The sequence below is a fragment of the Pseudomonas sp. R38(2017) genome, from assembly GCF_002112395.1.
Lineage (GTDB): Bacteria > Pseudomonadota > Gammaproteobacteria > Pseudomonadales > Pseudomonadaceae > Aquipseudomonas.
In genome coordinates this window covers 346030-403493 of sequence record NZ_NEHN01000003.1, presented here as the reverse complement: position 1 = coordinate 403493, position 57464 = coordinate 346030, and the positions used below count along the sequence as shown (strand labels likewise).

Genomic DNA, 57464 nt, shown 5'->3' with positions numbered 1-57464 from the left:
GCAGAAATCCTGCCGCGCGGGGTGATCAACATTGTCTGCGGTGGCGGAGAAGGCGTCGGCAGTCATCTGGTCGGCCACCCGAAAGTACGAATGGTTTCGCTGACCGGCGATATCGTGACCGGCCAGAAAATCCTCCAGGCCGCTGCCAAAACCCTCAAACGCACGCACCTCGAACTCGGCGGCAAGGCTCCGGTAATCGTCTGCAACGATGCCGACATTAAAGCGGTGGTCGAAGGCGTGCGCACTTATGGTTATTACAACGCCGGGCAGGATTGCACAGCGGCTTGCCGGATCTACGCCCAGACCGGGATTCACGACAAATTGGTGGCTGAACTTGGCGCAGCGGTCAGCAGCCTGCGTTTCGCCGGCAAGCGTGACGCCGACAACGAAATCGGCCCGCTTATCAGTACGCGCCAGCGCGACCGCGTGGCCAGCTTCGTCGAACGCGCCCTAGGTCAGCCGCACATCGAGCGGGTCACAGGCGCAGCAGTGCATTCGGGTGCCGGTTTTTTCTATCAACCGACGCTGCTGGCCGGTTGCAAACAGAGCGATGAAATCGTCCAGCGCGAAGTGTTCGGCCCGGTGGTGACCGTGACCCGCTTCGACGAACTGGCGCAAGCGGTGGACTGGGCCAACGACTCGGAATACGGCCTCGCCTCGTCGGTCTGGACCCAGAATCTGGACAAGGCGATGCAGGTCGCCGCGCGTCTGCAATACGGCTGCACCTGGATCAACAGCCATTTCATGCTGGTCAGCGAAATGCCCCACGGCGGGCTGAAACGCTCCGGTTACGGCAAAGACTTATCCAGCGATTCGCTACAGGACTACAGCGTGGTGCGGCACATCATGGCCCGCCACGGCCAGCATCTCTGACTACGCTAATAACAAGCCGCTGACGGCATGCTCCACCGCGTTCACAACTGCCCCGACCATAATTTAAAGAAGAGGGTTCACCATGTTCGTGCACAAGACCGCACTGTTCAGTGCAATCACCACGGCCCTGCTGGCCAGCGCCAGCCTGCAGGCCGCCGAACCGCTGAAAGCCGTCGGCGCCGGCGAAGGTCAGCTGGATATCGTCGCCTGGCCTGGTTACATCGAACGCGGTGAAAGCGACAAGGCCTACGACTGGGTGACCGGTTTCGAGAAGGAAACCGGCTGCAAGGTCAATGTGAAAACCGCCGCCACCTCCGATGAAATGGTCAGCCTGATGGCAAAGGGCGGTTACGACCTGGTGACTGCGTCGGGCGATGCCTCGCTGCGGCTGATCGTCGGCAAGCGTGTGCAACCGATCAACACCGCGTTGATCCCGAACTGGAAATCCCTCGATCCACGCCTGAAAGACGCGCCGTGGTACGTGGTCAACAAACAGACCTACGGCACCCCGTACCAGTGGGGCCCGAACGTGTTGATGTACAACACCAATGTGTTCAAGACCGCGCCGACCAGCTGGAATGTGGTGTTCGAGGAACAGAACCTGCCCGACGGCAAGCCGAACAAGGGCCGCGTGCAGGCCTACGACGGCCCGATCTACATCGCCGACGCAGCGCTCTATCTGAAATCCACCAAGCCTGAGCTGGGGATCAAGGATCCGTACCAACTGACTGAAGATCAGTACAAGGCTGTGCTGGAACTGTTGCGCGCCCAGCAGAAGCTGATCCACCGCTACTGGCACGACACCACCGTGCAAATGAGCGACTTCAAGAACGAAGGCGTGGTCGCGTCCAGCGCCTGGCCTTATCAGGTCAACGGCCTGATCAACGATAAACAGCCGATCGCCTCCACCGTGCCGAAAGAAGGTGCCACCGGTTGGGCCGACACCACCATGCTGCACGCCGAGGCCAAGCACCCGAACTGCGCCTACAAGTGGATGGACTGGTCGCTGCAGCCAAAAGTCCAGGGTGACGTGGCGGCGTGGTTTGGTTCGTTGCCGGCGGTTCCGGCGGCTTGCCAGGGCAGTGAGTTGCTCGGGGCTGAAGGCTGCAAGACCAACGGATTCGATCAGTTCGACAAGATCGCTTTCTGGAAAACCCCGCAGGCCGAGGGTGGGAAGTTTGTGCCGTACAGCCGGTGGACGCAGGACTACATTGCGATTATGGGCGGCCGCTGACACGCCGCTCCAGCCCGATCGTTCCCACGTCGAGGCGTCGAACCGTCTGCGTGGGAACGCTCCGCGTCCATTCGCATGAGCTGACGCAGAGCGTCACGGGCAGCGTTCCCACGCAGAGCGTGGGAACGATCAATTCGAACACTGTTTTTCAGAAGTCCAGGAAGGGCCGCTGCGACGGCCCTCGCCTTTTTGGAGCACCGCACCATGACGCTTGCAGTCCAGTTCACCAACGTTTCCCGGCAGTTCGGCGAGGTGAAGGCCGTTGACCGGGTTTCCATCGACATCCAGGACGGCGAGTTCTTTTCCATGCTCGGCCCTTCCGGCTCGGGCAAGACCACGTGCCTGCGCCTGATCGCCGGGTTCGAACAACCGAGCGCAGGCTCGATCCGCATTCACGGCGCCGAAGCCGCCGGTCTGCCGCCGTATCAACGCGACGTAAATACCGTGTTTCAGGATTACGCGCTGTTCCCGCACATGAACGTGCTGGACAACGTCGCCTACGGTTTGAAAGTCAAAGGCGTGAACAAGAACGAGCGCCACAAGCGTGCCGAAGAGGCGTTGGACATGGTCGCCCTCGGCGGCTACGGCGCACGCAAACCGGTGCAGTTGTCCGGCGGTCAGCGCCAGCGTGTCGCCCTCGCCCGCGCGTTGGTCAATCGCCCGCGAGTGCTGTTGCTCGACGAGCCGTTGGGCGCTCTCGACTTGAAGCTGCGCGAACAGATGCAGAGCGAACTGAAGAAGCTGCAACGCCAGCTCGGCATCACCTTCATCTTCGTCACCCACGATCAGACTGAAGCGCTGTCGATGTCCGACCGCGTGGCCGTGTTCAACAAGGGTCGCATCGAACAGGTCGACACGCCGCGCACTCTGTACATGAAACCCACCACGACCTTCGTCGCCGAATTCGTCGGCACCTCGAACGTGATTCGCGGTGATCTGGCGCGCCAGCTCAGCGGCCATCCGCAGCCGTTTTCGATCCGCCCGGAACACGTGCGTTTCGCCGAAGGCCCGCTGACCAGCCATGAAATCGAAGTCAGCGGTCTGCTGCACGACATCCAGTATCAGGGCAGCGCCACGCGCTACGAACTGAAGCTGGAAAACGGCCAGACCCTGAGCATCAGCCAGGCCAACAATCAATGGATCGACAGCAGTGCGCAGCACCAGACCGGCCAGCGCATCAGCGCTCGCTGGGCGCGGGAAGCGATGATTGCGCTTCACGACACCGTTGCGAGCGGGGTGTGACATGACCGCCCTCGCCCTCCCTCAATCGGCGCCGTTGCGCAGGTTTTCCAACCTGCTCTATCGCAAGCCGAACCTGTACCTGTCGATGCTGCTGGTGCCGCCGCTGCTGTGGTTCGGCGCGATCTATCTGGGCTCGTTGCTGGTGCTGTTGTGGCAAGGTTTCTACACCTTCGACGACTTCACCATGGCAGTCACGCCTGACCTGACTCTGGCCAATTTCGCCGCGCTGTTTCAGCCGTCGAACTTCGACATCATTCTGCGCACCCTGAGCATGGCCGTCGTGGTGTCGATCGCCAGCGCCATCGTCGCGTTCCCGATTGCCTACTACATGGCGCGCTACACCACCGGCAAGACCAAGGCGTTTTTCTACATAGCGGTGATGATGCCGATGTGGGCCAGCTACATCGTCAAGGCCTACGCCTGGACGCTGCTGCTGGCCAAGGGCGGCGTGGCGCAATGGTTCGTTCAGCACCTGGGGCTGGAGCCGGTTCTGCAGTTCATTCTGGGGATTCCCGGGGTTGGCGGCAGCACCTTGTCGACCTCACACTTGGGCCGGTTCATGGTGTTCGTCTACATCTGGCTGCCGTTCATGATCCTGCCGATCCAGGCCTCGCTGGAGCGCCTGCCGCCGTCGTTGCTGCAAGCCTCCGCCGACCTCGGGGCCAAGCCGCGCCAGACCTTCATGCAGGTGATACTGCCGCTGTCGGTGCCGGGGATTGCCGCCGGTTCGATCTTCACGTTCTCGCTGACGTTGGGCGACTTCATCGTGCCGCAACTGGTGGGCCCGCCGGGCTACTTCGTCGGCAGCATGGTCTACGCCCAGCAAGGCGCGATTGGCAACATGCCAATGGCTGCGGCGTTCACGCTGGTGCCGATCGTGCTGATCGCCATCTACCTGTCCATCGTTAAACGACTGGGGGCTTTCGATGCACTCTGAAAAAGCATCTCTCGGTTTGCGCATCGCAGCCTGGGGCGGGTTGGTGTTTCTGCACTTCCCGATCCTGATCATCTTCCTCTACGCCTTCAACACCGAAGACGCGGCGTTCAGCTTTCCACCGAAAGGCTTCACGCTGCACTGGTTCAGCGTCGCGTTTTCGCGGCCGGACGTGCTGGAAGCGATCAAGTTGTCGCTGCAGATCGCGGCCATCGCCACGCTGATTGCCATGGTGCTCGGCACCCTTGCTTCAGCGGCGTTGTACCGCCGGGACTTCTTCGGCAAACAAGGCATTTCGCTGATGCTGATCCTGCCGATTGCGTTGCCGGGGATCATCACCGGGATTGCGCTGCTGGCGACCTTCAAGACACTGGGGATCGAGCCGGGGATGTTCACCATCATCGTTGGTCACGCGACCTTCTGCGTGGTGATCGTCTACAACAACGTCATCGCCCGCTTGCGCCGCACCTCACACAGCCTGATCGAAGCGTCGATGGATCTCGGCGCCGACGGTTGGCAGACCTTCCGCTACATCATCCTGCCGAACCTCGGCTCGGCACTGCTCGCCGGCGGCATGCTCGCGTTCGCGCTGTCGTTCGACGAAATCATCGTCACCACCTTCACCGCTGGCCATGAACGCACCTTGCCGCTGTGGTTGCTCAATCAGCTGAGCCGCCCACGGGACGTGCCGGTGACCAACGTCGTGGCGATGCTCGTGATGCTGGTGACCATGCTGCCGATCCTCGGCGCCTACTACCTGACCCGCGGTGGCGAGAGCGTCGCGGGCAGCGGCGGCAAATGAATTCCCTGACCTTTCCCACCCTGAATTTGCAGTAGAAAGAGGACAACAACATGCAAACCAAACTCTTGATCAACGGCCAACTGGTCAACGGCGAAGGCCCGGCGCAACCGGTGCTCAACCCGGCGCGCGGCGAAGTGCTGGTGGAAATCAACGAAGCCACCGAGGCCCAGGTCGATGCCGCCGTGCGCGCCGCCGACAGTGCCTTCGCCGAATGGTCGCAGACCACGCCGAAGGATCGTTCGCTGTTGCTGCTCAAACTTGCCGACGCCATTGAAACCCACGGCGAAGAACTGGCGAAACTGGAATCGGACAACTGCGGCAAGCCCTACAGCGCCGCGCTGAATGACGAGATTCCGGCGATTGCCGATGTGTTCCGTTTCTTCGCCGGCGCCAGCCGTTGCATGAGCGGCTCGGCCGGTGGCGAATACCTGCCCGGCCACACTTCGATGATCCGCCGCGATCCGGTAGGCGTGATCGCTTCCATCGCACCGTGGAACTACCCGCTGATGATGGTCGCCTGGAAAATCGCCCCAGCCCTCGCCGCCGGTAATACCGTGGTGCTCAAGCCGTCGGAACAAACCCCATTAACCGCGTTGCGTCTGGCCGAACTGGCGTCGGATATTTTTCCGGCCGGTGTACTCAATCTGGTGTTCGGTCGTGGGCCGAGCGTGGGCAGCCCGTTGGTGAACCATCCGAAAGTTCGCATGGTCTCGCTGACCGGCTCCATCGCGACCGGCTCGAACATCATTTCCAGCACCGCCGACAGCGTCAAACGCATGCACATGGAACTGGGCGGCAAGGCTCCAGTGATCATCTTCGACGACGCCGATATCGACGCCGCCGTCGAAGGCATTCGTACTTTCGGCTTCTACAACGCCGGCCAGGATTGCACCGCTGCGTGCCGGATCTACGCGCAGCAAGGCATTTACGACAAGTTCGTCGAGAAGCTCGGCGCGGCGGTCAGCAGCATCAAGTACGGCTTGCAGGATGATCCGTCGACCGAGCTGGGGCCGCTGATCACCGCCCAGCATCGCGACCGCGTGGCCGGGTTTGTCGAGCGCGCCGTGGCGCAACCGCACATTCGTTTGATCACTGGCGGCAAGGCTGTGGACGGCAATGGTTTCTTCTTCGAACCGACCGTTCTGGCCGACGCCCAGCAGGACGACGAAATCGTCCGCCGCGAAGTGTTCGGGCCGGTGGTGTCGGTGACCAAGTTCACCGATGAAGCCCAGGCGCTGGAATGGGCCAACGATTCGGACTACGGCCTGGCGTCCTCGGTGTGGACGGCGGATGTAGGACGTGCGCATCGACTGTCCGCTCGGTTGCAGTACGGCTGCACCTGGGTGAATACGCACTTCATGCTTGTCAGCGAAATGCCTCACGGCGGTCAGAAGCTGTCCGGTTACGGCAAGGACATGTCCATGTACGGGCTGGAGGACTACACCACGGTTCGGCATGTGATGTTCAAGCACTAAAAGCATCCCCCCGGCTTCAAGGCAGAAACCGGTCATCCGCACCACCAGGTATTCAAAACAATAACTACCGATCCGGGCGGCGCTCACCAAGCCCCGCCACGGTTTCGGCCATCCGAAATCTGCCGATTTCACGGAGCAAACACACATGAGTGCATCACCCGATCTCTCAGCCGCCGTTGCCGACAGCGATGCCGAACAACTGCGCCAACTGGGTTACACCTCCAACTTCAACCGCAGCATGAGCCTGTGGGAAAACTTCGCGTTGGGCTTCACGTATCTGTCACCGGTCGTAGGGGTTTATACCCTGTTCGGCCTGTGCCTGGCCGCCGGCGGGCCGCCAATGTTCTGGGCTTACTTACTGGTCGGTTGCGGCCAATTGCTGGTGTGCCTGATCTTCGGCGAAGTGGTGTCGCAGTTCCCGATTTCCGGCGGTGTCTACCCTTGGGCGCGGCGTCTGGTTGGCAAGAAATGGGCATGGATGGTCGGCTGGATCTACTCCATCGCCCTGTGCGTAACCATCGCCGCCGTTGCGGTCGGCGCCGGCCCGTATCTCGCGGCCATGCTGGGGTTTGAACCGAGCAACAACACCAACATCGTCATCGCCCTGGTGCTGACGCTGTTCGCCACACTGGTGAACCTCAGCGGCACCCAAGTGCTGGCGCGGATCGCCATGTTCGGATTCCTCTGCGAATTGGTGGGTGCGGTGATCGTCGGCGTGTACCTGCTGATTTTCGAGCGTCACCAGCCGATCAGCGTGCTGTTCAACACTTTCGACATCAGCGTCGACGGCTCCTATCTGCCGGCCTTCCTCACCGCGTCGCTGGCGGGGATGTTCCTCTACTACGGCTTCGAGGCCTGCGGCGACGTGGCCGAAGAAACCCCGAACCCGAGCGCAAAAATCCCGGTGGCCATGCGCATGACCATCTACATCGGCGGCATCGCGGCGATGTTCGCCTGCCTCGCGCTGATCCTCGCCGTGCCGGACATGCAAGCGGTGATCAACGGCACCGACAAGGACCCGGTCACCACCATCCTCAACAACGCCTTCGGCCCGGTCGGTTCGAAAGTGGTGATGGGCGTGGTGATGATTTCCTTCATATCCTGCGTCATCAGCCTGCAAGCGGCGGCGAGTCGTCTGCTGTATTCCTACGCTCGCGATGAAATGGTCATCGGTAGCCGACTGCTGAAAAAGATTTCTCCTACGACCCAGGTGCCGGTTGCTGCGCTGTTCGTGTCCGGCGTCCTGCCTGGCCTGATCATCGCCCTCGGCTTCTTCTTGCAAGACGCCGTGGCCACCATCGTAAGCTTCGCCGCCATCGGCATCTACCTCGCGTTCCAGATGATCGTGCTCGCCGCCCTGTACGCCCGCAGCAAAGGCTGGAAACCCAGCGGCAAATTCACCCTCGGCGCCTGGGGCTGGCCGGTGAACATCGGCGCGCTGGTGTACGGCGTCGGCGCAATCATCAACATGGCCTGGCCACGCACACCGGATGCGGCGTGGTACATCAACTACGCGATGGTGCTGAGCACGGCGATCGTGATTGGGCTGGGGCTGGTTTATATGTGGATTGGCAAGCCGTATGACCATGGGAAGGCGCCGGCTGGGGATGCCTGGAAGGTTAGTCGCTGATACGAATAGCCCCGGCATCGTTGTTTGATTCCGGGGCTTGATCGGCATCGTCTCCACGAAGCAAAACCATCAAATCGTCGGTACCCCATTTGATATCCGCTTTTCCGCGCACCTTGTCGAAACAATCTTCAGGATCTTTCGGACGGCTGTCCTTGCTGTGTTTGTTCAATGGTCTGCTCCAGGTCACCGCAGTAATCGCTTTCAGTTGGATAGATATAGGAAATTCACGGGGAGAAGTGGAGCTTTCGTAAGCTCACGGCAAATACAGGAAACTCCTACAGATCCGCCCTTCTTGGAATAGCTGCAATTCCTACAACATCCGTCGGCAGAGTAGACTTGGCGCCGCTGGCGCCTGACCGATAGGCTTTACCCCGTCGCTGCCCAATCAGCGGCCCGGGGTCGAAGCCGGAAATCTGTCAAAACGGTGCTTGCGTGCCCCCCATTGAACTGCGGCTGCTTTGCAACTTCAGTTCTGCGTTATGGCGGGCCGTGTGGCGCGGGCCTTCCGCCTTTTCCGTTTCGACAGGGAAGTAACCCGACTTCGAACGCCACTCGGTTCGCCACCCAACTTTTCGAAGAGTTGGTGGCGACTTTCCTACTCGAAACGGAAGTCATCTCATGCCAGCACCTACTCACATTCCAAATACTGAATATTTCACTCCCACCGTATTCACCCGCCACAACCGCTTCCTCCACGCCCTCCTCCTCGATCACCAAGCCTGGTTCTGCGCTCAGGATCTCGGCCGCATGATGGGCCATCCCTTGAACCAACGCGTCACGCTCAAACTCGACCCCGACCAACGCCGCACCGTTCGGCTGCGCAAGTACGGCAAAGTTGTCGAGACACCGATGGTCAGCGAATCCGGCATGTACGCGCTGCTCGTCCACCATTTCATCCCGGAAAACCGCAACCTGCGGCAATGGCTGAGCAATGAGGTGATTCCCATCCTGCGGGAAACCAGCTCAGCAACAGCGGAAAACTGCCCGAGCCTGAGCTCCGTGCATTGGGCTGGCGTCACCGTGCCACTCTTGCACTGGCAACAACAGGCTTGGGTGAAATGGCGTGATATACCGGCATTGGTGCTCGATCAGCAGCCACATCAGATATCGGGGACATGTAGCTGACGGCCTCACTTGGCCCAATGAAAAGGGGCGGACTCCAGAGCCCGCCCCTTCAATGTTCACCATCTACCTCGCCCCATTTCTGACCGAGTCCCTAACAGATGCACAACGCCATCCCTGCACTACCGCCCATTCTCGAAATCATCCCGAGCGACGAGAGTTTTGCTGAAGACTACCTGCACAAAATCGTCAAACAATGCGCGGTCGCCGAGCATCTGCACGCAATCCATGTCGGCATCGCCGATGCTGACTCGGGTAAGTTGATTGATCTGGCCACCGTGAAGGCCAAATGGCTTTCACGGTGAACCTCTTTCAAAACCGCGAAACACTCCTCATCGCATCCACCAGATACCGCATCGCAATCCGGTCGCTTTCCGACAACTCCCGGTAACGCTCCACCAGTTTCAGCTCATCAGGACTGAGCCGGCGTCTTCGCCGGACGTTGGTGAGGCAGGGAAAGATGCCCAACATTTCGGTGATGCCTTGTCCTTTTGTCATGGACGATGTCCTTTTCCAGTACGTCAGAAATTTTCGAAAACCGCATCGCCCTGCTCCTTAAGCAGCGATTTGAGCCCTGCCGGTCGGATGGGTCGTGACCGGCGATGCCCATAGAATAGAAATTAAATCGGCGCTGAAAAGCTGTTTTTAGAGTAATTAGTCGAAAAAAGCAGATATGCCCTATAAATCAGAAAAGGCTGTGGGATAAGTAACCGTAACGTCTTGTTTCATTGAGAGGCTAGCGCCGTGCTATCAGGGAATTTTGCAAAATCAGCGAACGGATTAAGCTAGCGCGCATCTGTTACTAGTCCGTAGCGTTTGGCCGAAGGCTTGTCCGAACCGTAATTTCTGATCCAGTACGTGCCAGGAACGGCGCGGGATTGTCCACGACAGGTTGTATCTATGCACCGCAGGAATTTGCTCAAAGCGTCCATGGCCATTGCGGCTTATACCGGCCTATCGGCCACAGGCCTGCTGGCCTCTCGCGCCTGGGCCGCCTCTGGCGGTGCCGCCGACGGTGAAGCCCAGGCCTTCGACTTTGAAACGCTGAAGCGCCAGGCCAAACAACTGGCCGGCAACGCGTATCAGGACACCAAACAGGTGCTGCCGCCGACCCTGGCGACCATGACCCCGCAGAACTTCAACGCGATCCGCTACGACGGCGAGCATTCGCTGTGGAAGGAGAACAAGGGTCAGCTCGATGTGCAGTTCTTCCACGTTGGCATGGGTTTCCGTCAGCCGGTGCGCATGTACAGCGTCGATCCGAAGACCCGCACGGCCCGCGAGGTGCATTTCCGCCCTCAGCTGTTCAACTATGAAAACACCTCGGTCGACACTCAGCAGCTCAAGGGCGACCTGGGTTTTGCCGGCTTCAAGCTGTTCAAGGCGCCGGAACTGGATCGGCATGACGTGGTGTCGTTCCTCGGCGCCAGCTACTTCCGCGCGGTGGATGCCACTGGCCAATATGGCCTCTCCGCCCGTGGCCTGGCCGTCGACACCTACGCCAAGAAACGCGAAGAATTCCCTGACTTCACCAAGTTCTGGTTCGAGACCCCGGATCAGAACGCGACCCGTTTCGTGGTCTACGCCCTGCTCGACTCGCCGAGCGCGACCGGCGCCTATCGCTTCGACATCGATTGCCAGGCCGAGCGCGTGGTGATGGAGATCGACGCCCACATCAATGCCCGCACCGCCATCGAGCAATTGGGCATCGCGCCGATGACCAGCATGTTCAGTTGCGGCACCCACGAGCGCCGGATGTGCGACACCATCCACCCGCAGATCCATGACTCGGATCGTCTGGCCATGTGGCGCGGCAACGGCGAGTGGATCTGCCGCCCGCTGAACAACCCGGCCACCCTTCAGTTCAACGCCTTCGCCGACACCGACCCGAAAGGTTTCGGTCTGGTGCAGACCGACCACGAATTCGCCAACTATCAGGACACTGTGGACTGGTACAGCAAGCGTCCGAGCCTGTGGGTAGAACCTACAACCGCGTGGGGCGAAGGCTCTATCGACCTGCTGGAAATTCCTACGACCGGCGAAACCCTCGACAACATCGTTGCGTTCTGGACGCCGAAGAAACCGGTAGCGGCCGGGGACTCGCTGAACTACGGCTACAAGCTCTACTGGAGCGCCCTGCCGCCGGTCGGCACGCCGCTGGCGCGAGTGCATGCAACCCGTTCCGGCATGGGTGGATTCGTCGAAGGCTGGGCACCGGGTGAGCATTATCCGCCAGTCTGGGCCCGTCGTTTTGCCGTGGACTTCACCGGTGGCGGCCTGGATCGCCTGCCGCAGGGCACCGGGATCGAACCGGTGGTCACTTGCTCCAACGGCAAGGTGCAGGACTTCAGCGTGCTCGTGCTGGAGGACATCAAGGGTTACCGGATCCTGTTCGACTGGTACCCGACCAACGACAGCGTGGAGCCGGTGGAACTGCGGTTGTTCATCCGCACCAACGACCGCACATTGAGTGAGACCTGGTTGTACCAGTACTTCCCGCCGGCACCGGACAAGCGCAAGTACCCTTGATGCTTTGAACCGTCAGGCCAACGGGCAGTACAGGTGGATATCGTGGGGTTCCAGATCAAACAGTTCGGGATCCGGTTGTTTCAGCAACCGGCAACCCTGGCGCTGATAGAACTCCACGGTATTGCGCGACTCGGTCGCCGAGACATACAACGCCTCGGCGCCGATCTCCCGGCCATGGGCGCACGCCAAGGCAAACAACCGCCCGCCCAATCCCTGCCCGCGCCAGGAACGGCTGATGTGCAGAAACTTCAACTGCCGCATGTTCAGGCCCTGATTGTGAATAACCCGGTTATCCACAACCACCGCAGCCACCAGTGTTTCGCCATCGAAAAGTCCGTGTAGCCACCCGCCGCTGCGCCAGCATTTTTCCAATACCCGCGCATTCTCCTCCGCCTCCCCTTCGGGCCAGCCGCGCATGTCAAAACGCGCCGGATACAGAATCAGCTCACCGTTCTCTAAGCGATAGCACTCCTCGACCAACTCACTGCGGTCGATCAGCGCCAGCAGTGGCAAGTCCGATTCAGTCAGCGCTCGTTCGATCAACATTGCGGTCCATTCCTTTGCAATTCCAAACGACAGGCAAGAAAAAACCCGCCAGTTCAATGGCGGGTTTTATAGGCTTTGCGGCAGGTCGGAATCAATCCCGCAAATCAGACTCGTGAATCGGCTGATCCCGATGGGTCGCCCGTTGATACTGCGCCGGCCACACCGCTTTGCGTCCGCCCAGATCGTCGTCGGCATGCAACGGCCAATAAGGGTCACGTAGCAGCTCACGCGCGAGGAAGATAATGTCGGCCTGACAAGTACGCAGGATGTGCTCGGCCTGGGCCGGCTCGGTAATCATTCCCACGGTGCCGGTGGCGATGCCCGACTCCTTGCGCACCCGCTCGGCGAAGCGCGTCTGATAACCCGGTCCAACGGGGATTTCAGCGTTGGCCGCCGTGCCCCCCGAGGACACGTCGATCAGGTCGGCGCCCAAGGTTTTCAGACGCCGGGCCAGTTCCACGGTTTCATCCGGGTTCCAGCCGTCTTCGACCCAATCAGTGGCCGACAGACGCACAAACACCGGTAGCTCTTCCGGCCAGACTGCACGCACCGCCTCGGTCACCTGTAGCACCAGACGAATACGGTTTTCAAACGAACCACCGTATTGATCACGGCGCTGATTACTCAGCGGTGAGAGAAACTGGTGCAGCAGATAACCGTGCGCCGCATGCACCTCAACCACGCTGAAACCGGCTGCCAACGCACGTTCGGCGGCGGCCACGAAGTCCTGAATGACCTGGGCGATCTGGCTCTCATCGAGTTGTTTGGGTTGGGTGTGTTGCGGATCAAAGGCAATCGGCGACGGCCCGACCGGCGTCCAGCCACCATCCTCCGGTTTGACGCTACCATGCTTGCCGATCCACGGCCGATGGGTGCTGGCCTTGCGCCCGGCGTGGGCCAGTTGAATGCCGGCCACGGCGCCCTGCGCATTGATGAATCGGGTGATGCGTTGCAGCGGTGCAATCTGTTCATCGTTCCACAGGCCCAGGTCTTCGGCGGTGATCCGCCCGTCGGCCGTGATCGCCGTGGCTTCGGTAAATACCAGGCCCGCGCCCCCCACTGCCCGGCTGCCGAGATGCACCAGGTGCCAGTCGTTGGCCAGGCCATCGACGCTGGAATACTGGCACATGGGCGATACGGCGATGCGGTTAGGCAGGGTCAGTTGGCGAAGGGTAAAGGGTTCAAGCAGCAGACTCATGGGGCACCTCTCAAATCAGTGGGCAGGCTCCAGGGTTCTGTTTGAAAAGTCGACGAGTGACAGGAAAAAGGTGCAGCACCCGCCCCCGCGGGCAAAAAATTCGACAAGACGTCACAAGGCCAATCAAGCAGTGCTTAGAGCCTAGTCGACATCCGGGGATGAGGGAGGGTTCAGAGTGATTCTGTGAGTGTGTAAGTCCGCTTTCGTCGGAACGCCGCCCGGAGCAAGCTCGCGAAAGTGTCAACGCGGTTCGATGTGAGCAATCATCAATTGCACGGTTTCATTGCCGCGAAACTCGTTGAGATCGAGCTTGTAGGCCAGTTCAACCCATTTGATCGTCGGGTTCGGCCAGATATCGCGATCGATGCCGAAGGCAATGCCATCGAGCTTCACCGATCCACATTCGGTTTTCAGCACCACTTTCAGGTGCCGCTCACCGACCACTCGCTGCTCGACCAACTGAAACACGCCGTGAAACAACGGCTCCGGAAAATGCTGCCCCCAGGGTCCGGCGTGGCGCAGGGCGCGGGCCAGTTCCAGATGAAACTCCTCGACTGCCAGCGTGCCATCCGACAGCAGGCGCCCGGTGAGGTCTTCTTCGCGAAGCTGCCTACGCACTTCGGCGTCAAATGCCTCGGCGAACAACGGAAAATTCTCCTGCGGCAAGGTCAGACCGGCCGCCATGGCGTGGCCGCCATACTTGCTGATCAGGTCCGGGTGCTGCGCTGCCACGACACTCAGCGCATCGCGAATATGGAAGCCCTGCACCGAGCGTCCAGAGCCCTTGAGCAATCCGTCACCAGCATCGGCGAAGGCGATGGTCGGGCGGAAATAACGCTCCTTCATCCGCGAAGCCAGAATACCGATCACACCCTGGTGCCATTCCGGATCGAACAGACACAACCCGAACGGCATCGACTCGACCGGCAAGTCCTTGAGCTGGGCAAGTGCCTCACGCTGCATGCCCTGCTCGATGGATTTGCGATCCTGGTTCATGCCGTCCAGTTGCGCGGCCATTTCCCGGGCCAGTTCGGTATTTTGAGTCAGCAGGCACTCAATCCCGAGGCTCATGTCATCCAGACGCCCCGCCGCATTCAGACGCGGGCCGACGATGAAACCGAGATCGGTGGAAGTAATACGCGAAGCTTCACGCTTGGCTACTTCCAGGATCGCCTTGATCCCCGGCCGCGCACGTCCGGCACGAATTCGTTCCAGGCCCTGATGCACCAGAATCCGGTTGTTGGCATCCAGCGGCACCACGTCGGCAACGCTGCCCAGCGCCACCAGATCCAACAGTTCGCCGATGTTCGGTTGTGGCTTGCTCTCGTACCAGCCGAGGCTGCGCAGACGCGCGCGCAAGGCCATCAATACGTAGAAAATCACCCCGACCCCAGCCAGAGCCTTGCTCGGGAACTCGCAACCCGGCTGGTTCGGGTTGACCAGTGCATCGGCTTGCGGCAGTTCATCGCCGGGCAAGTGGTGGTCGGTGATCAAAACCTTCAGGCCGTGACGCTTCGCGGCCGCCACACCTTCAACGCTGGAAATACCGTTGTCGACGGTGATCAACAGTTGCGGCTCGCGGGTCATCGCGACTTCGACGATTTCCGGAGTCAGGCCGTAGCCGTATTCAAAGCGGTTCGGCACCAGATAGTCGACGTGCGCCGCACCCAGCAGGCGCAAGCCAAGCACGCCTACGGTGCTGGCGGTCGCGCCGTCGGCGTCGAAGTCACCGACGATCAGGATCCGCTGACGCTGCTCCAGCGCCGTCACCAGCAGATCCACCGCCGCATCGATTCCTTTGAGCTGCTGGAACGGAATCAGCCGCACCAGGCTCTTGTCCAGCTCCGCCTCGGACTGCACGCCCCGTGCCGCGTACAGGCGGGTCAGTAGCGGTGGCAGATCACCGAGAAACGGCAGATTGGCGGGCAACGGACGAGGATCGATACGCATGGGGTGACAGGAGCTTCTCTTGGGTACGTAGGATTTTTCAGGAGTAGCGCGGACTTAACCGCGCTCGCCTTGCAGCCAGGTCAGCTGGACTTCGTGCTGACCACGGTCGTCGGTGACGAAGATCGTGCCCTCACTGATCATCACGTCCCACTTGATGACGCGGGGCATGTCCTTGGCAAGGGTTTCCAGCACTTCCTGCGGAACGGCAGCAATGTTGACGTTCTTCAGGTTTTTGATCGCCGGGATCACCTTGCCTTCCCAGACGCGCAGGCTGCCATAGGCCAGCAGGCTGGTGCGTTCGGTGCGACGGGAACACCAGGTCAGACGATCGGCGTCGGGTTGGCCGACTTCGATCCAGTGCAGGACACGGTCATCCAGGCTCTTTTCCCACAACGCAGGTTCGTCCACGTCCGACAGACCACGACCAAACGACAGTTGCTCGTTGTACCAGAGCGCGTAGGCCAGCAGACGCACGGTCATGCGTTCTTCGGTTTCCGAAGGGTGGCGGGCGATGGTCTGCTTCACATTCTCGTAGACGCTGCGGTCGAGATCGGTGAGGTTCAGTTCGAATTTGTAGGTGGTGGACGGCTGGGCCATGAACGGGCTTCTTGATACGAGGAAAGTCGGCAAGTCTAACCGATGCTGTAGGCAATCCACGAATTGATGGCGATCAACCTTGCGCGACTGACAGCCGGCTATGTTAAAACGCTGTATCTGCTCAGCCTTGTCCTACAGGATCTCGCATGCCGTTCGCCAACAAACCGCTCAGCGGTCTGAAAGTCATTGAATTGGGTACTTTGATTGCCGGGCCGTTTGCCTCGCGCATTTGCGGCGAGTTCGGTGCCGAAGTGATCAAGATCGAATCGCCAGACGGCGGTGATCCGTTGCGCAAATGGCGCAAGTTATATGAAGGCACCTCGTTGTGGTGGTTCGTCCAGGCACGCAACAAAAAGTCCCTGACGCTGAACCTGAAACACCCCGACGGCCTGGCGATCCTGAAAAAGCTGCTGGGTGAAGCCGACATCCTGATCGAGAACTTCCGCCCCGGCGTCCTGGAAAAACTCGGCCTGAGCTGGGAAACCTTGCACGCCCTCAACCCCAAACTGGTGATGGTGCGCCTGTCCGGCTTCGGCCAGACCGGGCCGATGAAGGATCAGCCTGGGTTCGGCGCAGTCGGCGAATCCATGGGCGGCCTGCGCTACATCACCGGTTTCGAAGACCGCCCGCCGGTGCGTACCGGGATTTCCATCGGTGATTCGATTGCCGCGTTGTGGGGTGTGATCGGCGCGTTGATGGCCCTGCGTCATCGCGAGGTCAACGGCGGCCTCGGCCAAGTGGTCGATGTCGCGCTGTACGAAGCGATCTTCGCGATGATGGAAAGCATGGTGCCGGAGTTCGATGTGTTCGGCTTCATTCGTGAACGCACCGGCAACATCATGCCGGGTATCACGCCCTCCTCGATCCACACCAGCGCCGACGGAAAACACGTGCAGATCGGCGCCAATGGCGATGCAATCTTCAAGCGTTTCATGCTGATCATCGGCCGTGAAGATCTGGCCAATGACCCGGCGCTGGCAAGCAATGACGGGCGCGACAGCCGACGTGACGAGTTGTACGGCGTGATCGATCGGTGGGTCAACTCGCTGCCGCTGCAAACCGTGCTTGATCTGCTGAATCAGGCCGAAGTCCCGGCCAGCCGGATCTTCAGCGCCGAAGACATGTTCAACGATCCGCAGTACCTGGCCCGGGAAATGTTCCTGCAGGCCAAACTGCCGGACGGCAAACCCTTCAAGATGCCGGGCATCGTGCCGAAACTCTCTGAAACACCCGGCACGTCCGAATGGGTCGGACCGCAGCTCGGTGAACACAATGCGCAGGTACTCCACGATCTTGGCTACGACGAGAAGCAGATCGCCCGGTTGCGCGAAGACGGAGTCATCTGAGCTGAAGCGCCGACCGGCCTCTGCTTCCAACCGCGCCCACCACTGGTGGACGTGGCGGTTGTTCGGCCTGCTTTTTCTGCTGGTGCTGCCAGCCTGGGCGCAAGCGAAGCCGACGCTGATCTGGCTGCTGCGCGACCTGCCGCCGCTGACCATTTTCGAAGGTCCGAAAAAGGGCCAGGGCGTCATCGATCAACTTATGCCGATGCTGATTGCCGGCATGCCGCAATACGAACACACCTTGATGCGGGTCAACCGCGCCCGCGGCATCCAGATGCTCCATGAACACCCGTTCGCCTGTGATCCTTCGCTGATCTGGAACAAGGAGCGCGCGCAGTGGATCGCGTTCTCCATCCCCGCATTTCGGGCGGTCAGCAATGGCCTGGTGGTTCGTCAGAAAGATCGCGAAGTGCTGGCGCCGTTCATTTCCGACGGTGAAGTCGATATGTCCGCATTCCTGGCCAACAGCGACAAGAAAGTCGGCGTGGTGGCCGAGCGCAGTTATGGCGAATACATCGACGGCCTGCTCCGACAGGCTCCGGGCGGCGCGCTGACACCGCATTACGGGAATGACGCGTTAAGCAGTCTGCTGTCGATGCAGCGGCTCGGGCGATTGCAGGTGGTGCTGGGTTACTGGCCGGAAATCCGTTATCAGGCCCGTCAGGCACAGATCGCTGAAGACGATCTGGAGTTTTTCCCGATTCGCGGGTCAGGCAAGTACATTTCGGGCCACATCGGCTGCACCGACACCACTCAGGGCCGACAGGCGATCCGTGAAATCGATCAACTGTTGCGTACCCTGCCCCACGAACATCTTGACCAGCTCTACGCCGACTGGCTGGACCCTGAAAGGCGTCAGGACTATCTGGAGCAGACGCGGATCTTCTTCCAGCAGCAGGCCACGCAGTAAATCCCGGACAAAAGAAACCCCGAGAAGTGGGGAGACGACTCGGGGTTAAACGTGGTCTGTATCAAAGACCCGTAGCAGCAAGCGACAAGCACCGGAGCACAATGCTTGATCCTGCTGTTATGGGGTCTGACTGACCCGGGTGCAGGAAGGTTCCCACAAAAGACAAATCAGTTTCAGAGACCCGGGTGCTTGTCGCGGGCAGCGTTGCGCAACGCAGCAATCACACAAGGCTCCAGCCGGCCTTCGGCGATCAGGATGTCGCGATGCAAACCGTCGACCACATCTGTCAGTTGGCGCTTGTCACTCAATTGCGCCCGATTGAATTCGCGCTCCACCATGATGGCGCCACTGCCGTTCTTCAGTGTCACCAGGCATTCACCCTGCAGACCGCGAGGGGTCAGCGTTACCTGATACGGGCTCAGAGCCTCACCGAGCAATAGACTGATACTTTCCATCTCGATCTCCACTCAATAGTCCGAAAACACAGTGTCTGGGGCGTGTCCACAGTAAATGACCACCGACCCGAGAAGAAAGTTCTGCCTGTCGGCGGCCCCTCCCGGAACGTCACCGACCTGTTCTGAGCATGCATGGCGAAGATGACAGAAAAATAACCAATGGCCTCAGGCAATGACCGGACGTCGGGGGGGCGACAGGTAGCTGTCGAGCAGATTGCGCATCAGTACCGCCGAGACCGGCGTGTGCAGTCGCCCCAGTAGCTTCATTCCGTCATCGCGCAGCAAAGATTCCAGATCAGCCAATACGCCGGGCACCACTACCCCCAAGAGAATCAGCGCACGCGCTTCCTGCCGGGCCACCAGATGCCTGATCAGTGCCAACCCGTCGCCGCCCTTGAGCTGCGGATTGCATATGGCGATATCGACAGTCCCACGGCGTACCAGCGAACGCTTTGCCGCGCTCAGCGAAGGCGCGGTCAACACGTCATATATACCGATGGCGTTGAGCATCTGGTGCAACGCCATCAATTGGAACGGGTTGGGTTCGAGAAGCAGGATTTTGAGCGAGCGCATTGGACGACCTCTGGAACGACAATCGCGGTTTCTCGCCGCAGTGGTTTGTCACTCTAGGGCAGTCGTCCTAAGCCTCCCATCAGAAAAGTAGTCACGTTTTATAGGATATTTCCGATCTTCACTGCGGACATCGGCACCCGCTCTCAGTCCGCCGCTGGGTGATATCAGTCCAGCCACCCAACAAGCCGCGCAACTTCCCATCTACACCGTAAAAAGGCACCGTCCACTGATAGATGTGCCGTGAACCGCTCTTGAACAACAATTGTCGTTTGCTAAAGCGTGTCCTGCGTGTACGCAACTGCATCATGAATTCGTCATGCAACATGAGTGCGGTGGTCTGTGGAAGTGCGTCGACCTCATACAGAGTCCGCCCCTGCACCTGCTCGAGACGCACGCCGAGCGCCTCTTCATAGCTGCGATTGCACATGATCAACCTTCCCAGCAGATCACGTACAAATACCGGGTCAGGCATTGCATCGATCAGTGCATGCTGAAAGGCCAATTGATCGCCCTGGATCTTTTCGGCTTCCCGTCGCTGTTTTATCTCGGCGGCCAGCCGGCGATTCCATAGCAGCGAAAGCAGTCCGAATACCCCGAGTGCGCCCATTCCCCAACATCCCCATTTGATCACTCGCGCCCCGAACGACGGGGCCGGTGCCGGTGAAACACCCTCCAGCCACTTCAAGCGCATGGCGCGCAATTCGGCAGCCGAGAAGGCTCCAAGGGCCTTGTTGAGAATACTGCGCAACTCAGGCAGGCCCTTGCGCACCGCCAGATGATCCGCCTCCCACTTACCCTCGACGAGACCACCGACCCTGAGCAAGCCTGATGGAAACAGCTGCGCACCGATCTCGTTTTCGATCGTGGCATAGGCTTCACCGCTCTCGACCAGCGCCCGAGCTTCGGCGTGCGTTTTGACCGAGAGAATTGTGATCGACGGATACTCGCGCCGAATACTGCCCTCCAGCGCATGCCTGGCCGGCAGTACCAACACCCGATTTTCCAGTTCGGCGAGCGACTGAAAGGCTGGCTCTCCCGCACGCCAGACAAACACCCAGCCAGCGCCTCCAAATGCATGACTGAAATCCAGAAACGCCTTACGCTCCTCGTTTACCGCAAGCGTCGTGCTGATGTCAGCCACTCCGCTCTGCAACTGCTCAAGCATGTGATGAGTGGAAAACGACTCCTGATGCACGAACTGCAGCCCGGTCATTACGCTGATACGCTTGAGCAAGTCGTCGTTCAAACCGCTCCATTGGCCGCGCTCATCCTGGAACAGATACAACGGATATTGCAGCGAAGCGACAATGACGCGGGGATTGTCGCGAATCCATTGCTGCTCCTCGGCATTAAGTTCAACGGCCGGGATTTCCAGTTTCGACGCGTCAGTCCGCATGGCCAGTTGCGCAGCACAAACCCCTTGCATGAATCCCCACAGGCCCCAAAAAAACAACCAGACCAGCGCTGGCTTCAGTCCTCGATAAAACAACATTGCCACTTTCCTTCGTGATCGGATCACCCGTCCTTCGTGGGCGAAAACCCGAGCAGTGTGGCATGCAAAAACAAGAAAGCCCGTCAGGAGACGGGCTTCAAAATGTGACAGCTTTCAGGGCTTAAAGTGGCTTGCCACGATTGCCATGCTGGCTGACAAAGGCCTGCACGGCTTTCAGCTCGTTTGCCAGAACTGTGCAGCGTTCTTCTCTCTCAAACAAATCAGAAAGATGTGCAGGTAGTTCGAGAGCTTTTCCTACACCGGCTTTTTCCACTGCATCCGGGAATTTGACCGGATGCGCCGTGCCCAGGATCACCATCGGGATATCCAGACTGCGACGGCATTCGCGTGCGGCTTTCACACCGATGGCCGTGTGCGGATCGAGTACCTCACCGGTCTGTTCGAAGACTTCGGCAATGGTTTCGCAGGTTTGCGCATCGTCCACGGCCAGCGAGTCGAACAGTTTGCGCGCCTCGGTCCAGCGTTCCTGTTCGACACTGAAACCGCCGCCCTGCTTGAACGAATCCATCAGACCGGCAATCGCTGCGCCGTTGCGACCGTGCAGGTCGAACAGCAGGCGTTCGAAGTTCGACGAGACCATGATGTCCATCGACGGCGACAAGGTGGCGTGCAGGGTTTCCTTGACGTACTGGTTGCCGCTCATGAAGCGGTGCAGGATGTCGTTGCGGTTGGTGGCGACGATCAACTGGTTGATCGGCAGGCCCATGTTGCGTGCCAGGTAACCGGCGAAGATGTCGCCGAAGTTGCCCGTCGGCACCGAGAACGACACCGAACGCGCCGGGCCGCCCAATTGCAGCGCTGCGTGGAAGTAGTAAACGATCTGGGCCATGATCCGCGCCCAGTTGATCGAGTTCACCGCCACCAGGCGCGTGCCCTTGAGGAAGCTCTGGTCGGCGAAGCTGGCCTTGACCATTTCCTGGCAGTCGTCGAAGTTGCCTTCGATGGCGATGTTGTGGATGTTTTCACCGAGGATGGTGGTCATCTGCCGACGCTGCACTTCAGACACACGGTTGTGCGGGTGCAGGATGAAAATGTCGACGTTTTCGCAGTGCTTGCAGCCTTCGATGGCGGCCGAACCGGTGTCACCGGAGGTGGCACCGACGATGACCACGCGCTCGCCGCGCTTTTCCAGCACGTAGTCGAGCAAGCGACCGAGCAGTTGCAGGGCGAAGTCCTTGAACGCCAGGGTCGGGCCGTGGAACAGCTCCAGCACCCATTCGTTGCCGTTCAGCTGACGCAGCGGCGCAACGGCGTTGTGGGCGAACACACCGTAGGTTTCTTCAAGAATCTTTTTAAAATCGGCGTCCGGAATGCTGCCGGTGACGAATGGGCGCATGACCCGGAAAGCCAGCTCGTGATACGGCAGGCCGGCCCAGGAAGCGATTTCTTCCTGGGTGAAACGTGGCAGGTTTTCCGGGACGTACAGACCGCCGTCGGTGGCGAGACCGGCCAGCAGGACGTCTTCGAAATTCAGGGCCGGTGCCTGGCCGCGGGTACTGATGTAACGCATGACTGACTCCAATGGACAGTGTTCGCAACGCAGGGCCCGCAGGCGGGCCCTGTGAAGGAGATCAACTTAGTTCAAGTGCTCGACGCGGATCCGCACAACCGGACCGACCACGCCCGCCAAGGCTTCGAGGGCGGCGATCGCATCGTTGATGTGCTGCTCCAGCACGCGATGGGTCAGCAGGATCATCGGCACCAGGCCGTCGTGTTCCTCGACTTCCTTCTGCATGATCGACTCGATGTTGATGCCGCGCTCCGAGAGGATGCTCGCCACCTGAGCGAGTACGCCCGGGTGGTCCTTGGCCTGAATGCGCAGGTAGTAGGCGCTTTCGCAGGCTTCGATCGGCAGGATCGGATGGGCCGACAGCGAGTCCGGCTGGAAGGCCAGGTGCGGCACGCGGTTTTCCGGGTCGGAGGTCATGGCGCGAACCACGTCCACCAGATCGGCGATTACCGACGACGCGGTCGGCTCCATGCCGGCGCCAGCGCCGTAGAACAGGGTCGAACCGGCAGCGTCACCGTTGACCATCACCGCGTTCATCACACCGTTGACGTTGGCGATCAGGCGATCGGCCGGGATCAGCGTCGGGTGTACACGCAGCTCGATACCGGCGGCGGTGCTGCGTGCCACACCCAGGTGCTTGATGCGGTAGCCCAGCGCTTCGGCGTAGTTCACGTCGGCGGTGGTCAGCTTGGTGATGCCTTCGGTGTAGGCCTTGTCGAACTGCAGCGGAACACCGAACGCGATGGACGCCAGGATCGTCAGCTTGTGCGCCGCGTCGATGCCTTCGACGTCGAAGGTCGGATCGGCTTCGGCGTAGCCCAGTGCTTGTGCTTCAGCCAGCACGTCTTCGAAGGTGCGTCCCTTCTCGCGCATCTCGGTGAGGATGAAGTTGCCGGTGCCGTTGATGATCCCGGCGACCCAGTTGATACGGTTGGCGGACAGGCCTTCACGTATCGCCTTGATCACTGGAATGCCGCCGGCGACCGCCGCTTCGAATGCCACGATCACGCCCTTCTCGCGTGCCTTGGCGAAAATTTCATTACCGTGAACGGCAATCAGAGCCTTGTTCGCGGTGACCACATGCTTGCCATTCTCGATGGCCTTGAGTACCAGCTCGCGGGCAACGGTGTAGCCGCCCATCAGCTCTATGACGATGTCGATCTCAGGGTTCGTGGCCACTTCGAAGACATCGTTGGTAATCGCAATACCGGTCGTCTGGAACTGAGGCTTTGGCGTGCGCATGGCAATTTGTGCCACTTCGATTCCACGCCCGGCACGACGAGCAATTTCCTCGGCGTTGCGCTGAAGTACGTTGAAGGTACCGCCACCGACGGTCCCTAACCCACAGATGCCTACTTTGACCGGTTTCACTGTGAACTCCCCATAAAACGGCCGACGCGAGGCCGGCCGTGAAAACAACCGCGCAATCGCGGCTCTCTATTGATGGCCCGGCCATGTTGCCGCCGGGCCACGTTCGTCACGCCTTCGCGCGACGATGCGAATTACTTCGCGCCCAGCGCCAGTTTGGCGACTTGTGGCGCAGGCTGGTAGCCCGGAATGACTTGTCCGTCAGCCAAAACGATGGCCGGCGTGCCGTTCACACCGATCGACTGACCGAGAGCGAACTGTTTGGAAACCGGGTTTTCGCACTTGGCGGCCTTGATTTCCTTGCCATCAACCATTTTGTCCATGGCCGCTTTCTTGTCTTTCGAGCACCACACGGCTTGCAGTTGCTCGTCACCCGGCGAGCCCAGGCCCTGACGCGGGAACGCCACGTAGCGCACTTCGATGCCACGCTTGTTCAGCTCCGGCACTTCGGCGTGCAGCTTGTGGCAGTACGGGCACGTGGTGTCGGTGAACACGGTGATGTGCGACTTGGTCTCGCCCACGGCCGGGTAAACCACGGTCTCGGCGACCGGAATCCCGTTGATCAGTTTGGAAATGCCCAGGCGTTCGGTCTTCTCGGTCAGGTTGACCGGTTTGCCGTCCTTGAGTTGGAACATGTAGCCCTGAACGATGTACTGGCCGTCGGCGCTGGCGTAGAGCACGCGACTGCCCTTGAGCTTGACTTCGTACAGGCCTGGCAGCGGGCTGGCAGTGATGGTGTCCACCGGCACATCGAGCTGGAGGTTTTCCAGGCTCTGGCGGATGGCTTTGTCGGCCGCATCATCGGCGACGGCAAAGGTGCTGACCAACGCAATGGCTGCGGCGGCGAAAATCTGGGTCAGACGCATGAGAACTCCTGAAGGCGGACAAATGGAACGATCAGAACGCCCGTGCCGGAACACCGGGTCATAACCGTCCATCGTGCAAACCGGCAAAGCCTACCACATAAGGTTCGCGTGACCGAATGCGCCTGTCGCAAGACAGGCTGCGCTCAGCCTCGAGGGTGATGTTTGGCATGCAGATCCTGCAACCGCGCCCGGGCGACGTGAGTGTAGATCTGCGTGGTCGACAGGTCGCTGTGGCCCAACAACATCTGCACCACCCGCAAATCGGCGCCATGGTTGAGCAGGTGCGTGGCGAAGGCGTGACGCAGCGTATGGGGTGAGAGCGATTTGCCGATGCCGGCGACCTTGGCCTGATGCTTGATGCGGTGCCAGAAAGTCTGGCGAGTCATCTGCTCGCCGCGCTGGCTGGGAAACAGCACATCGCTGGGGCGCCCGCCCAGCAGCTCGCCGCGACCATCGCGCAGGTAGCGCTCGACCCAGACAATCGCTTCCTCGCCCATCGGCACCAACCGCTCCTTGCTGCCCTTGCCCATCACCCGCAACACGCCCTGACGCAGGTTGACCTGTTCCAGGGTCAGGCTGATCAACTCGGTCACCCGCAAGCCGCAGGCATAAAGGACTTCAAGCATGGCACGGTCACGCTGGCCGATGGCTTCGCTCAGATCTGGCGCCTTCAGCAAGGCTTCAACGTCAGCTTCCGACAGGGATTTGGGCAATGGCCTACCGAGTTGCGGCATATCAACGCGCAAGGTCGGATCAACCGAAATCAGTTTTTCCCGCAGCAGGTAGCGATAAAAGCCACGTACGCCCGAGAGGAATCTCGCAGTGGATCGCGGTTTGTAGTTCTGTTCCAGACGCCAGGCCAAGTGATCGAGGATCAGCTCGCGACCGGCATTGATCAGCTCGAGATTTTTCTCCTGCAACCAACCGTTGAACAGTGCGAGATCACTGCGATAGGCGTCGCGGGTATTGTCGGAAAGACCTTTTTCCAACCAGAGGGCGTCGAGAAACTGGTCAATCAGCGGGTGGTCGATGGCGGGCATAAAAGCTCAGGCAAGGCAGAGATGGCGGACAGTCTTTCATAGCCCGCCCGCTCACGGAACCATCAGGCGGCAAAACCAGGCAGAACCGGCACCGGGCGCTTGTCGTCGTCAATCGCGACAAAGCTGAACTGCCCGTGAATCGCCTTTTCGCGCCCGTCGCAGCTCATGCTTTCAACGAACACTTCCACCTCGACCTTGAGGCTGGTGTTGCCGACCTTGATCACCCGCCCGACCAGTTCGACGATGGAACCTGCCGGGATCGCGTGCTTGAAATCGATACGATCGGTCGACACAGTCACCAGCGGCAAACGGCAGAACCGGGTGGCGGTGATGAAGGATACTTCGTCCATCCAGGCGAGCGCAGTGCCGCCGAACAGCGTGTTGTGATGGTTGGTGGTCGGCGGGAAAACCGCTTTGGTCACGCGGGTCACCGAGAGTTCGGTGCGACGTTCGATTTCTTGTTCACGAGATGTCATGGATACGACCTGAAGCAATAGTGCGGTGGATAAATTGCGGGCAACAAAAAAGCAGCCCGTAGGCTGCTTTCTTCTGCATCGGAAGCTGGACTTAAGCCAGTTTTTCCTTGATGCGAGCTGCTTTACCCGACAGGTCGCGCAGGTAGTACAGCTTGGCTTTACGTACGTCACCGCGACGCTTGACAGCCATGCTGTCGATCTGCGGGGAGTAGGTCTGGAAAGTACGTTCTACGCCAACACCGTTGGAGATTTTACGAACGGTGAACGCACTGTTCACGCCGCGGTTACGCTTGGCGATTACAACGCCTTCGAACGCTTGCAGACGGGAACGATCGCCTTCCTTCACTTTCACCTGAACGACAATGGTGTCGCCTGGGGCAAAGGTAGGGATTTCTTTGGTCATCTGCTCTGCTTCGAGTGCAAGGATGATTTTGTTGGTCATGCTGTGCTCCTAAGGTAAATCGTCTGATCTACCATCGATACGTTGTTAACTATCGTCCCGCTCGCGGATGTATTCCTCGAGCAGCTTCTTCTCTTCTCCAGAAAGCGAGCGGCTTTCCAGAAGATCGGCGCGTCGTTCATAGGTCCTTCCGAGGGACTGCTGTAAACGCCAACGCCGGATATGCGCGTGATTGCCACTCAGCAACACGTCGGGAACACGCTGATCCGCATACACCTCAGGTCGGGTGTAGTGCGGGCAATCCAGCAGACCATCCGTAAAGGAATCTTCCTCAGCGGAATCCGCATGCCCTAAAGCTCCGGGCAGCAGTCGTGTAACCGCATCGATCATGACCATGGCCGGCAGCTCGCCGCCAGACAACACATAGTCACCAATCGACCACTCTTCATCGACATGAGCATCAATAAAACGCTCGTCAATGCCTTCATAGCGACCGGCAATCAGGATCAATGCATCCGATTTAGCCAGTTCGCGTACCGCCGACTGAGTCAGTTGACGGCCTTGGGGGGACAGGTAAATAACCTTCGCCGCCTCCCCGGCTGCTGCCTTGGCCTGAACCAGAGCATCTTCCAGGGGCTTGATCTTCATCACCATGCCCGGACCACCGCCAAACGGGCGATCGTCCACAGTGTGATGCCGATCCGTCGTGTAATCCCGCGGATTCCAACAGGTCAGCTGCAAGAGCCCCTGTTTGACCGCTCGACTGGTGATGCCGTAGTCGCCGATGGCGGAAAACATCTCGGGAAACAAACTGATCACTTCTACGCGCAAGTTAGCCACGCTTAGAAGTCCGCGTCCCAATCCACCTTCATCTCGCCCGCTGCGAGGTCGACTGCCAACACGCATTGCTCCGTATAGGGCAACAGGCGTTCGCGATCATCCAGGCTGCCAGCGCAAGGCTTGACTACCATTACATCATTGGCGCCGGTTTCCAGAAGATGATCGATTTTCCCGAGCAATTGCCCAAGCGTATCGATGACCTTCAGACCCTCCAGCTGGTACCAGTAGTACTCGCCTTCGGTCAATTCAGCGAACAGATTGCGTGGCACGCAGATCTCGTAACCGGCCAGAAGACGAGCTTCTTCACGATCATCAAGACCTTTGAGCTTTGCGACCAGGAACTTGTCGCTCCCGCGTCCACTGACCAGCTCGACCTGTTTGACATTGCCTTCGCGCTTGAGCGTCCAGGTTTTGTACTGCAACAGGTTTTCAGTCGGATCAGTAAAGGAATAAACCTTCACTTCGCCGCGAACGCCGTGAACAGAATAAATTTTGCCAATAACGATCAAATCATCGGCAACAGCAGGCGTCGCGTTCATATTGCTCAGGCCGCAGCCTTAGCCGATTCCTTCAGCAACTGAGCAACACGCTCAGAAGGCTGTGCACCAACGCTCAGCCAGTAGGCTACGCGCTCTTGGTTCACGGACAGACGGATTTCCTGACCACGGGCAACAGGGTTGAAGAAACCAACCTGTTCTTTGTGGGAGCCGTCACGCGGGTTACGCGAGTCGGTTACGGTCAGGTGGTAAAACGGGCGCTTTTTGGAGCCGCCAAGGGCAAGACGGATTGTTAGCATGTGAACATCGTTCCTGTAGTCGGTGCTGCAAATCTAAATGCACAGCGGGCATGGGTGCCCGAAAGGCCGCATATTCTAAGGAATATCCGGACTTTTGCAAATGACTTTTTCCGGCGCCTATGGCAGGCCGTGCAGATTTGCATATAGAGCCGTCGCTTAAAACGGCCGGTCAGCTCCCGCCGAATGCGGGTTTGCTGTTGATCCTGCGTCCTTGCAGGGTCTGCGCCGGTGCGACGACCGGCGAAGGCTTTACATCTTTGGCATGCCGCCGCCGGGCAACATACCGCCCATGCCGCGCATCATTTTCGCCATTCCGCCCTTGGCGGAGAATTTCTTCATCATCTTCTGCATCTGCTTGTGCTGCTTGATCAAGCGACCGATGTCCTGCACCTGGGTGCCGGAACCCATGGCGATCCGGCGCTTGCGCGAACCGCTGATCAGCTCAGGGTCGCGGCGCTCGGCCGGGGTCATGGAGTTGATGATGGCTTCCATCTGTTTGAATTGCTTCTCTGCGGCGTTCTGGGCATTGCCCATCTGCGACAGGTTCACACCACCGATGCTCGGCAGCTTGTCCATGAGGCCGCCGAGGCCGCCCATGTTCTTCATCTGTTGCAGCTGATCGCGGAAGTCTTCGAGGTCGAAGCCCTTGCCCTTCTTCAGCTTCTTGGCCAGCTTGTCGGCCTTGTCCTTGTCGAGGGTCGCTTCAGCCTGTTCGATCAGGCTGAGCACGTCGCCCATGCCGAGGATTCGCGAAGCGATACGCTCAGGGTGGAACGGATCGAGGGCCTCGGTCTTCTCGCCCATACCGATGAACTTGATCGGTTTGCCGGTGATGGCACGAACGGACAGCGCGGCACCCCCACGGGCGTCACCGTCGACCTTGGTCAGGATCACACCGGTCAGCGGCAGTGCATCGCCAAAGGCCTTGGCCGTGTTGGCGGCGTCCTGACCGGTCATGGCGTCGACCACGAACAGGGTTTCGACCGGGTTGATCGCGGCGTGCAGCGCCTTGATCTCGCCCATCATCTCTTCATCGATGTGCAGACGACCGGCGGTATCGACGATGACCACGTCGATGAATTTCAGTTTTGCTTCTTTAATAGCCGCGTTGGCGATGTCGACCGGTTTCTGGCTCAGGTCGGACGGGAAGAACGTCACGCCGATGTCGTTGGCCAGGGTTTCCAGCTGTTTGATAGCGGCAGGACGATAGACGTCCGCCGACACGACCATGACCGACTTCTTCTTGCGCTCTTTAAGGAAGCGCGCCAGCTTGCCGGCGGTAGTGGTTTTACCGGCCCCCTGCAGACCGGCCATCAATACGACGGCTGGCGGCACGGCACTCAGGTTCAAATCTTCGTTGGCCGCGCCCATCAGGGTTTCGAGTTCAGCCTGGACGATCTTCACGAACGCCTGACCCGGCGTCAGGCTGCGCGACACCTCGGTGCCGACAGCGCGCTCCTTGACCGAGTTGACGAAGTCCTTGACCACCGGCAGGGCGACGTCGGCTTCGAGCAACGCCATGCGCACTTCGCGCAGGGTGTCTTTGATGTTGTCTTCGGTCAGCTTCGCCTTGCCGGTGACATGGCGCAGCGTCTGCGAGAGACGTTCGGTTAAGTTTTCAAACATTGCGCGATCCTTTCAGGCCCTGTGTAGACCGGGATAATGGCGGCCCAGACCGGAATCAACATGTGCTCGGCGAGCCTGCGGCGTGGGCAGGTCGCGGATTATAGCGAAGACTGCGGCTGGCGGACACCTCGCTGTCAGCTTGCCGGTCTTTCGTGCCATGGCGGTTCTATGCCAAACTCAGCGCCTTTCGGGCTTGCCTAACAGGATTTATGCTCCCCTTGTCACCGAGTTTGCTGACCACCCTCGCCGCCGCCCTTCTATATGCCGCTGCGACTCTCTATCAGGGCACCCGCCTGGCCACTGGCGCCAAGGCCAACAAGCGCCTGCTGGTCACGCTTGGCGTGTTCGCCGTGCTGGCCCACAGTGCCAGCCTGCTGACTCATCTGCTGACACCGATCGGTCTGGGCCTGGACTTCTTCAGTGCTTCGAGCCTGATTGCCGCAGCGGTCATCGCCCTGACCCTGCTGGCCTGCTCTCGGATCCCGGTGGAAAACCTGCTGATCCTGCTGTTCCCGCTGGGTGCGATCACCGTATTGCTGGCGCAGTTCGCGCCGACCGGCACCGTGCAGATCATCGACGAAGAGCCGGGCATCCTCGCGCATATCCTGCTGTCGATCCTCGCCTACGGCATGTTCACCATCGCCGTGTTCCAGGCGTTGCTGCTGCTGGTGCAGGATCACCAGCTCAAGAACAAGCACCCATCCGGGCTGATCAAGAACTTCCCGCCGCTGCAAACCATGGAAAGCCTGCTGTTCGGCTTCCTCTGGGCAGGCTGGACGCTGCTGTCGCTGTCGCTGATTTCCGGCTGGCTGTTCGTCGAGAACCTGTTTGCCCAGCACCTCGTGCACAAGACCCTGCTGGCTTGCCTTGCCTGGATCGTGTTCAGCGTGCTGTTGTGGGGCCGCAACCGCCTGGGCTGGCGCGGCCACAAAGCGATCCGCTGGACCCTCGCCGGTTTCTGCCTGCTGATGTTGGCGTATTTCGGCAGCAAACTGGTCCGTGAATACATCCTGCACATCTGACGGGCGGCAAAAATGGACGGTTTGCCCATAGGGCCGATGCTCGCGGTATTTGTCCTGCTGATTCTCTGGTCGGGATTGTTTACCGCCATCGAAGTCGCGCAACAGCATCTGCTGGCGCAACGCACCGCGTCGCGTGCCAGTGACAAACCACTGGCAAAGCTGAGCTTCCCGCTCAACAGCCTGATCCTGTGCAACACCCTGTGCCGTGCCCTCGCCGTGGTGCTTGCCACGTTGCTGGCGATTTTCCTCTGTGAAGAAAACGGTCCATGGGCAGCCACTCTGGGTGCCGGCGCCGTCTTGCTGGTGTTTGCCGACTATTTCCCGCGCACCCTCGCCCAACGTTATCCGGACGCCGTGCTGTCCTTCGGCAATTCGTTGCTGGCTGTGCCGCTGAAAGTGATCTACCCGCTCGCATGGCTGCTGAGCAGCGTCAGTGGTTTGCTGTTGCGTCCACTGGTGCGCAAACCTCAGGTCGTACAGCAGAGCGAAGACGACGTCTCAGCCGATCGCCATGACGACCCGGAACACCCGCTTCGCCCGCACCCCGTTTCCGGCATCCATGCGCTGGACAACATCACGGTCAACGACATCCTGGTGCCTCGCAGTGATGTCGACGGCATCAATCTTGATGACCCGATCGAAGAAATCATCGAGCAATTGCGCCACAACAAGCGTACGCGCCTGCCGGTTTTCCACAGCGACATCAACCAGGTCGAGGCCGTTCTCAATACCCGGCAGATCCGCCACCTGCTGGACAATCACGCCCTGACCCGCGAGGCGCTCCTCGCCGCCAGCTATGAGCCGTATTTCGTCCCGGAAAGCACGCCTCTGCAACTGCAACTGCTGAACTTCCACAAGCAGCAGCGTCGGCTGGGCATGGTGGTGGACGAGTACGGCGAAGTGCTGGGGATTGTCACGCTGGAGGACATTCTCGAAGAAATCGTCGGCGAATTCGAAAGCCAGCACAGTCTCGACAACCCGCACATCCACCCGCAAGCCGATGGCCGCATGGTGATCGACGGCGCCGCCTCGATCCGCGAGCTGAACAAATGCCTGGGTTGGCACCTGCCCAGCGACGGCCCCCGGACTCTCAACGGTCTGGTGACCGAAGCACTGGAAACCATTCCGGAAAGCGCGGTCTGCCTGAAGATCGGGCGCTATCGCCTGGAGATCCTCGAAACCGAGGAAAACCGCGTGAGCAAAGTGCTCATCTGGCACACCAGCTCGGCACCGGCGCTCACGCCCATCCGCTAGCTCGCCCCTTGTTCAATCGTTAGCCACCTTCCTATAATCGCGGTGCTTACCCAAGCCCCGCCGAACCCCGTGCTTACCCCGCACCCCAAAGGTTCCGGCCAGTTCATCGCCGCTTTCCGCATCACACCGACGACTGTTCCTACCTGAAACAGCGCTCGCGCCCTATCCCACATCCCTGGGTGTTCGACCATAATAATTCGCTCCAACGGAGCTCATGACTGTCAGGGATCACCGCATGACAACCAGTACCGCTTATAGCGACACCGCGCCTGCCCAACCGACCAACTCCGCCACCCGCGTGGCTACGGCGAGCTTCATCGGCACGGCCATCGAGTTCTACGACTTCTACGTCTACGCCACCGCCGCTGCACTGGTGATCGGGCCGGTGTTCTTTCCGCAGACATCCGGCACGGCGCAGATGCTCTCGGCATTCCTCACTTTCGGTATCGCTTTCCTCGCTCGCCCGCTGGGCTCGGCACTGTTCGGCCACTTCGGTGACCGTATCGGACGCAAATCGACACTGGTGGCTTCGCTTTTGCTGATGGGCGTCTGCACCACCCTGATCGGCGTGCTGCCGGGTTACGACAGCATCGGGGCATGGGCACCGATCCTGTTATGTGTGCTGCGCTTCGGCCAGGGCCTGGGATTGGGGGGTGAGTGGGGCGGCGCGGCGCTGCTGGCCACCGAAAACGCTCCGAAGGGCAAGCGAGCCTGGTTCGGCATGTTCCCGCAACTGGGCCCTTCGATCGGTTTTCTGGCGGCCAACGGCCTGTTCCTGACCCTGGCCATGACGCTCAATGATGAACAGTTTCGCAGTTGGGGCTGGCGGATTCCGTTCCTGCTCAGTGCGGTACTGGTGATGGTCGGGCTGTATGTGCGCCTCAAGCTGCATGAAACCCCGGTATTCGCCAACGCCATCGCCCGTCAAGAACGGGTGAAGGTGCCGCTGGTCGAGCTGTTCAGCCAATACTGGGCGCCGACGCTGCTGGGGGCCGCCGCCATGGTGGTTTGCTATGCACTGTTCTACATCTCGACTGTGTTTTCCCTGAGCTACGGCGTGTCGACGCTGGGCTACAGCCGCGAGACATTCCTCGGGCTGCTGTGCTTCGCGGTGTTGTTCATGGCGGCCGCCACGCCGTTGTCAGCCTGGGCCAGCGATCGTTACGGGCGCAAACCCGTGCTGATCGTCGGCGGTGTACTGGCAATTCTTTCCGGATTTCTGATGGAGCCGTTGCTGACTCAGGGTTCGACCTGGGGCGTGGCACTGTTCCTGTGCATAGAGCTGTTCCTGATGGGCGTGACATTTGCCCCGATGGGTGCGCTGCTGCCGGAACTGTTTCCGACGCACGTCCGGTATACCGGCGCGTCGGCGGCCTACAACCTCGGCGGCATCGTTGGAGCCTCGGCGGCGCCGTTCTTTGCGCAGAAACTGGTGGCGATGGGTGGTTTGAGTTACGTAGGCGGGTATGTGTCTGCGGCCGCAGCGCTCAGCTTGATCGCGGTGCTGTGCCTGAAGGAAACGCGCCATAACGACCTGAATCAGGTGTCGTAGGCGCAATGATCGCTCCCGCACGGGCGGGAGCGATCAGATAGCGAGATTACAGCTCTACAACGACCGCCTGAGAAGCACGGGTCGCCTTGGCACGAGCCGCTTCAATCGACTCGTCACGCGCAAGGGCCACGCCCATGCGACGCTGGCCATTGACCTCAGGCTTGCCGAACAGACGCAGCGCGGTATCCGGTTCGCTCAGTGCAGCGCCGAGGTTGGCGAATGCGGTCTGGGTCGACTGACCTTCCACCAGAATCACCGCCGAAGCCGATGGGCCGAACTGACGGATCAGCGGCACAGGCAAGCCAAGGATTGCGCGCGCGTGCAGGGCGAATTGCGACAGGTCCTGGGAAATCAGGGTCACCAGACCGGTGTCATGCGGGCGCGGCGACACTTCGCTGAACCACACCTGATCACCCTTGATGAACAGCTCGACGCCGAACAGGCCGCGGCCACCCAAGGCTTCAGTTACCGCTTTGGCAACGCGCTCGGATTCAGCCAGTGCGATCGGGCTCATGGCTTGTGGCTGCCAGGACTCCTGGTAGTCGCCCTTCTCCTGACGGTGACCGACCGGCGCACAGAACGTGGTGCCGCCGATATGACGAACGGTCAGCAGGGTGATTTCGTAGTCGAAATCGATGAAGCCTTCGATGATCACCCGTCCTTTACCGGCGCGACCGCCCTCTTGCGCGTAATCCCAGGCTTTCTGCACGTCATCGACGCTGCGCAGCAGGCTCTGGCCCTTGCCCGACGAGCTCATCACCGGTTTGACAACGCATGGGAAGCCCAGGTCCTCAACGGCTTTGCTGTAGTCCTCGAAGGTGTCGGCGAAGTGGTACGGCGAAGTCGGCAGGTCCAGCTCTTCGGCTGCCAGACGACGGATGCCTTCGCGGTTCATGGTCAGTTGAGCGGCGCGAGCGGTCGGGATCACGGTGAAGCCTTCGGACTCCAACTCCACCAGCGTGGCGGTGGCGATGGCTTCGATTTCCGGCACGATGAAGTGCGGCTTCTCGGCTTCGATCACCGCACGCAGGGCTGCGCCGTCGAGCATGTTGATCACGTGGCTGCGATGGGCAACCTGCATGGCCGGCGCATTGGCGTAACGGTCAACGGCGATCACTTCAACGCCCAGGCGCTGCAGCTCGATCACCACTTCCTTGCCCAACTCACCACAGCCACACAGCAATACGCGGGTCGCGGTCGGCGACAATGGAGTTCCGATACGGGTCATCTCAGGTCCTCAAAGAAGCGGATCATCGAGGAAAGCAACGCCAGACGCGCTTTCCATGGGGAGAAAGCGCGGCATTTTACATGAACCTGAGGGTTTGGCTTCAGCCGGCGACAGCCTGTTTGCGTTCGCGCCAGGCCATGATCAGCCAAACCGCAGTCACACCGGCGAACTTCGAGGCCAGGGCGGTGATGATCACCGGCGGTGTCAGCAGGTCGATCATGCCGAAGAAGATGAAGGTATCAAGGGGAATGCTCAGCGCCGAGCTGATCCACAAGCGGTCACGCAGCGGGCGTCTGGTGATGCTGAATACCAGCCAGTCGATGCACTCGGACACTGCAAATGCCGTGGCACTGGCCATCGCAATCGACGGATCGGAGGTGACATAGGACAGCACCAGCGCCGCCAGCATCGCTACAATCGCGCCGTGGCCGAAACGGATCTGCACCATGTCGCGCAACACGAACACCAGCCCGCCCCAGGCCGACCAGATGATGTACAGGTGCGGCGCAGTAGAGAAGGCGAAGTTGATCAGCACGACACTGCTGATGTAAGCGATGAGGAAAATCATGGGCGTGACCTGTCAATTTGGCGCACAGGTTACTTCAGCCCTTCGATGACGCCAATCAAATCGCTATTGCCCAGGCGTTTTGCCGATCATCCAGACCAGCCCACTAGACTTCGCCCGCTCATGACACAACCCCAGCACCACCCGCCGCTCATCGTTGGTCATCCGGCTCCAACGCGTAATCTCCTCGACCGTGCGCTGGCAACCGGTGCAAATATCGTCATCGTCCAGCGCGCAAATATTCACGCAGGGCGAGGCCACCGGCCGCTCAACCGTATTCATTCTTCCTGCTCGACCAGATCGCGCGCATAGCGCTGTGAGTTATGCACATAGTGCGCGGCGCTGGCTTCGAGCATCTTCTTCTGTTGCTCGGTCAGTTCGCGCACCACCTTGCCCGGCGAGCCCATCACCAGCGAACCGTCAGGAATTTCCTTGCCTTCGCCAATCAGCGAATTGGCGCCAATGATGCAGTTCTTGCCGATCTTAGCGCCGTTGAGGATGACGGCGTTGATGCCGATCAGGCTGTAGTCGCCAACCGTACAGCCGTGAAGCATGGCGTTGTGGCCGATGGTCACGCCGGTGCCGATGGTCAGCGGGTAGCCCATGTCGGTGTGCATCACCGTGCCGTCCTGCACATTGCTGTTCTTGCCGATCAGGATCAGTTCATTGTCGCCGCGCAGTACGGCGTTGAACCAGACGTTGGCGCCTTCTTCCAGTCTGACCTTGCCCACCAGCACGGCGTTGGGGGCGACCCAACTCTGCGGATGGGTTTCGACACGGGCGTCGCCCAGGCGGTATTTCATCTTGTTTTCCTCAGGGCTCACGATGGCTGGCTATTCGAACGATGGCTTCAGGTGTTGATAAAGCTTTTCGGCGGCTGATGCAGGCTGATTTTGGCGTCATAGAGCAGGTTGATCAACTCGACGATCATGATCGCCGTCAGCCCCCAGATCTTGTATTCGCCGTATCGATAGCTCGGCACGTACCAACTGCGACCCTGATAGTCGATGCGGTGGGTGTGTTCGCGCGGATCCTTGCGGAAAAACTCAAGCGGCACACTGAACACCGCAGCGATCTCGGCATCGTTGGCCTGATATTCGACGAAGTCGGGAATCACCCCGACATAGGGCGTGACTTTGATGCCATGCAGGGAGATCAATGGGCTGAGCGGGCCGATCACTTCGACCAGGCCTGGCGGCAGGCCGATTTCCTCTTCGGCTTCACGCAGGGCGGTGAAAGTCAGGTCCGGGTCTTCCGGATCCCGTCGTCCACCGGGGAAGGCGACTTCGCCGCCGTGAGTCGAGAGCCCGCTGGCGCGCAGGGTGAGAACAAGTTCGGGCTCGTCACTGCGAGTAATCGGCACCAGGACAGCGGCCTCGGGGAAACGCGTGTCGGTCTCCAGCGTGCGCGGCGTGTGATTGCTTACCCGGTGCAGTAGCTCGTCCAGCATAAGTGTTCTCGATCTGTGCCTTGTCCTGCATCATGCACCAATCAATGCGACCGCCCAAGCCCCGAACAAGGGACATGTCGCGAAACGACAACTTGCCGACTGACACCGCTGCACGCCAAGATAGGCGCAGCATTCAGGAACTCCAGCATGAAATTTTGCAGCCAGTGCGGCAACCCGGTGAACCAGCGTATTCCCGAAGGCGACTCGCGGCTGCGATTTGTCTGCGACAGCTGTCAGACCATTCACTACCAGAACCCCAATATCGTGGCCGGCTGTGTGGCGACCTGGGGCAGCAAAGTCCTGCTCTGCCGTCGTGCCATCGAACCACGCCTCGGTTACTGGACGCTGCCCGCCGGGTTCATGGAGAACGGCGAGACCATCGAGCAGGCCGCCATCCGCGAAACCGCCGAAGAAGCCTGCGCCCGGGTGCGCAACCTGAGCATCTACACCCTGATCGACGTGCCGCACATCAGTCAGGTGCATGTGTTCTTTCGCGCCGAGCTCGCAGACCTGGACTTTTCCGCCGGTCCCGAAAGCCTCGAAGTGCAACTGTTCGACGAAGCGCAGATTCCATGGGACAAGCTGGCTTTCCGCACAGTGGGCCGTACCTTAGAATGCTTCTTCGCTGACCGCCGCGCCGAGACTTACCCGGTTCGCTCGGAATCAATCCCGCCGCTCGCTCAACCGACCATCACTTGATTTCAGCGCCAGCCGGCCGATAACCCGCGTGCGCAGCCCGCGACAGCGCCTGCATAAGATCTATAAATAAATTATCTGCATCACCTTCTGGGGAATCGTTTCAATGCGCTGGTTGCTTGCCCTGTTTTGCCTGTCGTTCGTCACCGTCTCCCAAGCGTCGTTCGTGACCACCGTGACGCCTTCGAACACCCCGCTCATCGAAAAAATACTGGTGCTCAAATCGGCTCATCAACTGCAGCTGATCGCCGACGGCAAACCGCTCAAGAGCTATCGCATTTCCCTGGGCAAGGGCGCGAAGAAAGGCCCGAAACTGATTGAAGGCGATAAACGCACACCTGAAGGTTTCTATTGGATCGACTGGCGCAAGACCAGCGACAAATTCAACCTGTCGATGCACATCTCCTACCCGAACATCAGCGACTCCGCCCGCGCCCGGCGCGAAGGCGTCGAGCCTGGTGGCATGATCATGATCCACGGCACGCCGGATTCCGCAGACAACCCGGAAAACCTGTTCCACACCCTGGACTGGACCGACGGCTGCATCGCCATGCGCAACGTCGACATGCGCGAAGTCTGGAACCTGGTGCCGGACGGCACGATGATCGAAATCCGCCCCTGATTCTGTCACCAGGGCACCTGCTTTCTCCGGGCCGCGAAGCGGCCCTTTCCCCTGACCATTGGTCGCCCGCAAAAAAATAAATGCAAAAGATCGCAGCCTGCGGCAACGCCTGAACGGTGATACCACTTTCACCCGCCGGAACTGCCGCAGACTGCGATCTTTTGCGTTCCAGCCCCCACCTCTAATACCACTTGAAACCACCCGCCCTTAAACACCCGATTTCAAAGGACCAGAGGCATTTCCGTTGCGTTGACATGGTATTCAAGTGGTATTAGTTTTCGCCGAAACAGCGAGCGACAACAATCCAATATCAGCTCCGGAAGTGCCTGCATGAACGATCTCCACGCCCTGCGCCCTGACGACTCCCAGCCGACGCCGCTGTACCTGCAACTGGCGCGCAACCTGGAAGCGGCGATTCATGCCGGGCAGTGGAAAGCCGAACAGGCGATGCCGTCGGAGCGCAATCTCAGCGAAATGCTGGGGATTTCCCGGGTCACCGCGCGCAAGGCGCTGGAAGTCCTGCTCGATCAAGGCTTGATTCGCCGCCTGCAAGGTTCCGGCACCTTCATCACCCCACGCCTTGAACAACCGCTGTCGCGCCTGTCGGGCTTCAGCGAAATGCTCCGTCTCAAGGGGTTCGTGCCCAGCTCACAATGGCTGGAGCGCGAAATCACCCTGCCCACCCACGAAGAACTGATCCGCCTCGGCCTGTCGCCGAACGACAAGGTTGCGCGCATGAAACGCCTGCGCAAGGCCGACGACACCGTGATGGCCATCGAGATGAGCACCCTGCCCGCCTCGATCATGCCCAAGCCACAAGTGGTGGGGGATTCCCTCTACGAACACCTCGACAGCATCGGCAAACCGATCGTGCGCGCCTTGCAGCACATCCAGGCGATCAACGCCTCGGACGAGTTCGCCGCACTGGTCGGCATCGCCCCCGGCACCGCGATGCTGTTGATGACCCGGGTCGGCTACCTGGAAGACAACACGCCGATCGAAGTCACCGACACCTATTGCCGCAACGACTACTACGACTTTGTTGCAGAGCTTCGCCGCTGATCAGCAGCCAGGCCAAACGAGAGAAGCGAAATGTCCGAAGACAACATCCTCACCGCTGACGGCTGGATTCGCGGCCGGCTGATCCACGAACACGGCAGAGTCGTGTCGATCGAAGGCGTGCCTTGCGATCCGGCGGACAACGACCTGCCTTACCTGCTGCCGGGTTTCATCGACCTGCACGTTCACGGCGGTGGCGGCAAAGACATCATGGAAGGCACCAGCGCTTTCGAAACCATCACAAAGACCCACGTGCGCTTCGGCACCACCTCGCTGCTCGCCACCACGATGACCGCGCCAAGTGCCGAGATTTCCAGCGTGCTCAAGGATGTCGGCGAGTTCTGCGAACAGCGTCCGAAAGGTGCCGCCCGGGTCCTCGGCGTTCACCTCGAAGGGCCGTACATCAACCCCGGCAAACTGGGCGCCCAACCGAACTTCGCCCACACCGCGCTGATGGCCGAAGTTGAAGAGTATCTGGCACTGGCGCCGATCCGGGTGATCACTATCGCCCCGGAAATCGCCGGCCATGACGGCTTGATTCGCGAACTGAGCCGCCGTGGCATCCGCATGCAGATCGGCCACACCCTCGGCAGTTACGAGGAAGGCGTCGCCGCACTCGAAGCCGGCGCCACCAGTTTCACGCATTTGTACAACGCCATGAGCCCGCTGCATCACCGCGAGCCGGGCATCGTCGGCGCCGCCCTCGCCCACGCCAAGTTTGCCGAGTTGATCCCGGACTTATTGCATGTGCACCCCGGCGCGATCCGCGTGGCCCTGCGCTCGATCCCGTGCCTGTATTGCGTCACCGATTCGACCGCCGCCGCCGGCATGCCCGACGGCGAGTACAAGCTCGGCAGCCACACCGTCACCAAATGCCTGGGCGGCGTGCGCCTGCCGGACGGCACGCTGGCCGGCAGCACCCTGACCATGGATCAGGCACTGCGCAATCTGGTGAAGATCGGCCTGCCGATCGCCGAGGCCTCGCAACGTCTTTCGCAATTCCCCGCCGACTACCTCGGCATCACCGAACGCGGGCGCCTGCAACCGGGCGCCTGGGCCGACTGCGTGCGGCTGGATCGCTCACTCACACTGACCGCCGTCATGGTCGAAGGAGAAGACATTGACTTCAAAAATGCTTGAGGAGGCGCTGTCCTCGTTCGAGGCCGTGCAAGCGCAACTGCAACAGCTCGATGGCTCGATGATCGAGATCGCCGGGCGCCTGCGCCGTCAGCCACCGCAAGTGGCGATGACCGTCGCCCGTGGCAGTTCCGACCACGCAGCGAGCTACTTCGCCTACCTGACCATGCAGCAACTGGGGATTCCGGTGGCGTCGCTGCCGATGTCGGTGGTGACCATGCAACAGGCGCCGTTGAAAGTCAGCGGTCAGGTCGCGTTCGCGTTTTCCCAGTCGGGCCAGAGCCCGGATCTGGTCAACAGCCTGCGTCTGCTGCGCAAGCGCGGCGCCCTCAGCGTGTCGATGGTCAATGCTGCCGATTCGCCGCTGGAGGCCGCATGCGAATTCAGCCTGCCGCTGCTGGCCGGTACTGAAAGCAGCGTCGCCGCGACCAAGAGCTTCATCGCCACCCTCAGCGCCAGCGCCCGCTTGATCGCGCACTGGAAAGAAGACAGTGAATTGCTGGAGGCACACAACGCCCTGCCCGAAGGCTTGCGCGACTCCGCGCAACAGGACTGGAGCCCGGCCATCGATGCCCTGCGCGATTGCGAACGGTTGATGGTGATCGGCCGTGGCGCCGGCTTTGCCATTGCCCAGGAAGCCGCGCTGAAATTCAAGGAAACCTCGGCCATCCAGGCCGAAGCCTTCAGCAGCGCCGAAGTCCGTCACGGCCCGATGGCGCTGATCGACGAAAACTACCCTCTGCTGGTGTTTGCCCCGCGCGGCGCCGAGCAGGCCGGCCTGCTGAGCCTGGCGGCGGAAATGCGTCAGCGTGGTGCCCGTGTATTGCTGGCGGCGCCGGACGATGTGCTCGAACGCAACCTGACCCTGTGCCGTGCTGAACACCCGGCGCTTGATCCGATTCTGGCGATCCAGAGTTTCTACGTGATGGCCGCCAACCTGGCCGTGGCCCGTGGCATGGACCCGGATCAGCCGCGCCACCTGAGCAAAGTCACCCGTACGCACTGAGTCCGAACCGAACGTTTTCCTGATGAGACCGAGCCATGCACAACAACAATAAAGAGCTGACTTTAAGCGCCCCGCTCAGCGGCCCGGTGCTCACGCTCGCCAAAGTTCCGGACGCGGTGTTCGCCAGCGGTGCGATGGGCGACGGCATTGCCATAGATCCGCTGAACGACACCCTGTATTCACCGTGCGCTGGCGTGGTGATCCATGTCGCCCGCACCGGCCACGCCCTGACCGTGCGAGCCGACAACGGCGCGGAAATCCTCCTGCACCTGGGGCTCGATACCGTCGAGTTGCAGGGCGAAGGTTTCTCGATGCTGGTCAAGGAAGGAGCGCGGGTCAGCAGTGGCCAGCCGCTGCTGCGCTATGACCTGGACAAGGTCGGCCTCCAGTGCAAAAGCCTGGTCAGCCTGTTGATCCTGACCAACAGCCAGGATTTCCAGGCGCGCCCCATCACCCTGAAAACGGTGAAGGTCGGCGAGCCGCTGCTGCACATCGTCGCTCGTCACAGTGCAGCGGCGAACACAGAAGAACTCGGCGGGCCGGAAGTTCACGGTCACGTGCGGGTCGCCCATCGCGGTGGTCTGCATGCACGTCCGGCGGCGTTGATCCGCCAGACTGCGCAAGGGTTCAAAAGCCAGTCGCAGCTGCATTTCGCCGGTAAATCGGCGCCGTGCAACAGCCTCATCGGCTTGATGGGCCTGGCGATTGGTGAGCAGGACGAAGTGCAAGTGAGTTGCCAGGGTTCCGACGCGCAAGCGGCGTTGCAAGCCTTGCTCACTGCACTGGCCACCGCCCTGCCGGAGGATCATCACGCCGCTGCACCGGTTGCTGCCGCGCCACGCAATCGTCCGGCCGAGGCTGGCGTGTTGCACGGTGTTTGCGCTGCACCGGGTCTGGTCGGCGGGCCGCTGTTTCGCTTGAACGCGATCAGCCTGCCGGCAGACGCTGGCAATCATCAGCCCGAGCACCAATTGCAGATCCTCGACGCAGCACTGAATCAGGTTCGCAGCGAAATCAACGGCACCCTCGCCCAGGCGAAAAAACAGCGCAATGCCGACGAAGAAGCGATCTTTGCCGCGCATCTGGCGCTGCTGGAAGACCCGGCCCTGCTCGACGCCGCGCAGCAATCGATCGAAACCGGCACCGCAGCGACCTACGCCTGGAGCCAATCCATCGAAGTGCAATGCGAAGTGCTGCAAAACACCGGCAGCCCGCTCCTGGCCGAACGCGCCAACGATCTGCGCGACTTGAAACAACGGGTGCTGCGCGCATTGCTCGGCGAAGCCTGGCATTACGAAGTGCCGGCCGGCGCCATCGTCGCCGCTCACGAACTGACGCCGTCGGATCTGCTGCAACTGAGTGCGCAAGGCGTCGCCGGCTTGTGCATGGCCGAAGGTGGCGCAACTTCCCACGTGGCGATTCTGGCCCGGGGTAAAGGCCTGCCGTGCATGGTTGCACTGGGCTCGGCGCTGCTTGATCAAACTCAAGGCCAATCGGTGGTGCTCGATGCCGACGGCGGACGCCTCGAACTGACGCCGAATGCCGATCGTCTGGCCGAAGTCCAACAAGCGCAAATCGACCGCCAACAACGTCGCGAAGCCCAGCAAGCCCAGGCCCATCTCCCGGCTGAAACCCGCAACGGCGTATCCATCGAAGTGGTCGCCAACGTCGCCTCCAGCCACGAAGCGGCGGATGCGCTTGCCAACGGTGCCGACGGCGTCGGCCTGTTGCGTACCGAGTTTTTGTTCGTCGATCGCCACACCGCACCGGACGTCGAAGAGCAGCGCGCCGCCTATCAAGCGGTGATCGATGCCATGGGCGACAAGTCGGTGATCATCCGCACTATCGATGTCGGTGGCGACAAACAGCTCGATTACCTGCCACTACCCGTGGAAGCCAACCCGGTGCTCGGCCTGCGCGGTATTCGTCTGGCCCAGGCCCGTCCGGAAATCCTCGATCAGCAACTGCGCGCCCTGCTGCAAGTCAGCCCGCTGCAGCGCTGCCGGATCCTGCTGCCGATGGTCACCGAAGTCGACGAACTGCTGCACATCCGCCAACGGGTCGATGCGCTGTGCCTGGAACTGGGCATCAATCAACGACCGGAAATCGGCGTGATGATCGAAGTCCCGGCCGCGGCGTTGCAGGCCGATCAACTGGCCGAGCATGCGGACTTCCTGTCCATCGGCACCAACGACCTGTCGCAATACACCCTGGCCATGGACCGCGACCACGCGGGCCTCGCCGCTCGGGTCGATGCCTTGCACCCGGCGCTGCTGCGACTGATCGCCATGACCTGCGAAGGTGCGGCGGTGCACAAGCGTTGGGTCGGCGTGTGCGGCGCCCTGGCTTCCGATCCGCTGGCGACGCCGGTGTTAATCGGTCTGGGCGTGACCGAACTGTCAGTGAGCCCGGTACAAATTGGTGAAATCAAGGATCGCGTGCGCCAGTTGCACGAAGCCGAATGCCAACGCCTCGCCCGGGACTTGCTCAAGCTGAGCAGCGCCGCCGCAGTGCGTCATGCCTGTCATCAACATTGGCCTCTGCGCTAACAAAAACAACAAGGACAAACGCCATGCACCAACTCTTCATCGAAGGCCTGCAACGCCTCGGCCGTGCGCTGATGTTACCGATCGCGATCCTGCCGATCGCCGGCCTGTTGCTGCGCCTGGGCGACACCGACCTCCTGAACATCGCGATCATCCACGACGCCGGCCAGGTGATCTTCGCCAACCTGGCGATGATCTTCGCCATCGGTATCGCGGTCGGCTTCGCCAAGGACAACAACGGCACCGCCGGCCTCGCCGGGGTGATCGGTTACCTGGTGATGATCTCCACGCTCAAGGTGCTCGATGCGAGCATCAACATGGGCATGCTCGCCGGGATCGTCAGCGGGCTGATGGCCGGCGCGCTGTACAACCGCTTCAAGGACATCAAGCTGCCGGAGTACCTCGCGTTCTTCGGTGGCCGGCGCTTCGTGCCGATCGTCACCGGTTTTGCGGCGGTCGGTCTGGGCGTGGTGTTCGGCTACATCTGGCCGCCGATCCAGCACGGCATCAACAGCTTCGGCAGCCTGATGATGGAAAGCGGCAGCTTCGGCGCCTTCGTCTTCGGCGTATTCAACCGCCTGCTGATCGTCACCGGCCTGCACCACATCCTCAACAACATGGCGTGGTTCGTGTTCGGCAACTTCACCGATCCGACCACCGGAGCCCTGGTCACGGGTGATCTGTCACGCTACTTCGCCGGCGATCCGAAGGGCGGCCAGTTCATGACCGGCATGTTCCCGATGATGATCTTCGGTCTGCCCGCCGCGTGCCTGGCGATGTACCGCAACGCCCTGCCGGAACGACGCAAAGTGATGGGCGGGATCTTCCTGTCGATGGCCCTGACTTCATTCCTGACCGGCGTCACCGAGCCGATCGAATTCGCCTTCATGTTCCTCGCACCGCTGCTGTATCTGGTGCATGCGCTGCTGACCGGCCTGTCGATGGCAATCACCAACGCCTTGAACATTCATCTGGGTTTCACCTTCTCCGGCGGTTTCATCGACATGGTGCTCGGCTGGGGCAAGTCCACCAATGGCTGGCTGGTGATTCCGGTGGGCCTGGCCTATGCGGTCATCTATTACGCGGTGTTCGATTTCTGTATTCGCCGCTTCAACCTGAAGACACCGGGGCGTGAAGACGTTGCCACCGCCGACAAAGCGGTTCTGACCGAGAACGAACGTGCCGGCGCTTACATAAAGGCACTCGGTGGTGCGGAGAATCTGGTGACTGTTGGCGCATGCACCACACGTCTGCGACTGGAAATGGTCGACCGCAACAAAGCCTCTGATGCCGATTTGAAAGCGCTGGGCGCAATGGCCGTTGTGCGTCCGGGCAAGGGTGGGAGTTTGCAGGTGGTTGTCGGGCCGATGGCCGACAGCATTGCCGATGAGATTCGACTGGCGATGCCGGCGTTGGGGCGTGCCGTAGTAGCTGCTCCTGTCGCTGTCATCGAAACCAGTGAACCGGTTGCAGTCGCTGCACCGCTGGCACAGCAATGGCTGACCGCCCTGGGTGGTAGCGACAACGTGCTGCAACTGGACTGCATCGCCATGAGCCGGATCCGCCTGCAACTGGCCGATGGCAAGGTGCTTTCGGAAAGCCGCTTGAAAGAGCTTGGATGTCTGGGTGTCAGCGCGCTGGAAGATGGCGTGTGGCATCTGTTGGTGGGTGAGCGGGCGCAGAGCTTGAGTGCCGCGCTTGAGGGGTTGGTTAATCGGAGTGAAGTGAGTGCGAAGGTTTAAATCCACCACTCAACACGATGAGCGTTAGCTCAAGTAAGGCTCTCGATCTTTTGGCCCCATCGGAAGGCTGAGTGGAGGGATTCATCCGGGGGTGGGAGCGCAGCGACCGTGCGGCGAAGCCGCATGCATCGAGAGGAGGTGCAGCGAAGCAAACCGTAGGCGATGCCCCCGGATGAATCCCGGAACGAAGGAACGCCGAGCCACAGCGAGGCGCCGAACGCAGGGGCCCAGCGTTTTTGGTTACTTTTTTGGCGTTTGAAAAAAGTGACTCGCCGTAAGGGCGAAACCGCCAGCAGCAACACCCGAAGAAACGGATATTCACTCAATCCCAACCCCCAAAAAACCAAAAAAACCCGCTGAAATCACTCTCAGCGGGTTTTCATTTCAGCAGCCAAGGAAGATCAAAAATCCTCCAGTCGCCACACTTCATAAGCCGGCGTCTCGTATGGATGGCTCAACTTAAGAGCAGCCACTACCGCGCGAATCAACTCATCACCAACGACAAGCTCAACCTTCCACTCCTCGACCCGCTCAACCTGCCCCGCCTGACCAATGAACGGCTGACTGCCGTCCAGAGGCCGAAACTGACCAGATCCAAGCACCTGCCACGCACAGTGGTCATAGTCACCGATCCGCCCGCCACCGGCAGCGAATACAGCGTCTTTGACCACCTCGACATGACTGTCGGGAACAAAAAACGCGAGCTTGTACACAGCGCTTAGTTCACCCACACACGAGCATTACGGAACATACGCATCCAAGGAGCGTCTTCGTTCCAGTCCTCCGAACGCCACGAGTTCTGCACGGCACGGAACACACGTTCCGGGTGCGGCATCATGATCGTCACGCGACCGTCGCGGCTGGTGAGGCCGGTGATCCCGCGCGGCGAACCGTTCGGGTTGGCCGGGTAGGCTTCGGTGACCTTGCCGTGGTTGTCGACGAAACGCATCGCCACGCAACCGGACAGGTCGGCTTCGAGCAGTGCCTCTTCGCTTTCGAATTCGGCATGGCCTTCACCGTGAGCGATGGCGATCGGCATGCTCGAACCGGCCATGCCCTGCAGGAAGATCGAGTTCGATTCCTGGATCTGCACCATCGCCACACGCGCTTCGAACTGCTCGGAGCGGTTGCGCACGAAGTGCGGCCAGAACTCGCTGCCCGGGATCAGCTCGTGCAGGTTGGACATCATCTGGCAACCGTTGCACACGCCGAGGGTGAAGCTGTCGTTACGTTCGAAGAAGCCCTGGAACGCATCGCGGGCACGGCTGTTGAACAGTGCGGATTTGGCCCAGCCTTCACCGGCGCCGAGAACGTCGCCGTAGGAGAAACCACCGCAGGCCACCAGACCTTTGAACTCGTTCAGGTCGACACGGCCGGCCAGAATGTCGCTCATGTGCACGTCGATCGCGTTGAAACCGGCACGGTCGAACGCGGCTGCCATTTCCACCTGACCGTTGACGCCCTGCTCACGCAGCACGGCAACCTGTGGGCGAATGCCTTTCTTGATGTAAGGCGCAGCGATGTCCTGGTTGACGTCGTAGCTCAGCTTGACGCTCAGGCCCGGGTTGTCTTCTTCCAGCAGGCCGTCGAATTCCTGCTGGGCGCAGTCGGCGTTGTCGCGCAGACGCTGGATCTGGTAGCTGGTCTCGGCCCACTGACGCTGCAGCAGACGACGCTGGCCTTCGAACACGGTGTCACCGTTGAAGGTGATGTTGATCTGGCCGTTGTTGATCGGCTGACCGATCACCGACACGCAGTCGCCCAGACCGGCAGCGCTGAATTGGGCGAGGATGTCCGGGGTGGCGTCCTGGCGAACCTGGATCACGGCACCCAGTTCTTCGTTGAACAGGATGGCGGCGATTTCTGCCGAGGATTCAGCAACGCTGTCCAGGTTCAGGCTCAGACCGCAGTGGCCGGCGAAGGCCATTTCCACCACGGAAGTCAGCAGACCACCGTCGGAACGGTCGTGGTACGCCAGCAGGTGACCGTCAGCGTTGAGGCCCTGGATCACGGCGAAGAACGCTTTCAGGTCTTCGGCGTCGTCGACGTCCGGAGCCTGCTTGCCGAGTTTGCCGTGAACCTGCGCGAGGATCGAGGCGCCCATGCGGTTCTGGCCGCGACCGAGGTCGATCAGGATCAGGTCGGTGGTGCCCTTGTCCATGCGCAGTTCCGGGGTCAGGGTCTGACGGATGTCAGCCACTGGCGCGAAACCGGTCACGATCAGGGACATCGGCGAAGTGACGGTCTTGTCTTCGCCGTTGTCGTTCCAGCGGGTAGCCATGGACATGGAGTCCTTGCCCACCGGAATGGTCAGGCCCAGCTCAGGACACAGTTCCATGCCGACCGCTTTCACGGTGTCGTACAGACGCGCGTCTTCGCCCGGGTGGCCGGCGGCGGACATCCAGTTCGCCGACAGTTTGATGTCGGAGAGCTTGTTGATGCGCGAGGCAGCAATGTTGGTCAGGGTTTCGCCGATGGCCATGCGCCCCGACGCCGGAGCGTCCAGCAGTGCCAGCGGAGTGCGCTCGCCCATTGCCATCGCTTCACCGGTGTAGACGTCGAAACTGGTGGCGGTGACGGCAACGTCGGCCACCGGAACCTGCCATGGGCCGACCATCTGGTCACGGGCCACGAGGCCGGTGATGGTGCGGTCGCCGATGGTGATCAGGAAGCTTTTGCTCGCCACGGCCGGGTGATGCAGGACGCGCTCGATGGAATCGGCGATGTCGAGGTTCGACGGATCGAAATCATCACCCAGCTCGGCTTCGCGAACCACCGAACGGTGCATGCGCGGTGCCTTGCCCAGCAACACTTCCAGTGGCATGTCCACCGGGTTGTTGCCGAAGTGGCTGTCGGTCACGGTCAGTTGCGGCTCGGCGGTGGCTTCACCGACGACGGCAAACGGGCAACGCTCACGTTCGCAGATCGCCTTGAAGCGCTCGAAGTCGGCCGGGCCGACTGCCAGAACGTAACGTTCCTGGGATTCGTTGGACCAGATTTCGTGCGGGGCCATGCCCGGCTCGTCGTTTGGAATGTTGCGCAGTTCGAAACGGCCACCGCGATCGCCGTCGTTGACCAGTTCCGGGAAGGCGTTGGACAGACCGCCAGCACCCACGTCGTGGATGAAGCTGATCGGGTTCTTGTCGCCCAACTGCCAGCAACGGTCGATGACTTCCTGGCAGCGACGTTCCATTTCAGGGTTTTCACGCTGCACGGAAGCAAAGTCCAGATCCGCCGAGCTGGTGCCGGTGGCCATGGAGGAGGCAGCGCCGCCGCCCAGACCGATCAGCATCGCCGGGCCGCCGAGGACGATCAGCTTGGAGCCGACGACGATCTCGCCTTTCTTGACGTGCTCTTCACGGATGTTACCCATGCCGCCAGCGAGCATGATCGGCTTGTGGTAACCGCGAACTTCATCACCGTGAGGAGTGGTGATCGACTGTTCGAAGGTACGGAAGTAGCCGGTCAGGGCCGGACGACCGAATTCGTTGTTGAACGCGGCGCCGCCCAGCGGGCCTTCGATCATGATGTCCAGCGCGTTGACGATGCGCTCAGGCTTGCCGTACGGCACTTCCCACGGCTGTTCGAAGCCCGGGATCTGCAGGTTCGATACGGTGAAACCGGTCAGGCCAGCCTTCGGCTTGGCGCCACGACCGGTTGCACCTTCGTCGCGGATCTCGCCGCCGGAACCGGTGGACGCGCCCGGGAATGGAGCGATCGCGGTCGGGTGGTTGTGGGTTTCAACCTTCATCAGGATGTGCACCGGCTCCTGCACCGCGCCGTACTGGCGGGTTTCCGGATCCGGGAAGAAGCGGCCGGCGACGTTGCCGACGATCACCGAAGCGTTGTCCTTGTAAGCGGACAGCACGCCTTCGCTGTGCATCTGATAGGTATTCTTGATCATGCCGAACAGGCTTTTTTCCTGGCTCTCGCCATCAATATCCCAACTGGCGTTGAAGATTTTGTGGCGGCAGTGCTCGGAGTTGGCCTGGGCGAACATCATCAGTTCGATGTCGTGCGGGTTGCGCTTGAGACCGTTGAAGGCGTTGACCAGGTAATCGATCTCGTCTTCGGCCAGGGCCAGGCCCAGCTCGACGTTGGCCTTCTCCAGCGCGGCGCGGCCACCGCCGAGGATGTCGATGGCGGTCAGCGGCTTCGGTTCGGCGTGGCTGAACAGACCGGCGGCCTGTTCGAGGTTGCCCAGAACGATCTGGGTCATGCGGTCATGCAGTACGTCTGCAATCTGCTGCGCTTCGGTTTCGCTGAACTGACCGGCCACGTAGAACGCAATGCCGCGCTCCAGACGCTGGATCTTGCTCAGGCCGCAGTTGCGGGCGATGTCGCTGGCCTTGCTCGACCATGGCGAGATGGTGCCGAAACGCGGCAACACCAGGAACAGACGACCGGTCGGCTCTTGAACCGGAACGCTTGGACCGTACTTCAGAAGGCGCGCAAGCACCTGCTGTTCGTCGCCGGTCAGGACGCCGGTGACTTCGGCGAAGTGAGCGAATTCAGCATACAGGCCACTGACAGCTGGAACCTTCTGGCTCAGTTGCTCAAGGAGTTTGCTGTGGCGAAAGGCAGAAAGGGCAGGAGCGCCGCGCAGGATCAACATCTTCGGGACAGCCTCGGGAAGGGGTGTGCTTTGAGGCCGTGCATTCTAGCCTAAACCGCCCTCAACATCACCCGAAACGCTACGCACGGTTGCACTCGGACCTCAATCTGTGTTTCTGCCTCTGAAGTCAGATTTAGAGCCTGCGGGACAGCCGCTTATTTTTTCTGTCACAAAATGCTGTCCGGCCCCATTCCTGCGGGGTTGCGAGCGCTTTTCCAATCGCTAGCAGACTACCCCTCCACTGTCGAGATATGGCGCCCGTTGCGCTTTGCGTATACTGCGCACATGTTTTCCCCAACGGCTTTGCGTCCGCGGTACGCCAAATGGCTGATCGCTACCGGACTCTTCCTGATGCTCAGTGGCTGTGTTGATAAACCCAACACACTCGAGCGCGTAAAGGAGGATGGTGTGCTGCGGGTGATCACCCGTAACAGCCCCGCCACCTACTTTCAGGATCGCAGCGGCGAGACCGGCTTCGAATACGAGCTGGTGAAGCGCTTTGCCGACGATTTGGGGGTGGAACTGAAGATCGAGACCGCCGACAACCTCGACGATCTGTTCGATCAGATCGGCAAACCCAACGGCCCGGTACTGGCCGCCGCCGGCCTGGTCAGCAGCGAACAGCGCAAGAAGCAGGTGCGGTTCTCCCATTCCTACCTCGAAGTCACCCCGCAGATCATCTATCGCAACGGCCAGTCCCGGCCGACCGACGCCAGTGAGCTGGTCGGCAAGAAGATCATGGTGCTCAAGGGCAGCACCCACGCCGACCAGCTCGCCGAGCTGAAACAGAAATATCCCGGGATCGAGTACGAAGAGTCCGACGCCGTCGAGGTGGTCGACCTGTTGCGCATGGTCGATGAAGGCCAGATCGACCTGACGCTGGTCGACTCCAACGAAGTGGCGATGAACCAGGTGTACTTCACCAACATCCGCGTCGCCTTCGACCTCGGCGATGCGCGCAGCCAGAGCTGGGCGGTGGCCGCCGGCGAAGACAACAGCCTGCTCAACGAGATCAACAGCTATCTGGACAAGGTACAGAAGAACGGCACCCTGCAACGCCTGAAGGACCGCTACTACGGCCACGTCGACGTCCTCGGGTACATGGGCGCCACGACCTTTGCCCAGCATTTGCAGCAGCGGCTACCCAAATACGAACAGCACTTCAAGACTTACGCCAAGAAAGAGAAAGTCGACTGGCGCCTGCTTGCAGCCATCGGCTATCAGGAGTCGCTGTGGCAACCGGCCGTCACCTCGAAGACCGGCGTGCGCGGTCTGATGATGCTGACCCAGAACACCGCCCAGGCCATGGGCGTGTCCAATCGCCTCGATCCGAAGCAGAGCATCATGGGCGGCGCCAAGTACCTGGCTTATATGAAGGATCAGCTCGACGATTCGATCCAGGAGCCGGACCGTACGTGGTTTGCACTGGCCGCCTATAACGTTGGCAGCGGCCATCTGGATGACGCGCGCAAACTGGCGTCCCGGGAAGGCCTGAACCCGGACAAATGGCTGGATGTAAAGAAGATGCTGCCGCGCCTGTCGCAGAAGCAGTGGTACAGCAAGACTCGCTATGGCTACGCCCGTGGCGGCGAACCGGTGCATTTCGTGGCGAACATCCGTCGCTACTACGACATCCTGACCTGGGTGACCCAGCCGCAGCTTGAAGGCGATCAGGTCGCCGAAGGCAATCTGCATGTGCCGGGGATCGACAAATCCAAGCCGGCGCAGGAAAACCCGCCGCTCTGATAAGCACTGTGGGAGCGAACTCCCACAGGATCTGCGTTGACGCTTAGGCTTTTGCAGCCGCCAGGATCAGCGCCTTCATCTCCGACACTGCCGACTTGAAGCCGACGAACAAGGCATGCGCCACCAGCGCGTGACCGATATTCAGTTCGTTGATGCCCTTGATCGCGGCCACGGCTTCAACGTTGTGGTAGTGCAGACCGTGACCGGCATTGACGATCAGGCCTTGGGCCAGACCAAATGCCACGCCGTCCGCTACGCGCTTTAGCTCTTCAGCCACTTCGGTCGGTGTTTCCGCATCGGCATAACGCCCGGTGTGCAATTCGATGGCCGGTGCGCCGACTCGTTTCGAGGCTGCAATCTGCCGCTCGTCAGCGTCGATGAACAGCGACACTTCGCTGCCGATCTTCGACAGACGCTCGACTGCTGCTCTGATCCGCTCTTCCTGCCCCGCCACGTCCAGACCACCTTCGGTAGTCAGCTCCTGACGCGTCTCCGGCACCAGACAAATGTGGGCCGGACGGATGCGCTCGGCGAACGCCATCATTTCTTCGGTGACGCCCATTTCGAAGTTCATGCGGGTTTGCAGCACATCCTTGAGCAACAGTACGTCGCGCTCCTGAATGTGGCGACGGTCCTCGCGCAGGTGCACGGTAATACCGTCGGCGCCCGCCTCTTCCGCGTCCAGCGCAGCCTTGACCGGATCCGGGTAGCGCGTACCACGGGCCTGACGCAGGGTGGCGACGTGGTCGATGTTCACGCCAAGAAGAATGCGATTGCTGGTGGTCACGGATGCGCTCCTGAATGGAAAGATTCGGCGCACAGCATACGGTGAGATCAGGGCTTGCGAAACAGCTCGCGACTCACGAGGGGACGACCGCCCAGATGCACGGCCAATGCTTGCCGCATCAGACGTTTGGCGGCGGACAACGCGCCGGGGGCCGACCAGTCGGCTTCGGCCATGGCCAGCAGCTCGGTGCCGTTGAACAGACCGGGTTGCAGCAGATAGACCCGCTCAAGCCCGGCATCCACCTGCAAGCGATAGAGACCGTCCGGAGCAATGGGTTCGTCATTGATGTCGGTGTTCAGGGAGAAGCCGTAACCGAGGTCGTCAAGCAGACGCCATTCGAAGGAACGTAGCAACGGCTCCAGTGGCCGGCCTTCTGCCAAAGCCAGCAAGGTAGCCGCGTAATGATCGAACACCGCAGGGTGCGGGTCTTCGGCTGGCAGCAGGCGGATCAGCAACTCGTTGAGATAGAGGCCGCTGAACAGCGCCTCGCCAACCATCCACGTGGCGTTGCCGGCACTTTCCATTCGCCCGACATTCTTCAACTCACCCTTGCCGCGAAACTCCACTTCCAGTGGCACGAACGGACGAGCCAGCGTCCCGGCCTTGCCCCGCGCGCTGCGCAATACCGCCCGCAGCCGACCTTGCGGCGTGAGGAAGTCCACCAAGGCGCTGGTTTCGCGGTAGGCGCGGGAGTGCAGGACGTAGGCGGGTTGGGCGGGAGGCGTTTGAGACATGGATTTCTCGTTGAGGGAAACGCGGTTTTACTCATCACCCAAAACCAATGTGGGAGCGAGCTGGCTCGCGAAAGCGGTGCAACAATCAACATCAATGCTGAATGTTACATCGTCTTCGCGAGCACGCTCGCTCCCACAATGGATCGATGTAATGCCAGACGCTTTACAGGTCGCCGTAACCCAGCGAACGCAGCGCACGTTCGTCGTCGGACCAACCGCCCTTCACCTTCACCCACAGGTTGAGCATGATCTTGGAGTCGAACAGCAGCTCCATGTCCTTGCGCGCCTCGGTGCCGATGCGCTTGATGCGCTCGCCCTTGTCGCCAATGATGATTTTCTTCTGGCCGTCACGCTCGACGAGAATCAACGCATGGATGTGCAGAGTCGCGCCCTGCTGCTTGAACTCTTCGATTTCCACGGTGATCTGGTACGGCAGCTCGGCGCCGAGCTGGCGCATGATCTTCTCGCGAACCAGTTCGGCTGCGAGGAAGCGGCTGCTGCGGTCGGTGATCTGGTCTTCCGGGAAGAAGTGATCGTTTTCCGGCAGATGGTCAGCGATTACTTTTTCAAGGGCATCAAGGTTGTGCCCGTGTTGCGCGGAGATCGGAATGATCTGCGCATTCGGCAGCTGTTCCTGCAACCAGGACAGATGCGGCATCAGCTCGGCCTTGTCCTCGATGCGGTCGGTCTTGTTCAGCGCGACGATCAGCGGGCCGGTTACGTACTGCACGCGCTCCAGCACCATCTGATCTTCTTCGGTCCACTTGGTGCGGTCGACCACGAAGATCACCACGTCGACGTCTTTCAACGCCGCCGAAGCGGTCTTGTTCATGTAACGGTTCAGGGCCTTTTCGCCACCCTTGTGCATGCCCGGGGTGTCGACGTAGATCGCCTGCACGTCACCCTCGGTCTTGATCCCAAGCATGTTGTGGCGAGTGGTCTGCGGCTTGCGCGAGGTGATCGCGAGCTTCTGGCCGAGGATGTGGTTCAGCAGCGTGGACTTGCCCACGTTCGGACGGCCGACGATGGCAACGTAGCCACAGCGAGTTGCGTTTGTATCAGTCATTGCCATTCTCCACACCCAGGGCAATCAGTGCTGCGGCGGCCGCTACCTGTTCGGCAATGCGACGGCTCACACCCTGACCCCGGCTTTTTTCATTCAATAGGACAACTTCGCACTCGACGAAGAAGGTACGGCAGTGCGGCTCGCCCTGGATATCCACGACTTCGTAGCGTGGCAGCTCGCAACCGCGCGATTGCAGGAATTCCTGCAGGCGGGTCTTCGGATCCTTGTTGGTGTCGACCAGCGTCAGACCTTCGAATTCGCCGGCCAGCCAGGCCAGGACGCGCTCGCGGGCGACTTCCATGCCGGCATCGAGGTAGATCGCGCCGATCAGCGCCTCCAGAGCATCGGCCAGAATCGACTCGCGACGGAAACCGCCGCTTTTCAGCTCACCGGAACCCAGGCGCAGGTATTCGCCCAGATCGAAACCACGGGCCAATACCGCCAGGGTCTCGCCTTTCACCAGACGCGCACGCAAGCGCGACAACTGGCCTTCGCGGGCCAGCGGGAAGCGCTCGAAGAGGGCCTCGCCGGCGACAAAGTTGAGGATCGCATCGCCGAGGAACTCCAGACGCTCGTTGTTGCGTCCGGCAAAACTGCGGTGCGTGAGGGCCAGGACCATCAATTCCTGGTCCTTGAAGGTGTAACCGAGCTGACGCTCGAGACGGCTGAGAGAAACGCTCACGGTTTGACCACGCTGAGTTCGTGGCTGGATTCCACCGCCATCGCCGAGATACGGCGCAGGCCTGGGACAATTAACGCTGTGTTCAAAAATGACGTCCTGAATATCGTGGCTTCATGCCCCGGAGCCGGTTGTGCCGACGCCAGAAATGCATTCGGCGCTGTGGTCAACAGCGCCGTGATTGTTTACTTGATCAGGCCGACCCGCGAGAAATTCGGCAGGTGGCTGAGTTTCGGTTCCGGCCAGCTCATCCAGACCGCGAAGGCCTTGCCGACGATGTTCTGGTCGGGAACCATGCCCAGCAGATCCTTGGGAATGTTCGGATCATCCCAGTAGCGACTGTCGTTCGAGTTGTCGCGGTTGTCACCCATCATGAAGTAGTGCCCGGCCGGCACGGTCCAGGTATGGTCCGGCGTGGCGCGGTAGCGGCTCATTTCCTTGCGGATCAGGTGCTCGGCGGCGCCGAGTTTTTCCTTGTAGAGTTCCGCGCTGCCGAGGGTGCCCGGCTCGGAGCCGACCAGTTGCTCGGCAATCGACTCGCCATTGACGAACAGACGTTTGTCGGCGGTGTAACGCACCGTGTCGCCCGGCAGGCCAACTACACGCTTGATGTAGTTGACGTTCGGGTCGCTCGGGTAGCGGAACACCATCACATCGCCGCGTTGCGGATCACCGACTTCGATGACTTTCTTGTCGATCACCGGCAGGCGGATCCCGTAAGAAAACTTGTTCACCAGAATGAAGTCGCCGACGTCCAGGGTCGGTTTCATCGAACCGGACGGAATCTGGAACGGTTCCACCAGGAACGAACGCAGCACCAGCACGATGAACAGCACCGGGAAGAACGACTTGCCGTATTCGACCAGCAGCGGTTCCTTGTTCAGCTTCTCCACCACCAGCACATCGGGCTGGCTGACGCTGCCCTGATAGGAAGCGATGGCGGCGCGCCGACGCGGTGCCAGGATCAACAGATCGAGCAACGCCAACAGGCCGCAGACGAACACGGCGATAACCAGCAACAGCGGGAAATTTAGTGACATAGGACCTGACTATTCCAACCTGAGCACAGCCAGGAAGGCTTCTTGTGGAATTTCCACGTTGCCGACCTGCTTCATGCGTTTTTTACCGGCCTTTTGCTTCTCGAGCAGTTTCTTCTTACGACTGACGTCACCGCCGTAGCATTTGGCCAATACGTTCTTTCTGAGTGCCTTGACGGTTGTCCGGGCGACGATCTGACCGCCAATGGCAGCCTGGATGGCCACGTCGAACATCTGACGAGGAATCAGTTCTTTCATCTTCTCGGTCAACTGGCGACCTTTGAAGTGCGAATTATCACGGTGCACGATCAACGCCAGGGCATCGACCTTGTCGCCGTTGATCAGCACGTCCAGTTTCACCAGATTAGCCGATTGGTAACGATCGAAATGGTAGTCCAGCGAAGCATAGCCGCGGCTGGTGGATTTCAGACGGTCGAAGAAGTCGAGGACCACTTCGTTCATCGGCAGGTCGTAGGTCACCTGGACCTGGTTGCCGAGGAACAGCATGTCGACCTGAACACCGCGTTTTTCGATGCACAGAGTGATGACGTTGCCCAAGTGCTCTTGCGGTACCAGGATGTTGGCCCGCACGATCGGCTCGCGCATGTCTTCGATCGACGAGACGTCCGGCAGCTTCGACGGGTTGTCGACGTAAATCGTTTCACCGGTTTTCAGCACCAGTTCGAAGATTACTGTCGGCGCCGTGGTGATCAGGTCCAGGTCGTATTCGCGCTCCAGGCGCTCCTGGATGATTTCCATGTGCAGCATGCCGAGGAAGCCGCAACGGAAACCGAAGCCCAGGGCGTCGGAGCTTTCCGGGGTGTACTGCAGCGACGAGTCGTTCAGGGTCAGTTTCTGCAGCGCTTCGCGGAAATCCTCGAAGTCGTCGGAGCTGACCGGGAACAGACCGGCGTAAACCTGTGGCTGGATGCGTTTGAAGCCTGGCAGTACCGGAACATCCGGCGTCGAGCTCAGGGTCAGGGTGTCACCGACCGGCGCACCGTGAATGTCCTTGATGCTGGCGATGATGAAGCCCACTTCGCCGGCCTTCAGGTCAGCGGTGGCGGTGTGTT

At 60.5% G+C, this 57464-nt stretch carries 55 protein-coding genes (2 of these 55 only partly in view); 23 read left to right on the top strand and 32 right to left on the bottom strand.

The features are described from left to right. The 7 genes from CAF87_RS08650 to CAF87_RS08620 all read left to right on the top strand — a co-directional run. Positions 1-873: the 3' portion of a gamma-aminobutyraldehyde dehydrogenase gene (locus CAF87_RS08650; RefSeq protein WP_085729766.1), read on the top strand. Its footprint begins 615 nt before the window's first position; only the last 873 of its 1488 coding nucleotides appear in the window; the start codon falls outside the window, past its left edge; it ends in the stop codon at positions 871-873. Between the two features lie 82 nt (positions 874-955). Further along, positions 956-2107: a putative ABC transporter substrate-binding protein YdcS gene (gene ydcS / locus CAF87_RS08645; RefSeq protein WP_085729765.1), complete on the top strand. Its 1152-nt coding sequence runs from the start codon at positions 956-958 to the stop codon at positions 2105-2107. 204 nt (positions 2108-2311) lie between these two features. After that, positions 2312-3349, top strand: a complete 1038-nt coding sequence (locus tag CAF87_RS08640; RefSeq protein ID WP_085729764.1) for an ABC transporter ATP-binding protein — start codon at positions 2312-2314, stop codon at positions 3347-3349. Between the two features lies 1 nt (position 3350). Beyond that, entirely contained in the window at positions 3351-4286 is a 936-nt protein-coding gene (locus tag CAF87_RS08635; RefSeq protein ID WP_007954664.1) for an ABC transporter permease, read from the top strand. After that, positions 4276-5085 (top strand): ABC transporter permease, encoded by an 810-nt coding sequence (locus CAF87_RS08630; protein WP_085697286.1) that lies wholly within the window; start codon positions 4276-4278, stop codon positions 5083-5085. Before CAF87_RS08635 ends, CAF87_RS08630 begins: the two co-directional genes overlap by 11 nt. 50 nt (positions 5086-5135) lie before the next feature. Beyond that, the gene (locus CAF87_RS08625; protein ID WP_085729763.1) at positions 5136-6560 is read left to right on the top strand and encodes a gamma-aminobutyraldehyde dehydrogenase; all 1425 of its coding nucleotides are present in this window, start codon (positions 5136-5138) and stop codon (positions 6558-6560) included. 145 nt (positions 6561-6705) lie between these two features. Further along, a complete protein-coding gene (locus CAF87_RS08620; protein WP_085729762.1) occupies positions 6706-8190 on the top strand; it encodes an APC family permease in 1485 nt (494 codons plus the stop codon). Here the strand turns inward: CAF87_RS08620 and CAF87_RS08615 are convergent. Further along, entirely contained in the window at positions 8180-8359 is a 180-nt protein-coding gene (locus CAF87_RS08615) for a hypothetical protein (protein WP_085729761.1), read from the bottom strand. The two genes, CAF87_RS08620 and CAF87_RS08615, sit on opposite strands and share 11 nt — an antisense overlap. Before the next feature lie 449 nt (positions 8360-8808). Between CAF87_RS08615 and CAF87_RS08610 the strand changes: the two genes are divergently transcribed. Then, the gene (locus CAF87_RS08610; RefSeq protein ID WP_085729760.1) at positions 8809-9315 is read left to right on the top strand and encodes a Bro-N domain-containing protein; all 507 of its coding nucleotides are present in this window, start codon (positions 8809-8811) and stop codon (positions 9313-9315) included. A 98-nt stretch (positions 9316-9413) separates the two neighbouring features. Then, complete coding sequence (locus CAF87_RS29475; RefSeq protein WP_085729759.1) at positions 9414-9617, top strand: hypothetical protein; 204 nt, start codon at positions 9414-9416, stop codon at positions 9615-9617. A 7-nt stretch (positions 9618-9624) separates the two neighbouring features. Here the strand turns inward: CAF87_RS29475 and CAF87_RS08600 are convergent, their stop codons facing one another. After that, positions 9625-9810, bottom strand: a complete 186-nt coding sequence (locus tag CAF87_RS08600; protein WP_007954656.1) for a hypothetical protein — start codon at positions 9808-9810, stop codon at positions 9625-9627. A gap of 402 nt (positions 9811-10212) precedes the next feature. Between CAF87_RS08600 and CAF87_RS08595 the strand changes: the two genes are divergently transcribed. Further along, positions 10213-11841 carry a glucan biosynthesis protein D gene (locus CAF87_RS08595; protein WP_085729758.1) on the top strand — a complete coding sequence of 543 codons (1629 nt, stop codon included), beginning with the start codon at positions 10213-10215 and terminating at the stop codon, positions 11839-11841. 12 nt (positions 11842-11853) lie between these two features. On the opposite strand, the gene CAF87_RS08590 is transcribed toward CAF87_RS08595, so the two are convergent. The 4 genes from CAF87_RS08590 to CAF87_RS08575 form a co-directional block, all read right to left on the bottom strand. Then, the gene (locus CAF87_RS08590; protein WP_085729757.1) at positions 11854-12387 is read right to left on the bottom strand and encodes a GNAT family N-acetyltransferase; all 534 of its coding nucleotides are present in this window, start codon (positions 12385-12387) and stop codon (positions 11854-11856) included. A 91-nt stretch (positions 12388-12478) separates the two neighbouring features. Next, positions 12479-13585: an NADH:flavin oxidoreductase/NADH oxidase gene (locus CAF87_RS08585; protein ID WP_085729756.1), complete on the bottom strand. Its 1107-nt coding sequence runs from the start codon at positions 13583-13585 to the stop codon at positions 12479-12481. 240 nt (positions 13586-13825) lie between these two features. Next, positions 13826-15535: a single-stranded-DNA-specific exonuclease RecJ gene (gene recJ / locus CAF87_RS08580; protein WP_085729755.1), complete on the bottom strand. Its 1710-nt coding sequence runs from the start codon at positions 15533-15535 to the stop codon at positions 13826-13828. A gap of 54 nt (positions 15536-15589) precedes the next feature. Next, entirely contained in the window at positions 15590-16132 is a 543-nt protein-coding gene (locus CAF87_RS08575) for a YaeQ family protein (RefSeq protein WP_011332624.1), read from the bottom strand. Positions 16133-16278: 146 nt separating this feature from the next. Between CAF87_RS08575 and CAF87_RS08570 the strand changes: the two genes are divergently transcribed. Then, on the top strand, positions 16279-17478 hold the full coding sequence (locus tag CAF87_RS08570; RefSeq protein WP_085729754.1) for a CaiB/BaiF CoA-transferase family protein: 1200 nt from the start codon (positions 16279-16281) through the stop codon (positions 17476-17478). Then, positions 17405-18385, top strand: coding sequence for a TIGR02285 family protein (locus CAF87_RS08565; protein WP_170929608.1), 981 nt, complete (start codon positions 17405-17407; stop codon positions 18383-18385). The genes CAF87_RS08570 and CAF87_RS08565 overlap by 74 nt, the downstream gene beginning before the upstream one ends. A gap of 173 nt (positions 18386-18558) precedes the next feature. Here CAF87_RS08565 and CAF87_RS08560 read toward each other — a convergent pair whose 3' ends face one another. The 13 genes from CAF87_RS08560 to ffh form a co-directional block, all read right to left on the bottom strand. After that, positions 18559-18840 (bottom strand): DUF3509 domain-containing protein, encoded by a 282-nt coding sequence (locus CAF87_RS08560; RefSeq protein ID WP_085729753.1) that lies wholly within the window; start codon positions 18838-18840, stop codon positions 18559-18561. Between the two features lie 165 nt (positions 18841-19005). Then, positions 19006-19413, bottom strand: coding sequence for a response regulator (locus tag CAF87_RS08555; RefSeq protein ID WP_085729752.1), 408 nt, complete (start codon positions 19411-19413; stop codon positions 19006-19008). Positions 19414-19531: 118 nt separating this feature from the next. Next, positions 19532-20905: a transporter substrate-binding domain-containing protein gene (locus CAF87_RS08550; protein WP_085729751.1), complete on the bottom strand. Its 1374-nt coding sequence runs from the start codon at positions 20903-20905 to the stop codon at positions 19532-19534. Positions 20906-21026: 121 nt separating this feature from the next. Further along, a complete protein-coding gene (gene thrC / locus CAF87_RS08545; protein WP_085729750.1) occupies positions 21027-22436 on the bottom strand; it encodes a threonine synthase in 1410 nt (469 codons plus the stop codon). Between the two features lie 66 nt (positions 22437-22502). After that, positions 22503-23807, bottom strand: a complete 1305-nt coding sequence (locus CAF87_RS08540) for a homoserine dehydrogenase (RefSeq protein ID WP_011332618.1) — start codon at positions 23805-23807, stop codon at positions 22503-22505. 131 nt (positions 23808-23938) lie between these two features. Then, on the bottom strand, positions 23939-24670 hold the full coding sequence (dsbC, locus tag CAF87_RS08535; RefSeq protein WP_085711641.1) for a bifunctional protein-disulfide isomerase/oxidoreductase DsbC: 732 nt from the start codon (positions 24668-24670) through the stop codon (positions 23939-23941). 143 nt (positions 24671-24813) lie between these two features. Beyond that, entirely contained in the window at positions 24814-25710 is an 897-nt protein-coding gene (gene xerD / locus CAF87_RS08530; RefSeq protein WP_085729749.1) for a site-specific tyrosine recombinase XerD, read from the bottom strand. A 62-nt stretch (positions 25711-25772) separates the two neighbouring features. After that, positions 25773-26186, bottom strand: a complete 414-nt coding sequence (locus CAF87_RS08525; RefSeq protein ID WP_085729748.1) for an acyl-CoA thioesterase — start codon at positions 26184-26186, stop codon at positions 25773-25775. Positions 26187-26277: 91 nt separating this feature from the next. After that, a complete protein-coding gene (rplS, locus tag CAF87_RS08520) occupies positions 26278-26628 on the bottom strand; it encodes a 50S ribosomal protein L19 (protein ID WP_003175895.1) in 351 nt (116 codons plus the stop codon). A 45-nt stretch (positions 26629-26673) separates the two neighbouring features. Beyond that, positions 26674-27426, bottom strand: coding sequence for a tRNA (guanosine(37)-N1)-methyltransferase TrmD (gene trmD / locus CAF87_RS08515; protein WP_085688893.1), 753 nt, complete (start codon positions 27424-27426; stop codon positions 26674-26676). 2 nt (positions 27427-27428) lie between these two features. Beyond that, positions 27429-27965, bottom strand: a complete 537-nt coding sequence (gene rimM / locus CAF87_RS08510; RefSeq protein WP_085688896.1) for a ribosome maturation factor RimM — start codon at positions 27963-27965, stop codon at positions 27429-27431. 5 nt (positions 27966-27970) lie between these two features. After that, on the bottom strand, positions 27971-28222 hold the full coding sequence (rpsP, locus tag CAF87_RS08505; protein WP_003185073.1) for a 30S ribosomal protein S16: 252 nt from the start codon (positions 28220-28222) through the stop codon (positions 27971-27973). Between the two features lie 249 nt (positions 28223-28471). Further along, positions 28472-29848: a signal recognition particle protein gene (gene ffh, locus CAF87_RS08500; RefSeq protein ID WP_085729747.1), complete on the bottom strand. Its 1377-nt coding sequence runs from the start codon at positions 29846-29848 to the stop codon at positions 28472-28474. A gap of 209 nt (positions 29849-30057) precedes the next feature. Here ffh and CAF87_RS08495 point away from each other — a divergent pair, with 209 nt between their 5' ends. The 3 genes from CAF87_RS08495 to CAF87_RS08480 all read left to right on the top strand — a co-directional run bounded on the left by CAF87_RS08495 (position 30058) and on the right by CAF87_RS08480 (position 33676). Then, positions 30058-30870, top strand: a complete 813-nt coding sequence (locus CAF87_RS08495; RefSeq protein ID WP_085729746.1) for an inner membrane protein YpjD — start codon at positions 30058-30060, stop codon at positions 30868-30870. A gap of 12 nt (positions 30871-30882) precedes the next feature. Next, on the top strand, positions 30883-32124 hold the full coding sequence (locus CAF87_RS08490) for a transporter associated domain-containing protein (RefSeq protein WP_085729745.1): 1242 nt from the start codon (positions 30883-30885) through the stop codon (positions 32122-32124). A 235-nt stretch (positions 32125-32359) separates the two neighbouring features. After that, on the top strand, positions 32360-33676 hold the full coding sequence (locus CAF87_RS08480; protein ID WP_085729743.1) for an MFS transporter: 1317 nt from the start codon (positions 32360-32362) through the stop codon (positions 33674-33676). A 46-nt stretch (positions 33677-33722) separates the two neighbouring features. Here the strand turns inward: CAF87_RS08480 and purT are convergent, their stop codons facing one another. The 5 genes from purT to CAF87_RS08455 all read right to left on the bottom strand — a co-directional run bounded on the left by purT (position 33723) and on the right by CAF87_RS08455 (position 36919). Continuing rightward, positions 33723-34904 (bottom strand): formate-dependent phosphoribosylglycinamide formyltransferase, encoded by a 1182-nt coding sequence (gene purT, locus CAF87_RS08475; RefSeq protein WP_085729742.1) that lies wholly within the window; start codon positions 34902-34904, stop codon positions 33723-33725. Between the two features lie 100 nt (positions 34905-35004). Then, positions 35005-35472 (bottom strand): preQ0 transporter, encoded by a 468-nt coding sequence (locus CAF87_RS08470; RefSeq protein WP_085729741.1) that lies wholly within the window; start codon positions 35470-35472, stop codon positions 35005-35007. 63 nt (positions 35473-35535) lie between these two features. After that, a complete protein-coding gene (locus tag CAF87_RS08465) occupies positions 35536-35751 on the bottom strand; it encodes a DUF1289 domain-containing protein (protein WP_085729740.1) in 216 nt (71 codons plus the stop codon). Then, the gene (locus tag CAF87_RS08460) at positions 35748-36272 is read right to left on the bottom strand and encodes a gamma carbonic anhydrase family protein (protein ID WP_011332606.1); all 525 of its coding nucleotides are present in this window, start codon (positions 36270-36272) and stop codon (positions 35748-35750) included. Before CAF87_RS08460 ends, CAF87_RS08465 begins: the two co-directional genes overlap by 4 nt. Before the next feature lie 47 nt (positions 36273-36319). Further along, positions 36320-36919, bottom strand: a complete 600-nt coding sequence (locus CAF87_RS08455; protein WP_085729739.1) for a CoA pyrophosphatase — start codon at positions 36917-36919, stop codon at positions 36320-36322. Positions 36920-37066: 147 nt separating this feature from the next. On the opposite strand from CAF87_RS08455, the gene CAF87_RS08450 reads away from it, so the two are divergent. The 7 genes from CAF87_RS08450 (at position 37067) to nagE (ending at position 45727) form a co-directional block, all read left to right on the top strand. Further along, a complete protein-coding gene (locus tag CAF87_RS08450; RefSeq protein ID WP_085729738.1) occupies positions 37067-37618 on the top strand; it encodes an NUDIX hydrolase in 552 nt (183 codons plus the stop codon). A 103-nt stretch (positions 37619-37721) separates the two neighbouring features. After that, positions 37722-38237 (top strand): murein L,D-transpeptidase family protein, encoded by a 516-nt coding sequence (locus CAF87_RS08445; RefSeq protein WP_085729737.1) that lies wholly within the window; start codon positions 37722-37724, stop codon positions 38235-38237. 330 nt (positions 38238-38567) lie between these two features. Continuing rightward, on the top strand, positions 38568-39299 hold the full coding sequence (locus CAF87_RS08440) for a GntR family transcriptional regulator (protein WP_007954613.1): 732 nt from the start codon (positions 38568-38570) through the stop codon (positions 39297-39299). Positions 39300-39329: 30 nt separating this feature from the next. Further along, positions 39330-40436: an N-acetylglucosamine-6-phosphate deacetylase gene (nagA, locus tag CAF87_RS08435; protein WP_085729736.1), complete on the top strand. Its 1107-nt coding sequence runs from the start codon at positions 39330-39332 to the stop codon at positions 40434-40436. Continuing rightward, positions 40429-41439 (top strand): SIS domain-containing protein, encoded by a 1011-nt coding sequence (locus tag CAF87_RS08430; RefSeq protein WP_085729735.1) that lies wholly within the window; start codon positions 40429-40431, stop codon positions 41437-41439. The genes nagA and CAF87_RS08430 overlap by 8 nt, the downstream gene beginning before the upstream one ends. Before the next feature lie 35 nt (positions 41440-41474). Beyond that, positions 41475-43988, top strand: coding sequence for a phosphoenolpyruvate--protein phosphotransferase (ptsP, locus tag CAF87_RS08425; protein WP_085729734.1), 2514 nt, complete (start codon positions 41475-41477; stop codon positions 43986-43988). A gap of 23 nt (positions 43989-44011) precedes the next feature. After that, the gene (nagE, locus tag CAF87_RS08420; RefSeq protein WP_085729733.1) at positions 44012-45727 is read left to right on the top strand and encodes an N-acetylglucosamine-specific PTS transporter subunit IIBC; all 1716 of its coding nucleotides are present in this window, start codon (positions 44012-44014) and stop codon (positions 45725-45727) included. A 401-nt stretch (positions 45728-46128) separates the two neighbouring features. Here nagE and CAF87_RS08415 read toward each other — a convergent pair whose 3' ends face one another. Next, positions 46129-46440 (bottom strand): YqfO family protein, encoded by a 312-nt coding sequence (locus CAF87_RS08415; protein ID WP_085729732.1) that lies wholly within the window; start codon positions 46438-46440, stop codon positions 46129-46131. Between the two features lie 5 nt (positions 46441-46445). Continuing rightward, positions 46446-50342: a phosphoribosylformylglycinamidine synthase gene (gene purL / locus CAF87_RS08410; RefSeq protein ID WP_085729731.1), complete on the bottom strand. Its 3897-nt coding sequence runs from the start codon at positions 50340-50342 to the stop codon at positions 46446-46448. 285 nt (positions 50343-50627) lie between these two features. On the opposite strand from purL, the gene mltF reads away from it, so the two are divergent. Next, the gene (mltF, locus tag CAF87_RS08405; protein ID WP_085711664.1) at positions 50628-52088 is read left to right on the top strand and encodes a membrane-bound lytic murein transglycosylase MltF; all 1461 of its coding nucleotides are present in this window, start codon (positions 50628-50630) and stop codon (positions 52086-52088) included. A 43-nt stretch (positions 52089-52131) separates the two neighbouring features. On the opposite strand, the gene pdxJ is transcribed toward mltF, so the two are convergent. The 6 genes from pdxJ to lepA form a co-directional block, all read right to left on the bottom strand. Next, positions 52132-52875, bottom strand: a complete 744-nt coding sequence (pdxJ, locus tag CAF87_RS08400; protein ID WP_007957371.1) for a pyridoxine 5'-phosphate synthase — start codon at positions 52873-52875, stop codon at positions 52132-52134. Positions 52876-52922: 47 nt separating this feature from the next. Further along, positions 52923-53609 carry a DNA repair protein RecO gene (gene recO, locus CAF87_RS08395; RefSeq protein WP_085729730.1) on the bottom strand — a complete coding sequence of 229 codons (687 nt, stop codon included), beginning with the start codon at positions 53607-53609 and terminating at the stop codon, positions 52923-52925. 163 nt (positions 53610-53772) lie between these two features. Beyond that, positions 53773-54675 (bottom strand): GTPase Era, encoded by a 903-nt coding sequence (gene era, locus CAF87_RS08390; protein WP_039769512.1) that lies wholly within the window; start codon positions 54673-54675, stop codon positions 53773-53775. Next, a complete protein-coding gene (gene rnc, locus CAF87_RS08385) occupies positions 54668-55357 on the bottom strand; it encodes a ribonuclease III (protein ID WP_085711665.1) in 690 nt (229 codons plus the stop codon). Before rnc ends, era begins: the two co-directional genes overlap by 8 nt. Positions 55358-55539: 182 nt before the next feature. After that, positions 55540-56394 carry a signal peptidase I gene (lepB, locus tag CAF87_RS08380; protein WP_065261873.1) on the bottom strand — a complete coding sequence of 285 codons (855 nt, stop codon included), beginning with the start codon at positions 56392-56394 and terminating at the stop codon, positions 55540-55542. A 9-nt stretch (positions 56395-56403) separates the two neighbouring features. Next, positions 56404-57464, bottom strand: partial view of a translation elongation factor 4 gene (gene lepA / locus CAF87_RS08375; RefSeq protein ID WP_085729729.1) — the 3' portion only. It continues 736 nt past the right edge of the window; only the last 1061 of its 1797 coding nucleotides appear in the window; its start codon lies off the right edge, out of view; it ends in the stop codon at positions 56404-56406.

Bases quoted from the DNA above. Each gene is read 5' to 3' on its own strand.
- ydcS (WP_085729765.1), top strand. From the start codon at position 956: ATGTTCGTGCACAAGACCGCACTGTTCAGTGCAATCACCACGGCCCTG.
- CAF87_RS08640 (WP_085729764.1), top strand. From the start codon at position 2,312: ATGACGCTTGCAGTCCAGTTCACCAACGTTTCCCGGCAGTTCGGCGAG.
- CAF87_RS08635 (WP_007954664.1), top strand. From the start codon at position 3,351: ATGACCGCCCTCGCCCTCCCTCAATCGGCGCCGTTGCGCAGGTTTTCC.
- CAF87_RS08630 (WP_085697286.1), top strand. From the start codon at position 4,276: ATGCACTCTGAAAAAGCATCTCTCGGTTTGCGCATCGCAGCCTGGGGC.
- CAF87_RS08625 (WP_085729763.1), top strand. From the start codon at position 5,136: ATGCAAACCAAACTCTTGATCAACGGCCAACTGGTCAACGGCGAAGGC.
- CAF87_RS08620 (WP_085729762.1), top strand. From the start codon at position 6,706: ATGAGTGCATCACCCGATCTCTCAGCCGCCGTTGCCGACAGCGATGCC.
- CAF87_RS08610 (WP_085729760.1), top strand. From the start codon at position 8,809: ATGCCAGCACCTACTCACATTCCAAATACTGAATATTTCACTCCCACC.
- CAF87_RS29475 (WP_085729759.1), top strand. From the start codon at position 9,414: ATGCACAACGCCATCCCTGCACTACCGCCCATTCTCGAAATCATCCCG.
- CAF87_RS08600 (WP_007954656.1), bottom strand. From the start codon at position 9,810: ATGACAAAAGGACAAGGCATCACCGAAATGTTGGGCATCTTTCCCTGC.
- CAF87_RS08595 (WP_085729758.1), top strand. From the start codon at position 10,213: ATGCACCGCAGGAATTTGCTCAAAGCGTCCATGGCCATTGCGGCTTAT.
- CAF87_RS08590 (WP_085729757.1), bottom strand. From the start codon at position 12,387: ATGTTGATCGAACGAGCGCTGACTGAATCGGACTTGCCACTGCTGGCG.
- CAF87_RS08585 (WP_085729756.1), bottom strand. From the start codon at position 13,585: ATGAGTCTGCTGCTTGAACCCTTTACCCTTCGCCAACTGACCCTGCCT.
- recJ (WP_085729755.1), bottom strand. From the start codon at position 15,535: ATGCGTATCGATCCTCGTCCGTTGCCCGCCAATCTGCCGTTTCTCGGT.
- CAF87_RS08575 (WP_011332624.1), bottom strand. From the start codon at position 16,132: ATGGCCCAGCCGTCCACCACCTACAAATTCGAACTGAACCTCACCGAT.
- CAF87_RS08570 (WP_085729754.1), top strand. From the start codon at position 16,279: ATGCCGTTCGCCAACAAACCGCTCAGCGGTCTGAAAGTCATTGAATTG.
- CAF87_RS08565 (WP_170929608.1), top strand. From the start codon at position 17,405: ATGCGCAGGTACTCCACGATCTTGGCTACGACGAGAAGCAGATCGCCC.
- CAF87_RS08560 (WP_085729753.1), bottom strand. From the start codon at position 18,840: ATGGAAAGTATCAGTCTATTGCTCGGTGAGGCTCTGAGCCCGTATCAG.
- CAF87_RS08555 (WP_085729752.1), bottom strand. From the start codon at position 19,413: ATGCGCTCGCTCAAAATCCTGCTTCTCGAACCCAACCCGTTCCAATTG.
- CAF87_RS08550 (WP_085729751.1), bottom strand. From the start codon at position 20,905: ATGTTGTTTTATCGAGGACTGAAGCCAGCGCTGGTCTGGTTGTTTTTT.
- thrC (WP_085729750.1), bottom strand. From the start codon at position 22,436: ATGCGTTACATCAGTACCCGCGGCCAGGCACCGGCCCTGAATTTCGAA.
- dsbC (WP_085711641.1), bottom strand. From the start codon at position 24,670: ATGCGTCTGACCCAGATTTTCGCCGCCGCAGCCATTGCGTTGGTCAGC.
- xerD (WP_085729749.1), bottom strand. From the start codon at position 25,710: ATGCCCGCCATCGACCACCCGCTGATTGACCAGTTTCTCGACGCCCTC.
- CAF87_RS08525 (WP_085729748.1), bottom strand. From the start codon at position 26,186: ATGACATCTCGTGAACAAGAAATCGAACGTCGCACCGAACTCTCGGTG.
- rplS (WP_003175895.1), bottom strand. From the start codon at position 26,628: ATGACCAACAAAATCATCCTTGCACTCGAAGCAGAGCAGATGACCAAA.
- rimM (WP_085688896.1), bottom strand. From the start codon at position 27,965: ATGAACGCGACGCCTGCTGTTGCCGATGATTTGATCGTTATTGGCAAA.
- rpsP (WP_003185073.1), bottom strand. From the start codon at position 28,222: ATGCTAACAATCCGTCTTGCCCTTGGCGGCTCCAAAAAGCGCCCGTTT.
- ffh (WP_085729747.1), bottom strand. From the start codon at position 29,848: ATGTTTGAAAACTTAACCGAACGTCTCTCGCAGACGCTGCGCCATGTC.
- CAF87_RS08495 (WP_085729746.1), top strand. From the start codon at position 30,058: ATGCTCCCCTTGTCACCGAGTTTGCTGACCACCCTCGCCGCCGCCCTT.
- CAF87_RS08490 (WP_085729745.1), top strand. From the start codon at position 30,883: ATGGACGGTTTGCCCATAGGGCCGATGCTCGCGGTATTTGTCCTGCTG.
- CAF87_RS08480 (WP_085729743.1), top strand. From the start codon at position 32,360: ATGACAACCAGTACCGCTTATAGCGACACCGCGCCTGCCCAACCGACC.
- purT (WP_085729742.1), bottom strand. From the start codon at position 34,904: ATGACCCGTATCGGAACTCCATTGTCGCCGACCGCGACCCGCGTATTG.
- CAF87_RS08470 (WP_085729741.1), bottom strand. From the start codon at position 35,472: ATGATTTTCCTCATCGCTTACATCAGCAGTGTCGTGCTGATCAACTTC.
- CAF87_RS08465 (WP_085729740.1), bottom strand. From the start codon at position 35,751: ATGAATACGGTTGAGCGGCCGGTGGCCTCGCCCTGCGTGAATATTTGC.
- CAF87_RS08460 (WP_011332606.1), bottom strand. From the start codon at position 36,272: ATGAAATACCGCCTGGGCGACGCCCGTGTCGAAACCCATCCGCAGAGT.
- CAF87_RS08455 (WP_085729739.1), bottom strand. From the start codon at position 36,919: ATGCTGGACGAGCTACTGCACCGGGTAAGCAATCACACGCCGCGCACG.
- CAF87_RS08450 (WP_085729738.1), top strand. From the start codon at position 37,067: ATGAAATTTTGCAGCCAGTGCGGCAACCCGGTGAACCAGCGTATTCCC.
- CAF87_RS08445 (WP_085729737.1), top strand. From the start codon at position 37,722: ATGCGCTGGTTGCTTGCCCTGTTTTGCCTGTCGTTCGTCACCGTCTCC.
- CAF87_RS08440 (WP_007954613.1), top strand. From the start codon at position 38,568: ATGAACGATCTCCACGCCCTGCGCCCTGACGACTCCCAGCCGACGCCG.
- nagA (WP_085729736.1), top strand. From the start codon at position 39,330: ATGTCCGAAGACAACATCCTCACCGCTGACGGCTGGATTCGCGGCCGG.
- CAF87_RS08430 (WP_085729735.1), top strand. From the start codon at position 40,429: ATGCTTGAGGAGGCGCTGTCCTCGTTCGAGGCCGTGCAAGCGCAACTG.
- ptsP (WP_085729734.1), top strand. From the start codon at position 41,475: ATGCACAACAACAATAAAGAGCTGACTTTAAGCGCCCCGCTCAGCGGC.
- nagE (WP_085729733.1), top strand. From the start codon at position 44,012: ATGCACCAACTCTTCATCGAAGGCCTGCAACGCCTCGGCCGTGCGCTG.
- purL (WP_085729731.1), bottom strand. From the start codon at position 50,342: ATGTTGATCCTGCGCGGCGCTCCTGCCCTTTCTGCCTTTCGCCACAGC.
- mltF (WP_085711664.1), top strand. From the start codon at position 50,628: ATGTTTTCCCCAACGGCTTTGCGTCCGCGGTACGCCAAATGGCTGATC.
- recO (WP_085729730.1), bottom strand. From the start codon at position 53,609: ATGTCTCAAACGCCTCCCGCCCAACCCGCCTACGTCCTGCACTCCCGC.
- era (WP_039769512.1), bottom strand. From the start codon at position 54,675: ATGACTGATACAAACGCAACTCGCTGTGGCTACGTTGCCATCGTCGGC.
- lepB (WP_065261873.1), bottom strand. From the start codon at position 56,394: ATGTCACTAAATTTCCCGCTGTTGCTGGTTATCGCCGTGTTCGTCTGC.